The organism is Variovorax gossypii (genome assembly GCF_003965815.1).
Classification (GTDB): domain Bacteria; phylum Pseudomonadota; class Gammaproteobacteria; order Burkholderiales; family Burkholderiaceae_C; genus Variovorax; species Variovorax gossypii.
The window spans coordinates 1,521,145-1,577,044 of record NZ_RXOE01000002.1; the positions used below are offsets into that span (position 1 = coordinate 1,521,145).

55 protein-coding genes and 1 pseudogene (2 of these 56 running past the window's edge) are annotated in these 55,900 nt (G+C 62.8%); 34 read left to right on the top strand and 22 right to left on the bottom strand.

Annotation, left to right across the window (positions count from 1 at the left end):
• Window positions 1-550 carry the 5' portion of an MlaA family lipoprotein gene (locus tag EJP69_RS14675; RefSeq protein WP_170217116.1) on the bottom strand. 350 nt of this gene lie to the left of the window's left edge, so only the first 550 of its 900 coding nucleotides appear in the window; the start codon lies at window positions 548-550; its stop codon lies off the left edge, out of view.
• 402 nt (window positions 551-952) lie between these two features.
• On the opposite strand from EJP69_RS14675, the gene EJP69_RS14680 reads away from it, so the two are divergent.
• From EJP69_RS14680 to EJP69_RS14695, 4 genes are all read left to right on the top strand, one after another.
• Complete coding sequence (locus EJP69_RS14680) at window positions 953-1,381, top strand: hypothetical protein (RefSeq protein WP_126470928.1); 429 nt, start codon at window positions 953-955, stop codon at window positions 1,379-1,381.
• A 114-nt stretch (window positions 1,382-1,495) separates the two neighbouring features.
• The gene (locus EJP69_RS14685; protein ID WP_126470930.1) at window positions 1,496-1,858 is read left to right on the top strand and encodes a hypothetical protein; all 363 of its coding nucleotides are present in this window, start codon (window positions 1,496-1,498) and stop codon (window positions 1,856-1,858) included.
• A 4-nt stretch (window positions 1,859-1,862) separates the two neighbouring features.
• A complete protein-coding gene (locus EJP69_RS14690; RefSeq protein ID WP_206169322.1) occupies window positions 1,863-2,777 on the top strand; it encodes an SDR family NAD(P)-dependent oxidoreductase in 915 nt (304 codons plus the stop codon).
• A gap of 60 nt (window positions 2,778-2,837) precedes the next feature.
• Window positions 2,838-3,461 (top strand): NAD(P)-dependent oxidoreductase, encoded by a 624-nt coding sequence (locus EJP69_RS14695; protein WP_126470932.1) that lies wholly within the window; start codon window positions 2,838-2,840, stop codon window positions 3,459-3,461.
• A 303-nt stretch (window positions 3,462-3,764) separates the two neighbouring features.
• Here EJP69_RS14695 and EJP69_RS14700 read toward each other — a convergent pair whose 3' ends face one another.
• Together EJP69_RS14700 and EJP69_RS14705 are read right to left on the bottom strand one after the other, a co-directional pair.
• Window positions 3,765-4,859, bottom strand: a complete 1,095-nt coding sequence (locus EJP69_RS14700) for an MBL fold metallo-hydrolase (protein WP_206169323.1) — start codon at window positions 4,857-4,859, stop codon at window positions 3,765-3,767.
• 14 nt (window positions 4,860-4,873) lie between these two features.
• Window positions 4,874-5,185 (bottom strand): 4Fe-4S dicluster domain-containing protein, encoded by a 312-nt coding sequence (locus tag EJP69_RS14705; RefSeq protein WP_240652149.1) that lies wholly within the window; start codon window positions 5,183-5,185, stop codon window positions 4,874-4,876.
• Between the two features lie 126 nt (window positions 5,186-5,311).
• Between EJP69_RS14705 and EJP69_RS14710 the strand changes: the two genes are divergently transcribed.
• A complete protein-coding gene (locus EJP69_RS14710; RefSeq protein ID WP_126470934.1) occupies window positions 5,312-5,902 on the top strand; it encodes a TetR family transcriptional regulator in 591 nt (196 codons plus the stop codon).
• 310 nt (window positions 5,903-6,212) lie between these two features.
• On the opposite strand, the gene EJP69_RS14715 is transcribed toward EJP69_RS14710, so the two are convergent.
• From EJP69_RS14715 to EJP69_RS14760, 10 genes are all read right to left on the bottom strand, one after another.
• Window positions 6,213-7,457, bottom strand: coding sequence for an alpha/beta hydrolase family protein (locus EJP69_RS14715; RefSeq protein ID WP_126470936.1), 1,245 nt, complete (start codon window positions 7,455-7,457; stop codon window positions 6,213-6,215).
• Window positions 7,458-7,580: 123 nt separating this feature from the next.
• Complete coding sequence (locus EJP69_RS14720; protein WP_170217117.1) at window positions 7,581-8,510, bottom strand: NAD(P)-dependent alcohol dehydrogenase; 930 nt, start codon at window positions 8,508-8,510, stop codon at window positions 7,581-7,583.
• Window positions 8,511-8,576: 66 nt separating this feature from the next.
• A complete protein-coding gene (locus tag EJP69_RS14725) occupies window positions 8,577-9,941 on the bottom strand; it encodes an alpha/beta fold hydrolase (RefSeq protein WP_240652150.1) in 1,365 nt (454 codons plus the stop codon).
• Window positions 9,925-10,788, bottom strand: a complete 864-nt coding sequence (locus EJP69_RS14730) for an aldo/keto reductase (protein WP_126470938.1) — start codon at window positions 10,786-10,788, stop codon at window positions 9,925-9,927. The genes EJP69_RS14725 and EJP69_RS14730 overlap by 17 nt, the downstream gene beginning before the upstream one ends.
• Window positions 10,789-10,840: 52 nt before the next feature.
• The gene (locus tag EJP69_RS14735) at window positions 10,841-11,539 is read right to left on the bottom strand and encodes a TetR/AcrR family transcriptional regulator (protein WP_126470940.1); all 699 of its coding nucleotides are present in this window, start codon (window positions 11,537-11,539) and stop codon (window positions 10,841-10,843) included.
• A 193-nt stretch (window positions 11,540-11,732) separates the two neighbouring features.
• Window positions 11,733-12,515, bottom strand: coding sequence for a winged helix-turn-helix domain-containing protein (locus EJP69_RS30075; RefSeq protein ID WP_126470942.1), 783 nt, complete (start codon window positions 12,513-12,515; stop codon window positions 11,733-11,735).
• 24 nt (window positions 12,516-12,539) lie between these two features.
• Window positions 12,540-13,472, bottom strand: a complete 933-nt coding sequence (locus EJP69_RS14745) for an SDR family NAD(P)-dependent oxidoreductase (protein WP_206169324.1) — start codon at window positions 13,470-13,472, stop codon at window positions 12,540-12,542.
• Window positions 13,473-13,520: 48 nt separating this feature from the next.
• On the bottom strand, window positions 13,521-14,912 hold the full coding sequence (locus EJP69_RS14750; RefSeq protein ID WP_126470944.1) for a sensor histidine kinase: 1,392 nt from the start codon (window positions 14,910-14,912) through the stop codon (window positions 13,521-13,523).
• Window positions 14,881-15,567, bottom strand: coding sequence for a response regulator transcription factor (locus tag EJP69_RS14755; RefSeq protein ID WP_126470946.1), 687 nt, complete (start codon window positions 15,565-15,567; stop codon window positions 14,881-14,883). Before EJP69_RS14755 ends, EJP69_RS14750 begins: the two co-directional genes overlap by 32 nt.
• A complete protein-coding gene (locus EJP69_RS14760; protein ID WP_206169325.1) occupies window positions 15,567-16,406 on the bottom strand; it encodes a MipA/OmpV family protein in 840 nt (279 codons plus the stop codon). Before EJP69_RS14760 ends, EJP69_RS14755 begins: the two co-directional genes overlap by 1 nt.
• Window positions 16,407-16,561: 155 nt before the next feature.
• Here EJP69_RS14760 and EJP69_RS14765 point away from each other — a divergent pair, with 155 nt between their 5' ends.
• From EJP69_RS14765 to EJP69_RS14790, 6 genes are all read left to right on the top strand, one after another.
• Entirely contained in the window at window positions 16,562-18,034 is a 1,473-nt protein-coding gene (locus tag EJP69_RS14765) for an efflux transporter outer membrane subunit (RefSeq protein ID WP_126470948.1), read from the top strand.
• On the top strand, window positions 18,031-19,161 hold the full coding sequence (locus EJP69_RS14770; protein WP_240652151.1) for an efflux RND transporter periplasmic adaptor subunit: 1,131 nt from the start codon (window positions 18,031-18,033) through the stop codon (window positions 19,159-19,161). The genes EJP69_RS14765 and EJP69_RS14770 overlap by 4 nt, the downstream gene beginning before the upstream one ends.
• Window positions 19,158-22,262 (top strand): efflux RND transporter permease subunit, encoded by a 3,105-nt coding sequence (locus EJP69_RS14775; RefSeq protein WP_126470950.1) that lies wholly within the window; start codon window positions 19,158-19,160, stop codon window positions 22,260-22,262. Before EJP69_RS14770 ends, EJP69_RS14775 begins: the two co-directional genes overlap by 4 nt.
• Before the next feature lie 307 nt (window positions 22,263-22,569).
• Window positions 22,570-22,962, top strand: coding sequence for a chorismate mutase (locus EJP69_RS14780; protein ID WP_126470952.1), 393 nt, complete (start codon window positions 22,570-22,572; stop codon window positions 22,960-22,962).
• Window positions 22,959-23,945 carry a Bug family tripartite tricarboxylate transporter substrate binding protein gene (locus tag EJP69_RS14785; RefSeq protein ID WP_240652152.1) on the top strand — a complete coding sequence of 329 codons (987 nt, stop codon included), beginning with the start codon at window positions 22,959-22,961 and terminating at the stop codon, window positions 23,943-23,945. The genes EJP69_RS14780 and EJP69_RS14785 overlap by 4 nt, the downstream gene beginning before the upstream one ends.
• 351 nt (window positions 23,946-24,296) lie before the next feature.
• Window positions 24,297-24,962 carry a hypothetical protein gene (locus EJP69_RS14790; protein WP_126470954.1) on the top strand — a complete coding sequence of 222 codons (666 nt, stop codon included), beginning with the start codon at window positions 24,297-24,299 and terminating at the stop codon, window positions 24,960-24,962.
• Here EJP69_RS14790 and EJP69_RS29855 read toward each other — a convergent pair.
• From EJP69_RS29855 to EJP69_RS14815, 4 genes and pseudogenes are all read right to left on the bottom strand, one after another.
• Window positions 24,948-25,323: pseudogene (locus EJP69_RS29855) on the bottom strand (transposase domain-containing protein); the annotation flags it as partial. The gene EJP69_RS14790 and the pseudogene EJP69_RS29855 overlap by 15 nt on opposite strands.
• Before the next feature lie 88 nt (window positions 25,324-25,411).
• On the bottom strand, window positions 25,412-25,915 hold the full coding sequence (locus tag EJP69_RS14805; protein WP_126470960.1) for a hypothetical protein: 504 nt from the start codon (window positions 25,913-25,915) through the stop codon (window positions 25,412-25,414).
• A 677-nt stretch (window positions 25,916-26,592) separates the two neighbouring features.
• A complete protein-coding gene (locus EJP69_RS29990) occupies window positions 26,593-26,727 on the bottom strand; it encodes a hypothetical protein (protein WP_256228313.1) in 135 nt (44 codons plus the stop codon).
• A gap of 81 nt (window positions 26,728-26,808) precedes the next feature.
• A complete protein-coding gene (locus EJP69_RS14815; RefSeq protein WP_093199090.1) occupies window positions 26,809-27,084 on the bottom strand; it encodes a hypothetical protein in 276 nt (91 codons plus the stop codon).
• 367 nt (window positions 27,085-27,451) lie between these two features.
• On the opposite strand from EJP69_RS14815, the gene EJP69_RS14820 reads away from it, so the two are divergent.
• From EJP69_RS14820 to ntrC, 12 genes are all read left to right on the top strand, one after another.
• On the top strand, window positions 27,452-29,047 hold the full coding sequence (locus EJP69_RS14820) for a class I SAM-dependent methyltransferase (RefSeq protein WP_206169326.1): 1,596 nt from the start codon (window positions 27,452-27,454) through the stop codon (window positions 29,045-29,047).
• A gap of 76 nt (window positions 29,048-29,123) precedes the next feature.
• Window positions 29,124-30,860, top strand: coding sequence for a gamma-glutamyltransferase (gene ggt / locus EJP69_RS14825; RefSeq protein ID WP_126470964.1), 1,737 nt, complete (start codon window positions 29,124-29,126; stop codon window positions 30,858-30,860).
• Window positions 30,861-30,921: 61 nt separating this feature from the next.
• The gene (locus EJP69_RS14830) at window positions 30,922-31,680 is read left to right on the top strand and encodes a pseudouridine synthase (protein WP_093199094.1); all 759 of its coding nucleotides are present in this window, start codon (window positions 30,922-30,924) and stop codon (window positions 31,678-31,680) included.
• Window positions 31,681-31,770: 90 nt separating this feature from the next.
• Window positions 31,771-32,781, top strand: coding sequence for a YVTN family beta-propeller repeat protein (locus EJP69_RS14835; protein WP_126470966.1), 1,011 nt, complete (start codon window positions 31,771-31,773; stop codon window positions 32,779-32,781).
• The gene (locus EJP69_RS14840) at window positions 32,765-33,586 is read left to right on the top strand and encodes a polysaccharide deacetylase family protein (protein ID WP_093199099.1); all 822 of its coding nucleotides are present in this window, start codon (window positions 32,765-32,767) and stop codon (window positions 33,584-33,586) included. Before EJP69_RS14835 ends, EJP69_RS14840 begins: the two co-directional genes overlap by 17 nt.
• Window positions 33,587-33,605: 19 nt before the next feature.
• Window positions 33,606-34,580, top strand: a complete 975-nt coding sequence (locus tag EJP69_RS14845; protein WP_093199104.1) for a sterol desaturase family protein — start codon at window positions 33,606-33,608, stop codon at window positions 34,578-34,580.
• Between the two features lie 50 nt (window positions 34,581-34,630).
• Window positions 34,631-35,521, top strand: a complete 891-nt coding sequence (locus tag EJP69_RS14850) for an EI24 domain-containing protein (RefSeq protein ID WP_126470968.1) — start codon at window positions 34,631-34,633, stop codon at window positions 35,519-35,521.
• A complete protein-coding gene (locus EJP69_RS14855; RefSeq protein WP_206169327.1) occupies window positions 35,518-36,318 on the top strand; it encodes a competence/damage-inducible protein A in 801 nt (266 codons plus the stop codon). The genes EJP69_RS14850 and EJP69_RS14855 overlap by 4 nt, the downstream gene beginning before the upstream one ends.
• 146 nt (window positions 36,319-36,464) lie before the next feature.
• The gene (gene glnA / locus EJP69_RS14860) at window positions 36,465-37,880 is read left to right on the top strand and encodes a type I glutamate--ammonia ligase (RefSeq protein WP_093199113.1); all 1,416 of its coding nucleotides are present in this window, start codon (window positions 36,465-36,467) and stop codon (window positions 37,878-37,880) included.
• Between the two features lie 249 nt (window positions 37,881-38,129).
• Window positions 38,130-38,651 (top strand): hypothetical protein, encoded by a 522-nt coding sequence (locus EJP69_RS14865; RefSeq protein WP_126470972.1) that lies wholly within the window; start codon window positions 38,130-38,132, stop codon window positions 38,649-38,651.
• A gap of 6 nt (window positions 38,652-38,657) precedes the next feature.
• Window positions 38,658-39,737 (top strand): nitrogen regulation protein NR(II), encoded by a 1,080-nt coding sequence (gene glnL / locus EJP69_RS14870; RefSeq protein ID WP_093199118.1) that lies wholly within the window; start codon window positions 38,658-38,660, stop codon window positions 39,735-39,737.
• A 27-nt stretch (window positions 39,738-39,764) separates the two neighbouring features.
• Window positions 39,765-41,309, top strand: a complete 1,545-nt coding sequence (gene ntrC / locus EJP69_RS14875; RefSeq protein WP_126470974.1) for a nitrogen regulation protein NR(I) — start codon at window positions 39,765-39,767, stop codon at window positions 41,307-41,309.
• Between the two features lie 28 nt (window positions 41,310-41,337).
• Here ntrC and EJP69_RS14880 read toward each other — a convergent pair whose 3' ends face one another.
• From EJP69_RS14880 to EJP69_RS14895, 4 genes are all read right to left on the bottom strand, one after another.
• Complete coding sequence (locus EJP69_RS14880; RefSeq protein ID WP_093199646.1) at window positions 41,338-41,871, bottom strand: hypothetical protein; 534 nt, start codon at window positions 41,869-41,871, stop codon at window positions 41,338-41,340.
• 4 nt (window positions 41,872-41,875) lie between these two features.
• Window positions 41,876-42,661 carry an exodeoxyribonuclease III gene (gene xth, locus EJP69_RS14885; RefSeq protein ID WP_126470976.1) on the bottom strand — a complete coding sequence of 262 codons (786 nt, stop codon included), beginning with the start codon at window positions 42,659-42,661 and terminating at the stop codon, window positions 41,876-41,878.
• A 311-nt stretch (window positions 42,662-42,972) separates the two neighbouring features.
• Window positions 42,973-43,902 carry a TIGR03571 family LLM class oxidoreductase gene (locus tag EJP69_RS14890; RefSeq protein WP_126470978.1) on the bottom strand — a complete coding sequence of 310 codons (930 nt, stop codon included), beginning with the start codon at window positions 43,900-43,902 and terminating at the stop codon, window positions 42,973-42,975.
• Window positions 43,899-44,996: an alkene reductase gene (locus EJP69_RS14895; protein ID WP_126470980.1), complete on the bottom strand. Its 1,098-nt coding sequence runs from the start codon at window positions 44,994-44,996 to the stop codon at window positions 43,899-43,901. Before EJP69_RS14895 ends, EJP69_RS14890 begins: the two co-directional genes overlap by 4 nt.
• 98 nt (window positions 44,997-45,094) lie before the next feature.
• Between EJP69_RS14895 and EJP69_RS14900 the strand changes: the two genes are divergently transcribed.
• Complete coding sequence (locus EJP69_RS14900) at window positions 45,095-46,006, top strand: LysR family transcriptional regulator (protein ID WP_126470982.1); 912 nt, start codon at window positions 45,095-45,097, stop codon at window positions 46,004-46,006.
• Between the two features lie 6 nt (window positions 46,007-46,012).
• On the opposite strand, the gene EJP69_RS14905 is transcribed toward EJP69_RS14900, so the two are convergent.
• The gene (locus EJP69_RS14905; RefSeq protein ID WP_093301088.1) at window positions 46,013-46,687 is read right to left on the bottom strand and encodes a TetR/AcrR family transcriptional regulator; all 675 of its coding nucleotides are present in this window, start codon (window positions 46,685-46,687) and stop codon (window positions 46,013-46,015) included.
• A gap of 287 nt (window positions 46,688-46,974) precedes the next feature.
• On the opposite strand from EJP69_RS14905, the gene EJP69_RS14910 reads away from it, so the two are divergent.
• The 10 genes from EJP69_RS14910 to EJP69_RS14955 all read left to right on the top strand — a co-directional run.
• Window positions 46,975-47,403 (top strand): VOC family protein, encoded by a 429-nt coding sequence (locus EJP69_RS14910; protein ID WP_126470984.1) that lies wholly within the window; start codon window positions 46,975-46,977, stop codon window positions 47,401-47,403.
• Window positions 47,404-47,465: 62 nt separating this feature from the next.
• Window positions 47,466-48,584, top strand: coding sequence for a sugar ABC transporter substrate-binding protein (locus EJP69_RS14915; RefSeq protein WP_093301085.1), 1,119 nt, complete (start codon window positions 47,466-47,468; stop codon window positions 48,582-48,584).
• Window positions 48,585-48,618: 34 nt separating this feature from the next.
• On the top strand, window positions 48,619-50,190 hold the full coding sequence (locus EJP69_RS14920) for a sugar ABC transporter ATP-binding protein (protein WP_093301083.1): 1,572 nt from the start codon (window positions 48,619-48,621) through the stop codon (window positions 50,188-50,190).
• Window positions 50,187-51,161, top strand: coding sequence for an ABC transporter permease (locus EJP69_RS14925; protein WP_126470986.1), 975 nt, complete (start codon window positions 50,187-50,189; stop codon window positions 51,159-51,161). The genes EJP69_RS14920 and EJP69_RS14925 overlap by 4 nt, the downstream gene beginning before the upstream one ends.
• Entirely contained in the window at window positions 51,158-52,126 is a 969-nt protein-coding gene (locus EJP69_RS14930) for an ABC transporter permease (protein ID WP_126470988.1), read from the top strand. The genes EJP69_RS14925 and EJP69_RS14930 overlap by 4 nt, the downstream gene beginning before the upstream one ends.
• Window positions 52,127-52,165: 39 nt before the next feature.
• The gene (locus EJP69_RS14935) at window positions 52,166-53,239 is read left to right on the top strand and encodes an SDR family oxidoreductase (RefSeq protein WP_126470990.1); all 1,074 of its coding nucleotides are present in this window, start codon (window positions 52,166-52,168) and stop codon (window positions 53,237-53,239) included.
• A 26-nt stretch (window positions 53,240-53,265) separates the two neighbouring features.
• Window positions 53,266-54,051 (top strand): SDR family NAD(P)-dependent oxidoreductase, encoded by a 786-nt coding sequence (locus EJP69_RS14940; protein WP_126470992.1) that lies wholly within the window; start codon window positions 53,266-53,268, stop codon window positions 54,049-54,051.
• An 11-nt stretch (window positions 54,052-54,062) separates the two neighbouring features.
• Window positions 54,063-54,851 (top strand): meso-2,3-butanediol dehydrogenase, encoded by a 789-nt coding sequence (gene budC, locus EJP69_RS14945; RefSeq protein ID WP_126470994.1) that lies wholly within the window; start codon window positions 54,063-54,065, stop codon window positions 54,849-54,851.
• A 54-nt stretch (window positions 54,852-54,905) separates the two neighbouring features.
• The gene (locus EJP69_RS14950) at window positions 54,906-55,694 is read left to right on the top strand and encodes an SDR family NAD(P)-dependent oxidoreductase (RefSeq protein ID WP_126470996.1); all 789 of its coding nucleotides are present in this window, start codon (window positions 54,906-54,908) and stop codon (window positions 55,692-55,694) included.
• A protein-coding gene (locus EJP69_RS14955) for an SDR family NAD(P)-dependent oxidoreductase (RefSeq protein WP_126470998.1) crosses the window boundary here: on the top strand, window positions 55,694-55,900 show its 5' portion. It continues 597 nt past the right edge of the window; only the first 207 of its 804 coding nucleotides appear in the window; it begins with the start codon at window positions 55,694-55,696; its stop codon lies beyond the right edge, outside the window. Before EJP69_RS14950 ends, EJP69_RS14955 begins: the two co-directional genes overlap by 1 nt.

Consider the following 55,900-nt stretch of genomic DNA (forward strand, 5'->3'; position numbering starts at 1 on the left):
CAGGATCAAACACGCCGCCAATACCGACCGTGGTATTGGTGACAAATCGCCCCAACGATTGAGCGGCGTGACCAAAGCGCCCCTGCAAGACTTCATTCAATATTGTTACTGGTGAACCCAGGTTGGCGAAGAAACGCGATACACCAGCCTTTGCCCCGTCCGGAACGACCTCGTCATAGCCAACTGCCAGAGGGCGGAGAACGAGCCTGTCCGCCCTGGTGTTGAAGCCGTGGACCTTGCGGTTGAAATTCTCCCAAGGGTCCTGCACAGGCAATTTGGTGCTGATCAAATCGGGATCCGAATCGACCAGATTCGACGTTTCTGCTTCAGCGGTGATTGCGCTGCCCGACGCTGCGCCAGAGTGCAGCATTGCGCTTTTCGAATCTCGGGCATCGGAGCTTTCCAGTGCAATGACTGTGGTCGCGTCGAGGGGAGCCGTGATCATCATCACTGGGGTCGTAGGCGCGTCCGGGTATTTCTCAACGGCGTGGGCCTGTGCGCTGGTGACCATCAGCATGACGATCAGTAAAGAAAGCCTGGGTGTTTTCATTTCACCTTCCATTCATTCAAATATGAAGTGTTGCGGGCGTACAGAAGTTCATGTAGCTCGTGTTTGGAGTAGAGGCCTCAATGGTGGAGACGCATATCTCCGCTGAGGCGTAGAACTCCGATCCTTGCTGTTGTCGTCTTACTGCGTACTTACCGCGTTGGTGCTCTCTTTTCGGCTCATTCGGCTTTCTTAGTCCGCCTGTTGTTCAGCTGCGACCGTTGAAAGAGGTGCACTATGGTTATGCATTCACCGATGGTCTTGGTAGTGATGTAGTGCTGGAACGGCGGATTGATTGCACATGCGCTGTGCTTTCTTCTGAGCCCGAGCCAGACTCTCTTTGCCACACTTCCGCCGCCCGCTCCAATTGGTAAGTACGCCGTAATGCATTGCGAAGGAAGATCCGTGTCTTCAACATTTGATGTGGAAGCTTCCATGCAACTATCGCGTCTGCGCTTTCGTGTTCGCTCGCGTCTGCGTCAACCTTCAAGGATTCTTTCGGCCTTTCTTGCACGCAGGTTGACGATCTCGGCACTTGCTCATGCACTGTGTGTGCCGTCAGTTGCCTTAGCCAACCAGGCTGCGGCAGAGATGATCGATGAATGCGCCGGATCGGTCTGGGAAGTTGAGGCCATTTGTGTCACGAGGCAGAGGCCATTCGCAGAAGCCAAGCACAGCGTGTTCTCCCGAACGCTTAAGCACGTTGATATCGATCCGGAGCAAGTGGGCTGGCGCAACGGCGCCACGGAAGTCAATGCCAACGTGCTTGGAGATGCATCCGTTCGTGGCAAAGGCCAACCTGCCCCGCATGAGCGAAAAGGGGCTTTCTCATGAGGCGTCGATTGGCCGCGATGCGACTACTGCCGGGGCGGCTTTCAGCAGATATTGAGCGGGGACTCGTGCCGTCGGAATCCGTTCCACACGTGTAGAGGAAGAAGGGGTAGCAGCATGGAGAAATTTCATTCAAGGCTTTCAATAGCGGCTATTGCCGTATCTGCCTCACTCGCGACCTTTGCTGATGAGGTTCGGGTGTATCTGCCTCCGCAGAAAGCGGCTGAAGTTCTCGCCGACGGAGTCCCATGGTCCGCTGCGGCACCGAATGGGAGGAGCTTCAAGCTTGCGCTTAACAAAGATGGTACGGGAAGCATTAGTGGCGGATTGCCTTTCGCGCTGTCCGTCACATGGGAGGTCAAGGGCGAAACGGTGTGCCTGAGCGGCACCATGATGGCGAAGTGCCTCCGATTCCAGGAGATCCCTGGGGGATTTCAAAGTTGGGATGGAGATAAACCGGACTTGAAGTTGAGCCGTTAAAGATATGGACCAAAATAAACCGCGACGTATTGTGGTCATGACTGGCGCAACCGCCGGCCTGGGCGCGCATGCGCTGCAACTTCTGGCTGTACAGCCGGGCGTACAGATCATCATTGGCGCTCGCGGGAGTGAGCGAACGGTACCTCGAGGTGTTGAAGTCATACCACTTGACCTCGCTTCGCTCGCTAGCGTTCGTGATTTCGCCGAGGCCGTCATACGCCGGCTTGGTGGGGCGCGCATCGGCAGTCTTGTCCTCAACGCTGGTATGCAGACCTCCAGCAACGAGAAGCGGAGTGCCGAGGGCTACGAATTGACCTTCGCCGTGAATCATCTTGCGCACTATCTGCTAGCTCGACTCTTGCTGCCGCACATGAGCGATGGGGGACGGATGGTGATCACTACGAGCGAAACACACGATCCTGCTGTCAGTCCGATCGCGCCCAGGACCTTGGAGCCACAGGTACTGGCGCGTCCGAGCAAGAGTGGCTTCGGCTCAGGCATCCGCGCCTACGCGGCTTCCAAGCTATGCAACTTGTTGACGGCGCAGTCTTTCGCAGTGCTGGGCGAGGCAAAGGCCTGTCGTTTCACAGTGGTCGCCTTCAGTCCTGGCCTTACTGGCGGCACTGCGCTCGGTCGTGACAGCTCGTTTGTCGCGCGCTCAGTTGTTACGTTCCTGATGCACACCGTTTTCCGAGTGATCGGGCTCTTCCGGCCTGAATATGTCATCGGAACGCCTGAGCGCTCGGGCGAAATGCTAGCGGAGGTTGCGCTCGGGACGATTACTCCTCCGCACGGGCGAATCTATCTCAGCCTGGTCAAGGGCAAGCCAACATTCCCCGATCCCTCCAAAACGGCTAGAAGCAGGCAGGCCCAGGCTCAGCTATGGAGCGAGAGTGCGGCCATGGTCGATCTCGATTGACGAAAGTCGAGTCACGGTTTAGTCAAACGCCGGCAGGCTTCAATTCAAAGGTGGACTTCCATGAAGATTGCCGTCATCGGGGCAACCCGAGGAATTGGACTGGCGACGACCCAAGGGGCGCTGGCAGATGGCCACGATGTCACCGTGTTGGCTCGTCGTCAGGAGCGCATGCCGATTCGCGACCCCCGTCTACGTGTTGTCGAAGGGAATGCAGAGGATGCTGTGGCGATCACGGAGGTCGTTCGGGGGCAAGATGTCGTCTATGACTGCTTGGGCACGACTCAACTCTTCCAGCCGGTCACTTTGTTTTCTCGTTGTGCCGAGAACTTGTCACGAGCGCTCGCGCCTGAGCAATTGCTCATTGCCGTGACCGGCATGGGGGCCGGAGACAGTCGTGGACATGGCAGCCTTCTCTATGACTATCTGTTCAGGCCAGTTGTTTTGGGCAGGATGTATGCCGACAAGGATCGTCAAGAACGCATCATCATGCGCGATATCGACCGCTGGATCATTGTGCGACCTGGTTTCTTGAACAACGGTCCTCGCACAGGTCGGTACCGTGCTTTGACCGATCTTCGAAGCGTTCGAGGCGGAAGAATCTCGCGTGCTGATGTCGCCGATTTTCTCATATCGCAGGCCGGATCGCCTAGTTTCATCGGCCGAACGCCATTGTTGATCTACTGATGAAACTCTCGAGGCCTGAATCCGGTGAAGGCTTTTAGGGTGCCCAAAGGACCAATCCGTGGCTGCGCTATCTCATCTTTCAGGTGGAAAGATTGCTGGATGATTGTGGCGAATGATCAAATCAATGCTTCAATGCTTGATCAAATTCAGAATCGAGACGAGTTCAAGTGTGATCTTGCAAGGAAACATAGAACCACGCGAACCACAGGCTACGAGAGGATTCCTACCGAGTTGACAGAGGCCACCACGAGCGACTCATGCGAGATGGATGTTTCGCTTGTGCGATGCGCGTTCAGATATGAATCATTTCGTCTGTGGCTGCCACCTCGTAGCGACTGACTGTTGAACAGTTGCGCTGGCGTTACGCCACCACGGATCAATGCGTTGATCGATCTGTGGTTCGATCGGCTCGCCCAGGCGCGGCATTAAGATTTGAGTGCTCAGCTTCGGCGCTGCGTCTAGCAGAAACTCTGCAGGTTGATCCCATGCATGCATTGCCAGACTGAATGTGCCCCAGTGAATCGGCAAGAACGGTCCACCGCCGAGCAGGCTGAGCGCCTTGAGTGCGTTCTCTGGTCCTAGATGCATATGACCCCAGGCAGGGTGATAAGCGCCGACCTCCAACATCACTAGATCGAATGGCCCCAGGCGTTCTCGGATTGTTTGATACTCAGTCGTGAGTCCCGTGTCGCCGCTGAAGAATACGCGATGTCGCTGCGATCGCAGGACGATCGAAGACCAGAGAGTCGCGTTGCGATCAATCACAGCGCGGCCGGAGAAGTGCTGCGCCGGCGCAGCGGTTACCACTAGGCCGGTGTTCGGGAGGGTATGTGAATCCCACCAATCGAGCTCGATGATGCGTCCTGGTCGAACGCCCCATGCTTCGAGATGAGCTCCGACCCCAAGGGAAGTAACGAAGGGGACATCGCGGCTGGCCAACTCGCGGATGGTGGAATAGTCCAGATGATCGTAGTGGTCATGGGAGATCACCACCAGATCGATTGGCGGGAGAGCGCTCAGGGCGACTGGCACTGGCTGGAAGCGTTTGGGCCCGATCAGGCGTGAAGGCGATGCTCGAGGTCCCCAGACGGGGTCTGTAAGGACGCGTAGACCGTCGATTTCAATCAAGACCGTCGAATGGCCCAGCCATGTGGCGCGCAGCCCTGTCGCGGGCGGACTGAGCCAGTGTTCCAATGGGCTCATAGATGGAAGTGGACCTGGTGGCGAGCGCCGCTTGCGATCGGAAAAGATTTCTCTCAGCGACGGTGTCGTTCGGTTCGGATCGCGTAAGTCGGGCAGCATCGGATGCACGTTGCGAAAACGTTGGCCGTCCCAAAGTGGCGAGGCTTGCATCCGCTCGCGCCGCTCTGCTTGAGACCTGTGTGACTCCGGTGTCATTGCCGCGAAATCCGTTATGCCCGAGCTAGCTTGATCGCCTTTTCAGGGCAGGCGGAAACGCATAGGCCACAGGCTTCGCACGCATCAGCGTTCGGCATGAACGCCTGTTTCCAGCCATGGGCGAATCCTTTGACCTTGCCGATCCAAGTGAGAGAGTTTCGCTCGGCGGGGGGCAGTACGCCGATGACAAAGACGTCTTTGGGACACGCGGGAACGCAGTCACCTTTTCCTTCGCATCGATTCCGATCGATAACCGGAACGAATATCCCTGGTGCCTGCTTGCACGATGCATCGCCGGGATGTTTTTCACTTTTCATGTGGATCATCTTTCATTCGTTTGATTCAACGCTCATCACGCAGACACCGCATTGCCTTGCATGGTGGCATATGGTGCCACAGATGGCACTTAGTGCCATAATGACCCTTGGTGTCAGGTGGATAGAATGAGATCCATGAAAGGAAAGATTCCGAACTTACGCGAACAGCACAAAGCAGCCACCCGTCAGGAGATAGCTCGCTTTGCTGTTGGGTTGTTCTTGAAGCAAGGCTTTGTCAATACCACGATCGACCAGATCGTGGAGCCACTGGGCATCGCGAAACGAACCTTCTTTCGCTACTTCAGCACCAAGGAGGACCTGGTTCTCGCATGGTTCGAAGAAAAGACGCCTGCATTGGTGAGAGAACTGGGCGATAGGCCAGTGCAGGAAAACCCCTTTGAAGCAGTTTGCGCAACACTGTCCTCCCTGCTCGTTCGCTACGACGCTAATCCTGGATCGGCTTTGGCGATGATGAGGCTGACCAAAGAGACACCGTCGCTGGTCGGGAGAGACCTGGAGAAGCGAATGATTTGGGAGCAGGCGCTTGCTGCGGCTCTTGTTGAGAGAGTAGGGCAGAAGACGATGAGCCTGCTGAAGGCCCGGATCGTAGTTGGTACAGCAATGACTGCCTTCACGGCAGCTCTAGACGAATGGTATGCCGGCGGAGGCAAACTAAAGCTCCGCCCCATCGTGGAAAAGGCATTTTCCATGGCCGGCACCCCCTGACGACAGCCGCGTCCATCTCTCGGGAGGACTCGTGCTCTACAACTGCTTGCACCCTCGCCGCGATTACGAAGGAGGGAGACTTCAAGACTCGCTTATGAGCACGTGGACCACGTGCTCGTGTGGGCAGCCACTGATGAACGGGCAAGAACCGAACTTCGGCGAGTTGCGTGATGTAGGTTTTATCTCAAGAGGTGTTAGGAGTGACAGCTCTGCCATGTAGGGGCACTCTCGGACTCGTTGCAAGCTCTGGAAGTGGGGGAGGGCTATCCCCTCTTGCGTAGCAGGGCCAGCTCAAAGCGAGGAGCGCTCATTATGCGCATCCAAGCCGCTCGGCAATCCGGTCGAAGATGTACTCCGTGGCAGTGGCGTAGCCGCCAATCTGACAATGCGACTGTGCTGTCGACGTCTCATCGAACAACAGATATTCCTTAGGGCCCTTCAAGGAATCATGGAATGATTTGGCCCCATGGAAGACCTCGCCCGTGCCGTCTAAGACGAGAGTCGCGCAGGTCACATTGTCCAGAATGGACGAGTTGTCATAGGGCTGCAGAGCTTGCACGACATCTTTGATCGTGTTGGGTACGCCGTGCTTCCAGGCGTAGTCACGCACAAGGTTTCTCATTTGCTCTGGAATCTCATCCAGCGGATGATCGTGGAAACGACTGAGTTGAGCGATGATCTGGCGTCCCCAGCTGATGTTGCCTGGGTCGGTGACGCAGAGCGTGATTCGCTTGTCGAATGCGGCGGCACGGGGCGCCAGATAGCCACCGAAGCTTAATCCCATCAGCCCGATGCTGGAGGCGTCGATCTCCGAAAATTTCTCCAATGCGAAATCAACTAGCGGGCTGACAACCTTCTCCCAATCAGGGCGAAAAGTGAGATGGTTCAGCCTTAGTGCGAGCCCTTGGCCGGGACCGTCGTAAGTCAGGCAGTGAATGCCTCGCCGAAGTGCGCCTTCGCAAACCCATCGGGTGTCTTCTGCCCATGTGTCTCGACCAGGCGTAACGATGAGAAGTGGAGCCTTCCCCTTTGCATGAGGTGATCTGTAGAAATAGCCGGGAAGAAAACTTCCCTCATAAGGGATCTCTATGCGCTCACCGGGGTAGCCGGACAGATTGATATATCGCTGGTAGCAATCAGCGCTGGCAACTGCATACTCCCTCATTCGCGTATCCGCGAAGTCGCTGAAATACAGTAGCGCGCAGCGCCAGTAGGTAGAGGCTCGGAGATAGGCGCTCGCTGCGGTAACGTGCTTGCCCTTTCCGTCTGCCTCCTCTGCCCTGTTATGTAGTCGACGTGCCAGGGCCGCCCAGGCGTTGACCCAAGCTTCTTCGTCGCTCCCGCTGAGCTGATACACCACGTCCATGACTTCTCCATAATCGGTCATGCCATAGGGCATCAGGCTCAATATGTGCTTTAGCAGCGCGTCGATCAGCAGATTGTCATTGAAGAAACTGGGCTGCGCCCAATGCTTTCTCGCGAGCGCCGAAGTTTCGGCGCTGACTTTTGAGATCGGGTCAATGGTTTCGCCGATGTGTCTTTCCTGATCTTTCATGATGCATTACCTCGATTCGTGTTGCAGAAAAATGTGGACTCACTCAGTTGCGGTGAATCCACCTCAGGCAAAAGAACGCAGTGCTATCGCTATCCTCCGCCTGCTTGTCGACCTCGTTCGTTGCTACATGAGTAGCACAATTCGACCAGCTGGGCGTCGGCCGAGTTCGGCATCCTTGATCGCTGCCAGCGCATCGGCGAATGGCACCTCAAGTCCAATAGATGAGCGAAGCTTTCCTTCGGCCGCAATTTTTGAGATATCGGGCAAGTCCTTGAATCCTGTGGTTGCAAATACCAGCTTGTAGCGCCCTGAGACGAAGCCCCGCAGCATCCTGCCTGGCGTGGGATTGATGTCGACAAAGCAACCTTTGGGCTTCAGTAACTTCAGTCCTTCGCTGACCGGCAATGTGCCGAGAGTGTCAAAGACAGCGTCATACGGGCCGTTTAATGAAATTGCCGCTTTGTCGGTGTAGGCGAATACGGGTGCGACACCAGCGGATTTGACGGCGGCAGTGGAGGACGAGCCACAGGAGCCGGAAACGCGCGCTCCATAGGTCCGCGCCAGTTGAACCGCAAAGCTGCCCACGGCACCACTACAGCCGTTGATGAAGATGTGTGATTTAGGGCCAGCCTTGGCTGCGCCAATGATGGCTGCCCAGGCAGTTGCCGCGGGAATAGGGATGCAAGCTGCCTCGCTGAAGGAAAGAGAAGCAGGCTTATGAATCACCAGATTCGCGTCGGCATCCACGAGTTCGGCAAAGGCACCCTGTCTCCTGATTTCAGCAGTCCCGAAAACCTTGTCTCCTGCTCGGAAGTATGTGATTCCGCCTCCAACTTCCTCCACCACGCCAGCGAAGTCCGAGCCCATGCCCTGCGGAAACTTCCAGCCGGTGACAACCTTCATGGCGCCCTGGCGCAGTTTCCAGTCAAGCGGATTGATCGCCGCAGCTTTCACACGCACCCGAATGCGACCCGGCGCCAGTTTTGGCAAGGTATGTTGTCCGAATGACATCTCTTCAGGGCCTCCATAGCGGCCGAATTGCACTCTTTTCATAGACTCTCTCGTTGTGTCGTTTGTTGGGGGCATTGAAAAAGGAAAGCCGGTGCCAGTCGCACCAGATCACTGCGCCAGGATGGCTTGAGGCGTGCGCGACGCTTTGTCTTGCAGCGCTACTCTTGCAACTGCTTCGAAGGCGGTACTTTCAAAGTCCGGTATGTTCGGAATGCTCTGTGTCGTGAATGCATCGCTGGCGGGGGATTGAAGGCTCCTTTCATTTCCCAGCGTGGACACCAGTATTGAAAGTTGCCAGTCGAAGTAAGGATTGAAGGTGAGCCGGGCATGAACTTTTCCCTCTTCACGGTATCCCCAGTCCGAATACCAAGTGAACCCGCCCTGCTTGCAAGCCTGGGCGGCCTGAGCGGTTTGCCCGTTCAGACAGATGCGAAGGCTTCCCCCGCGCCCATAAAGGGGGTTTTCGGGTGAGAACAGCAGCCCCATGTGAGAAAACTGACTGATATGTTGCTCAGGCAGCCTGTCTTCTCTGATCAGTACGCGCTTTGTGTCGGTCAGTTTCCCCGGTCTTGATCCGTACCAGATCAAGCGGCTTTGTGGATTGGTAAAGCGCTGCTGGAAAACGTCGAGAAGGTATTCGGTGTTGAGCACCGAATCATGCTGAGCGACGGCCATGAAAACTGGCTTGTCGTAGGAGCGGCGAAGCAGTCGCCGTGCAGCAACGCTCGTGCGATAGTACTGCGCGTACCCGTTGGTCGGTACGTTCATGTATCGCACGGGGGTTTGCGTCGGAAATGAACCATTGGGGGTGATCATCCAAGGCCGTATCCGCGAGGCCAGCGGCGCTAGCCAGTCAAAGGGCATGCTCTTGAAGCCTGGTGAGAAAAGCGCCAATCCGGCAATCTCCGGGTGGCCATAGGCATAGTCGAGCACCAGGTTGGCCCCTGTGGAAAAACCCCCCAGGTATACCGGGCCTTCAACGTCGCGCTCCAGCGTCATCGCTTGCTCTTGGACGGTCCGTTGCCACTGTTCCGCAGTTATCGTGAGGAGATCATCAGGGCGCGTTCCATGGCCGGGAAGGAGTACTGTGCGCACGAGAAATCCCTGCGCGGCGAGTGCTGGTGCGACGTCATGGAAAGACCACGGTGAATCACCAAGCCCATGAACGAGCAGGATTCCCTTGTTGGGTTTTGAGTGTGCTCCATGTTGAGGAGGCCACCATTCCTGAGGAGCGTTCCAGAGTAGTTCTGCTTCTTTGTCGTCTCCTTGGAAACTGCGTCCCGTGCGCAATTGATTAAGCGTTTCGCTTCGATACTGATCGAAGGCAACTGACGAGGGCGGGTTCTCCGCGCTCGCCAACGTGGTACAGGCTCCAAGCAAACTGATGCTTGTCACGGCCGACATCAGGATCGCAAATATTCCAGCAAAGCGGGGCATACTTGGTTGCCGCTCGGCTCTACGCGAGTTCGGCATGATCTTCTTCCGAAAGTCGTATGGTTGCTGCCGCAACGTTCTCTTCGAGGTGATCAATGGAGCCCGTGCCAGGAATCGGAAGCATGACGGGCGAATAGGCCAGCAACCAAGCCAGCGCGATCTGGGCGGGGGAGGCTCCATGTCGAGTTGCGATCCGTACCAAACGACTCTCTTCGGTCTTGTTCGCGCCTCCGCCCAACGGGAAGAATGGGCTAAAGCCGATGCCGGCGGCCGTGCACTCATCCAATAGGCTGAGGTCGTCACGCTTGCTGACATGGAAGTGGTTCTGAACAGCAGCCACAGGGGCGATCGAGCGAGCCTCGGATAGATGGTTAATGTCGACGTTGCTGATGCCAAGATTTCGGATCAATCCCTCCTCGCGCAATGCGGCCAGCGCCTCAAAGCGTTCGCCCAGTGACTCGCCGTGCGGCGGAGCCATCTCACCGATACGGAGGTAAACCAGATCCAGGTGGTCCAGTCCCAAACTTTGCAGGTTGTCCTCCACCAAGCGTCGCATGTCAGCTCCGGTCCCGTGCCTGTAGCTGCCATCGGAACTGAAGACGGCACCCACCTTCGTTGCGATCACCAGCCCTGCTGGATACGGATGCAATGCTTCACGGATCAAATCGTTCGCGCGAACTTTGCCATCGGAGCTCTGATAGAACTCGGCGGTGTCGATCAAATTGACGCCGAGTTCAATTGCGCGGCGCAGTACGCTGCGGCCGATTTCTGGATCACGCGCGGGTCCCCGGAATCCATTGGTTGAAAGACGCATGGCGCCGAAGCCCAGGCGACGGACAGGCAAATGTCCTCCGAGGAGGAATTCACTCGCGTTGGTTGCATTCATTCTCTTGCTCCTGAAAGGATTAGGAAGGCGGTTGAAGTACCTGAAAGGAGCGCTAAGTGGCGCTCCTGGAGCGTGGACCACTTTTTCGGCTGGTCGGCCGAGTTGGTTGGTCTAACGCGCCGTGGAGAAAGGTGTTCACGGCGTAGCGCACGATCTCGCTGACCTCGCTTTCGGGCAGGGGCGTGGTGACTAGGCCCGAGGCAGCACGCAATTTGGCGTTGCTCGCCACCATGCTGATGAAGTGTTCGGCCAGCGCTTGAGCGGGCACTGTGCTTGTGAGTCCTAGAGTGGATCGCTGCTGTTCAGAGATCCATCTCGCAAGGATTTCTACGGCCCTGCCATAGCTGACTTCCCACATCGCGTGTGCAACATCAGGAAAACGTCGGCCTTCGTTGACCAAGAGCCGATGGAGTGCCAACGTACGCGGCGAGAGCGCAGATACCAGCAATTGCCTGCCAAGTAGCGAAAGCACTTCGCTGGGCTCCCGCCCTGTGATGTGCAACTGATCCAGAGGCTTCGCAACTTCAGCGCACAGGCTCGTCATCGCCTCTTTGAACAGCCCCTCCTTGTCGCCAAAGTGGCTGTAGATGGTGCTACGTGAGCCGCCCACTCGGGCAATCAGATCATCGACGGCCACGCCGTCAAAGCCGCGCTCAAGAAATAGTTCTGCGGCGACGGAGGTCAGATCCCGCAGGCGTTGAGCCCCTTTGACGGTCCGGTGTTTCGGAGGTGTGTGTTTGTCGTCGACCAAGCTGCTCTCCTCTTACAGAATATGTACTGTACTATACAGTACAAAAGTGGTTGCGCAACTAAACCTTGGCGCGATCGGGTTTATCGGCAATTGCTACGGATGTCCGGGTCAGTCTGTCGGCGAGCTGTATTCACGCGTTGCTGCAAGTCCGTTCGGACAGTGAAGTCGTGCAGTCAGTAGGCGAGTACAGCGTCTAGAGACGCAGTTCCACGACATATCCTTCATAGTGCACCGTGTGAATCAGCTTCAGGTCGAACGGGGCATCCAATCTTTGGCGAAGTCTCAACATGGCGACCCTGACGATGCTGCACTGCGGATCCACACGCGGCCCCCATACGGCTGCCATCAGTCTTTCGCGCGACATCACCCGACCTGGATGGGCCATGAGTACGTCCAGTAGGTCGAATTGAGTGGCCGTAAGCCTAAGGTCGATGCCGCGGCGAAATGCTTTGCCGCGCTTCCTATCTATGGCCAAGTCCGCCAATCGGGGCCAAGTGACGTCAGGTGCCTTCGGGTTAAATATCAGGGCCCAAACTCGTGTAAGCAAATCGCCGGGTGCGCAAGGTTTGAACAAGGTTTCAGTAGTGCATAGGCCTTGACTTGCGAGGCAATCGGGGACATGGCTTCGCTCAGTCAGAACAAGTAGTGGCGTGCGGGTCATGCGCTGCATGGAGCACACTGTAGGCAGGGCATCGGACAATAGCGCTGTATCAAGAAGAATCAATGCATACGGCGCACCCGATGAGATCCGTAGTTCGGCGTGCCGAGGGTGCACAGTCTCGATCGTCAAACCGGAGCGATTGAGGATATGGCTGAACTTGTCGCGCGCTGCGCTTTCCGGTCCTAGAAACAGGACGCGTGGTGACGCATGCAACTTTGGGGTCATTTCAATTGGCAGTCCGTGTTCTAGGACCGCGTCATAACGCGGCTGCTCCTGTGGGAATGCTTCCCGATTGCATCGCTTCAGGAAGTCCATATTGATGCCCCCCGGGTACGGAGTTCATCGCGCCCGCCAGAGCCATTCAATACCGACCATCCCAGCACTCTCGGACCATAGTTGATCACGCGCGCTTTGACTTCGCGCCAGTTCAGACGGCTCGGGGAATGTCGGCTTTCCCTTGACAAGCGAGAGATAGATTCGTCCGTGAGGTGGGCTGATAACGCCCAAGGCCACGTCAGCCAGAATTTCTCCGGAACGCTCCGGTGTGCCCGCGACGTACTCAGGCCGGAAAAGTCCGATCACACGGAAAACGGTATGCATCAAGAGCGTGACGAGCAATCGTGCGACGAACGAGTTGTCACGACCAAGCGAGGTTCCGGCGGTAAGTCCGGGACTGAAAGCGACCACGCTGATCTTGCGTTCCTTGATGTCGCGCATTGCAGCAAACGACTGCGCAGTTAGCAGGTTACATAGTTTGGAGGCCGCGTAGGCTCGGATGCCGCTACCGAAACCCGTCGTGATCGGGTGCGCCAGAGTCCACGGATCGAGAGTCCTTGGCGCGATCGGTGTGATAGCAGGATCATGGGTTTCGCTCGTAGTGATCACTAAACGACCGCCGGCAGCCATGCGTGGCATGAGTAGTCTGGCCAAAAGGTAATGGGCGAGGTGATTCACAGCAAATGTCAACTCGAAACCATTCGCACTTCGCTGCTCGTTGCTGGAGGTCTGCATGCCGGCATTGAGGACGAGGGCATCGATGCTGGCATCGCCGAGCCGCAGCTTGATCGTACTGGCGAACTTGCGGACGCTGGCGAGGGATGAAAGATCGAGCGGCAAGGTCTCGATGCCGGGGTGCACTGTGCGTCCACCTCCGCGGGCACCAATGATGACTCGCACATCGGCCTTAGCAGCGATGTATTGCAGCGCATGCGCCCCGAGTCCGGCGGTAGCGCCGGTCATGACGAGGACGCGTCGTGGTTTGGATTGATCCATTTTTGATTGTTCAATTAGTCGCTGCGGGAATGCCTCGAGTGCGAGTCCCTACACAGGTGCGTTCTGTTGCGGGCCATTCCTTGACAGCACAAATCGCAATCCGGGGTCCGCCTGTTCTGCAGTTAGAGTCCAGCCATGTGCCTGAGCAATTTCTTGGCAAATGGCCAAGCCAAGGCCAGCCCCTTTGTCCCGGCGATGCGGGCCGCGCCAGAAACGGACAAAAATTCGGGAAAGTGTGTCCTCGTCCGCACCAGGTCCCCAGTCTCGTACGGTCAGTTCCGTGGCGGTGGCATCGACGTATATGCCTGAACCTCGGGGTGCATGTTGAATCGCGTTCTCGAGTAGATTCTTTAGTAGCGTGAAGAGTGCACCACGATCGGCTAGCCATGAGGGGCGGCTTGCATTTGGCTGCAGGTTCACCCATACGCCGGCTCCTTGAGCCATGCGCTGCAGATAACTAGAGACTTCCTGGGTCACATCCAAGATGTCGATAGATTCGAAGTGGTAGTTTTGGACTTCTCGCACCTCCGCCAAGAGCAGCAGCTGCTGCACCTGGCGTGTCATGTGCTCGACGTCCTGAAGTAGCGAGGCTCGATGGGCACTGAACTCGTTCAGCTCGATCTGTGCGCGAATGAGTGCCAGGGGCGTCTTCAGCTCGTGTGCTGCTGCTGCAAGAAACTCCTGCTGTCCTCGGTATCCGTGCTCGAGTCGCTCAAGCGCCTGGTTGAAGCTCTGCACCAGCGGAGCCACTTCCGCTGGCACGCCTTCAGGTCGAAGTCGCGCGTGAAGGGAGTGGGGGGAGATCGCCGAGGCTGAGGCAGAGAGTTCGCGAAGTGGCTCGAATGTACGTCGGATCGTCACGTACGCGCAGGCGCCGAAGACGATCATCAAGGTTATGCTGAATAACGCAATACCTCTACCCATGAACGGCAACGCAAACTCAGTCTGGAACAGGTCGGCCGCTCTCGCGCTCAACGCGTACTGTATATACCAAGTCCGTCCTTGATGTTGCACGGGTTCAGTGGCTGCGTGTATCGCCACCCCCTCTCTCTCAAATACAAAATGTCCTCGTGTGAGATGAAGAGTGGTTAGCCCGCTGGAAGTCCAGAACGATTCTCCGGCCGGAGAGTAAAGAATCACCTGTCCAGACGCATCGAGAACACGGTAGGCTAGTTCATCCTTGAAGCTTTGATAGATCCAATCTGCCTCATGCTCGATCGAGCGGAGTCCGATGGGCGCCCCATCCGTGCTAAACATTAGACGAGTAGCCAATTTGCTGGCTTGGATGGAGGCTCGCTTCTCCACTACTTCAGTGTGAAAGGTGAGCAATGCCGTGAGCCCCAAGCCGATCAACAAGATGCTTAACACAACACCCACGAGATAAGCACCCAAGACTCTTAGGCTGAGGCTATTCAGTGCGGTCGGCGTCACGAAGCGCATATCCGAGATTTCTTAAGTTAACAATCCGCTGATGTGAGCCGATGGCAAGCAGCTTGCGGCGCAAGCGGTGCAATGCAACATCAAGGGCATTCGACGTGACAGCTTCTGTCAAGCCCCATCCGCCTGCTTCAAGTGCACTTCTGCGAACGGTCTCACCGCGTGCCTGTATCAGCGAAAGCATGATTTGCATCTCAGCGGCAGCGAGCGTCACGCTGTCTTCGCCGCAATGCATCGTGCCCGCTTGGGGGTGCAACTGCAGATCGCCTGCAGTCGGGTTGAGAGGGCGTTGATCCACGGGACGTCGAAGCAACGCTCGAACCCGGGCCACCATCTCGTCCATCGCGAAGGGCTTGGGCAGATAGTCGTCTGCGCCGGCTTCCAGGCCTCCGATTCGATCACGCAGTGCGTCGCGAGCCGTCAGCACCAGGCAGGGAATGCCGGTTCCAGCCGCGCGAAGCCGCTGCAGCAAGGCAAGTCCATCGCCATCCGGTAGCCCCCGATCCAAGACCAGTGCGCGATATGGGATTTGCTGCATGGCGATCCATGCGGCATCGATGCGCATGACGACATCGACGGCAATGCCGGCATCTGCCAAGCCTTTGCACATCAGACCTGCCAGTCGTTCGTGGTCCTCTACCAAAAGAATGCGGTTCATTAGAATCTATACAAATAGCCCATGGATACTCGGTTTTCCGTCGAACGATCGACCAATGGGCTTGCCTTGATTTCCTTTGCGAGGCTCGTGACGCCAACATCTATGAAAACCGAGTGAGATGCATTGAATAGGTACGATGCTCTCGCCCCGACCTCGACATTGACTGCAGACTCTCCGATGTAAGAGGGGCGATCCGCGCGGATCTCATTGTCCCGAACGCCGTAGTAGTAGTCGACATACTTCTTGCTCATCCACGAGGCTGAGACGCGTGGGACAAGCATTACCTTTTGCCCGAGCCGGAAGGTTTTCTCTAGTCCCAGCGTGGCACGCTGTCCCTTGCTGTGGCCTGAAGCGTCTGCAAGGACTTCGGCGCTGATGTCGGCCAGATCGTTGCGCCAAATCACCTTGCCACCAGCCCAGAGCCCACCCTTGCGCTCATCCATTCCGGAGAGGATTGCCGCATCGTCCGGCTTGTATCCGCTCTCGTCATATCGGGCCAGCAGTCGGAAATCGATCTTCTGGGAGGCCGTGATGTCAAGACTTGGCAGCTTGAATTCCACGCGGGGGCCAAAAACGCGCACCCAATGGTTTTCAAAGTACACAAGCGGCAGCGCGAGGTTGTCTCTGCTGATGCCCTTGTAGGCCTTCTGGTTCGACATGCCTACTACTCCGAGGCCCCAGGTCGACTCACTGGATTGATTAACACTTTGCAAAACCGGTTCGTCGGCCAGCGCCAACCCTGGAATCCAAGCCGTGTATGCAATTGCTGAGATCGCTATCTTACGAGCGAGAAGAGTGGAAATCCACTTTGGAGGTGGACGCATGGTCAGCGATTGCATGAGGAGGCTTTCACTTCCGTTGTTGAGGGAACAGGATCTTCGGCGGAGGTGAATTACGGCGCACTTACCGGCCTCCTCATGACGCTGGACACCTGTCAGTAAGTAGCGGGAAAGGTGCCTCGCGGGATATTTGCGCTTTAGCTATTCCCGCTCTCATGTGTCCTCGCCCCCCATTTGCTGAAAGTCTTCCCCATTTCCTCGCTTCAAACGTCCTGGTATTGGGCCTGCTCACTGCGCTTCTCGGGTGTACAGGAGGTCCGGCTTACCGCGCGCCCGAGATCAATGCGCCTGCCGCGTGGCACGCTCCACTGCCGCATGGCGGAAGCATCGTCGCAATGGAAAAGTGGTGGCGGCAGTTCGATGACCCGGTACTGAACCAACTGATCGAACAGGCCGAAGGTGAAAGCCCGACCCTCGCTCAAGCTTGGGCGAACATTGAAAAGGCGCGTGCGACTCTGGTCACCGCTGAGGCATCCGGCCTCCCTGGCCTGAGCGGTAGCGCCTCGTTGGCGCGGGCGCGCTCGCAGCAGCTTTCGTCCGAGCTGGCGACCGCCACCGCACGCAGCGCCGGGCTTGACGCGTCGTGGGAGATCGATCTGTTCGGTAAGGCGCGGCGCAACGCGGAGGCCGCGAGGGCTCGAATCGACGCCCGTGTCGATGATTGGCACGACGCCCGGATCTCGCTGGCCGCTGAAGTGGCGGACACCTATGTGCAATACCGCGCCTGCGGGCTTCTGGCCGACGCCTACGGTCGGCAGCTGATTTCGACGATGGAGACAGACAGGGCCACCGCCGCTTCGGTGCGCGCCGGCTTCGTTGCGCGTTCAGATGGCATGTTGGCGCGGGCGAGCTTGGCCAGCACGCGCTCGACTTTCGTGGCGCAACGCGGCCAGTGCGAGTTGTTGGTGAAGTCGCTCGTCCAGTTGACGGGTAGCGATGAGCCGGCGCTGCGTATGCTGCTCGGGCGAAGCGAGGGCAAGCTGCCTCAGCCGCAATTGATCGAGGTTCGCAGCGTGCCAGCTGAAGTGCTGCGCCAGCGTCCGGATTTGGCATCACTCGAGCGTGAGTTGGCTGCCGCCAGCGCGGAAGTCGGCGCGACTCGGGCAGATCTTTATCCCAGCCTGTCGTTGTCCGGTTCAGTCAATCTGTCGGCGGTGAGTGGCGCGCCATCGCTGACGACATGGTCCTTCGGTCCATCGCTGTCGATCCCACTGCTTGATGGCGGCCGGCGACGCGCTGCATTGGACAGCGCAAAGGCGAGCTATATCTCGGCGCTGGCTAATTGGCGCCAAAGCGTGCGCACAGTGGTCAAGGAGGTTGAACAGGCGCTCGTCAATCTCGATAGCACCGCTCAGCGCTCTGACGATGCCGCGCGCGCGGCCGATGAATATCGCCGGCACTTCGAGGCGATCGAGGCCAACTGGCGCGCCGGTAACGATAGCTTGCTTACGCTGGAGGAGGCGCGCCGCTCGGCCTTGTCGGCCGAAATCAGCTTGCTCACGCTGCAGCAGAACCGCATCCAGTATTGGATCGCACTCTATAAGGCGCTTGGCGGGGGCTGGTTGCCCGGGGAAGGCGCTCAGCCTCCAGCCAATGCAAACGACACCATCCAAGGAGGAACATCTTGAATTCCAGACACATGACCGCTGTATTGGTGGCTCTGATGGTATCTGGGTTGGCTGGCTGCTCGAAGCCGGGCGCCAGTGCACAGGTGAACGCTGGCCAGCCAGCCAGCGTTCTCACCGTCACGGCCATCGAGCCGCAGGCGCAGACCTGGCCACAGCTGGTGCAGGCCAGTGGTCCATTCGCCGCTTGGCAGGAAGTCATCGTTACGCCTGAGACGGGGGGGCTGCAGTTGATAGAACTGAAGGCCGACGTCGGGGCGCAGGTGAAGCGCGGTCAATTGCTCGCCCGACTGGCGGACGACAGCCTGCGCAACGACCAGCGCAAACAGGAGGCCGCTGTGGCCCAGGCGAGCGCGGCCTTGGAACAGGCGCAGTCCAACCTGAGGCGGGCGCGTATGGCTGAAGACAGCGGTGCACTGTCGGCGCAGAAGATCGAGGAATACCGCATAGCCGCAGAGACTTCCCGGGCTTCACTGGACTCGGCGCGGGCCGAGCTAGATAGCATCAGGTTGAAGCTTTCACAGACCCGCGTGATAGCGGCCGACGATGGCATCGTTTCGTCAAAAAGTGCGGTGTTGGGTAACGTCGTAAACGCTGGAGATGAACTGTTCCGGCTGGTGCGCCAGAGCCGTGTCGAGTGGCGGCCCGAGCTCGATGCGCAGCAGCTCGAGATTGTGAAGCCGGGGCGGGTGGCGCACGTCACGCTAGCCGACGGCCGAGTTGTGCAAGGCGAGGTGCGCCTGGTTAGCCCAACACTATCGCCCAACACAGGGCGTGGCACCGCATATGTCAGCCTGCCCATTGAAAGCGGCGCGCGCCCGGGAACGTTCGGCAGCGGCAGTATCGAGCTTGGCAACAAGCCGGCGCTCACCGTGCCCGCCGGAGCTGTCGTTCTGCGCGACGGCCGTGCGTATGTCTTCCTCCTCGGTAGCGACAGCAAAGTCATGAGCCGGCCCGTGGCCGTGGGACGTCGACGTGGCGAGCGCGTGGAAATACTCAGCGGCTTGGACGCCGATGCACGAGTTGTCGGCAGCGGCGGCGCCTTCCTCTCAGACGGTGCATACGTCACTGTTGCGACTACTCAGCCTTCCGCTGGGGCGTCGGATGCCCGCGAAAGGGTGCGTCGATGAACTTTTCTTCTTGGTCGATCCGCCACCCAGTTCCGGCTGTCCTGCTGTTCTTTCTGCTCACCGTGCTGGGAGTGATCGGCTTCCGGCAGCTGCAAATCCAGGATTTTCCGGACATCGATCTTCCAACCATCCAGGTGTCGGCCAGGCTTGAGGGCGCGGCACCTGAGCAATTGGAATCAGAGGTAGCTCGAAAGATCGAGGACAAGCTCGCTTCTTTGACCAACCTAGACCATATCAAGACGACGATTACCGACGGTACGGTCAGCATCAGCGTCATGTTCGAGATTGACAAGAACAGCGAGGCAGCGCTGTCCGAGGTGCGCAACGCAGTAGACAGCGCACGGGCCGACCTGCCGGCGAGCATGAATGATCCGACGGTGTCCAAGCTGACTACCGCAAATTCGGAACTGATAACCTTCACGATCGAATCGCCGCGATTGGACGAGCAAGACTTGTCCTGGTTCGTCGACAATGATTTGACCAAAGCCTTGCTGGCGGTGAGGGGAGTCGGTAAGGTCGCGCGTGTCGGAGGGGTCGATCGCGAGGTGCATGTAGAGCTTGAACCTACGTTGATGGCAGGCCTCGGTGTCACACCGTCAGCCGTGTCGGCACGGTTGAAGGCCGTGCAGCAGGAAGCTTCTGGAGGCCAAGGGGAAATAGGCGGCGAGCGTCAGTCGAGTCGCATGCTCGCCGTCGTGGGTTCGCCGGCCGAGGTTGGCGCGATCACAGTGCCGCTCCCTGATGGTCGCTACGTACGCTTGGATCAGGTGGCGCGCGTCAGCGATACGCACGCCGAACGCACCACGCTTGCTTTCCGAGATGGCACGCCGGTGATCGGCTTTCAAGTCACACGTTCGCGCGGGTACTCTGACGTCGGAGTGGCCGAGGATGTACGCGCAGAGATAAAGCGCTTCGGTCAGGTTCATCCGGAGGTGCGCATCCTCGAGGTGAGCAACACAGTGGCCCGCATTCAGGACAACTATGACGGCTCGATGGATCTCCTGCTCGAAGGGGCGCTGCTCGCAATCATCGTGGTCTGGGGTTTCTTGAGGGACTGGCGCGCGACGCTGATCTCTTGCACCGCATTGCCGTTGTCGATCATTCCAGCTTTTGGGTTCATGGCGTTAGCCGGGTATTCCTTGAACACCGTGACGTTGCTATCGCTCGCATTGGTGGTCGGTATCCTGGTTGACGACGCCATTGTTGAGATCGAGAACATTGAGCGCCATCTGAACATGGGAAAGACGCCCTTCCAGGCGGCGATGGAGGCTGCCGACGAAATCGGTCTAGCGGTGATCGCTACTACCTTTACTCTGGTGGCGGTCTTCCTGCCGACGGCATTCATGGGCGGTATTCCTGGCATGTTCTTCCGTCAGTTCGGCGTGACCGCATCAGTGGCGGTGCTCGCGTCGCTGCTGGTGGCTCGGTTGCTGACGCCGATGATGGCTGCCTATCTGCTCAAGCCTCGCGTGGCAGGCAGCGAGGTGCCCGGTGATGGGCCGACGATGACACGCTATCTCGGGTGGGTGCGCTGGGCGTTGACGCATCGCAAAAGCGCGATGCTTGCCACGGCCGCGTTCTTCGGTTTGGCGCTTTCCGTCGTGCCATTCCTTTCTACTGGTTTTTTGCCAGCGCAGGACAGAGCGCAAAGCCGGATTGCTATAACGTTGCCGTCGAGCAGTACGTTGGATGACACTGTATCTGCGAGTCAGCGTGCTGCGGTGCTGCTTCGCGCGCTGCCCGAAGTGAAGGGGGTCTTCGCCTCCGTGGGCACGGCTAGCAGCTTCGACGGGCCGCGGGCTTCATCGACGGCGGATGTATCGAGCGCCACGTTGATTGTTGAATTGGTGCCGCGCGGCGAACGTAAGCTCAAGCAATCTGCCGTCGAGGCGAAGATGCGTGAGCAGCTGCGACAGCTGCCGGGCGTACGTATCGCAGTGGGTGGCGGCAATAGCGGCGAGGTGGTCGACCTTACGTTGGCGAGCGACGATCCGCAGGCGCTGGCCAAGGCCGCTGCGCAAGCCGAGGCGCAGCTGCGCACGCTCAAAGGCATTGGCAATGTCAAGTCAAGTGCAGCACTTCAGCGACCGGAGATTCAGGTTCGTCCGGACTACGCCCGAGCGGCGGCATTTGGTGTCACCTCTGAATCGCTGGCTGAAGCGGTGCGGCTGGCCACTTACGGCGACTACTCAACCTCGCTGCCGAAGCTCAACTTGCCGCAGCGACAGGTTCCGATTCGTGTAACGATGAATACCAACGCGGTGCGTGGCAGCCTGGATTCCGTGGCCTCGCTGCGGGTGGCCGGCACGAATGGAGCAGTTAGCCTTGGCTCCGTGGCCGAAGTCGTCCTCGGAAGCGGCCCGTCGCAGATCGACCGCATCGATCGCTCGCGCAATGTGACACTGACCGTGGAGCTCAACGGTCGCCCGATCGGTGATGTTCGGCAAGAGGCGATGGCACTGCCGGCATTGCGGTCCCTGCCGGCCGGTGTGCACCGCGTCGAGCAGGGAGATCTGCAGCGCATGTCCGAATTGTTCATCAGCTTCGGCATCGCCATGGCGATCGGGGTGTTCTGCATCTACGCGGTGCTCGTGCTGCTTTTTCATGACTTCTTGCAGCCTGCGACCATTCTGTCCGCATTGCCTCTGGCACTGGGAGGCGCCTTCATCTCTCTATGGGTCGCGCACCAGCCGTTTGCGATGCCCGTGGTGATTGGCGTGTTGATGCTGATGGGCATCGTGACCAAGAACTCGATCCTGCTGGTCGAGTACGCCATAGTGGCTCGCCGCGAACGCGCGATGGGCCGGCTGGATGCACTCGTGGATGCCTGCCACAAACGCGCGCGGCCGATCGTGATGACGACGCTCGCAATGGGTGCGGGGATGTTGCCCAACGCATTGGGTCTGGGTGCGGAGCCAAGTTTTCGTCAACCAATGGCCATCGTCGTCATTGGAGGCCTCATAACCTCGACCTTCCTGAGCCTGTTGGTGGTGCCGGTGGTGTTCACTTATGTGGACGACCTGCTAGCTTGGGGGCGCCGGCGATTGTCTGGAGATCACAAGGCATCGATTGATAAATCGACCCTGAAGGCCAACTCATGACGTCGTGCCGCGTTGCATCGACGTAGCCAAAATCGTTCGGCAAGAAGTGCCGAACTAGCTTCGAGCCGGCTGATTCGGCCACCTAGTCTTCCGGCGAACTGTTGCACGCACGACGCAAGCTCCACTGCCGCCCGATGTCTGTAGCGACAGAAGGCGCGTCAGCGATGCGGGATCCTGTCATGCGCTGCAGTCACATTCTCAAAATCAATATGAACTATTGATCGCATTCTATTGAGCGATGACCCATTAGTGAGGATCATCATCCGATAGAGACACCAACTCACGATGTAACAACAGGAGACAGCGCATGAACGACACCACATCGGCCCTCAGTCCTCGGGAAGAACCAGAGGCGCATGGCGCGCCGCTAAGGCGCTTTACTGATCCCTCGTACGTGCCGCTGTGCGCGAGTCTGGCCGAGGTGCGCGAGCATATCGACGCAATCGATCAGCAGATCGTCGCCCTCTTGGCCGAGCGCGGTCGTTACGTAAAGGACGCGGCACGCTTTAAGCGCGATGCTTTTCAGGTCTCGGCGCCTCAGCGCCAACTGGAAGTGATCGAAAAGGTGAAGGCGCTAGCGAAGAAGGAGGGCGCATATCCTGAAGTTGTGGAGGCTTGCTATCTCGCCCTGATCGAAGGGTTTATCGCGAGAGAGCAGCAAGACCATCAGGGGATGATTGACGCGGAGGCGCAGCCATGACGAATCGCCTTCCATATGGCATTAGCTTGGCGATCCAAGCGGCTATCGCGATTGGCGGACCGACAATCGCCCACGCGCAGGCTTGGCCACAGCGGCCAGTACGCATTGTCGTGCCGTTCGCAGCCGGGTCGTCGCCTGACATTCTTGCGCGCATCGTCAATGACAGGCTTTCGGCTCGTATCGGACAGCCCCTGATCGTTGACAATAAGCCCGGTGCTGGCGGGAACACCGGCACGGACCAAGCGTCGAAGGCGCAGCCTGACGGATACACCTTCTTGCTTTCGGTCAATGCGCCATTGGTCTACAACACCGTCCTCTACAAGAATCTACCCTACGATCCGTTCAAGGATCTCGTTCCTGTATCACTCGCAGCCACGACGCCGAATGTTTGCGTAGTATCGAATTCGATGAATGTCGATTCGGTCAAGAGCTGGCTCGCGGCGATGAAGCAGAATCCCGGCAAGTTCAATTTCGCGTCGACAGGCAATGGCTCGATCTCGCATCTGGGAATGGAGCTCATCAAACTCAAGACGAACTCTTTCGCGGTGCACATTCCTTACGCTTCATCTGGACAGGCTGTGACGGCCATCATCCAAGGTGATGTGCAGTACGCTTGCCTTCCACCGGTGGCGGTGATGTCGCAGGCCAAGGCAGGGCGGTTCAAAGCGCTGGCAGTCACTTCGGCCGAGCGTTCCGACTTGCTGCCTGAGCTGCCGACGCTACGCGAGGCGGGCTTGCCAGACATACAGGCGGTCCCCTGGTACGCCTATATGGCGCCTAAGGGAACTTCGTCAGAAATCGTGCAGCGCATGAGCCGCGAGATCGCGGCCGTACTGAAGGAGCCTGAAACGCTCAAACGCCTGCATGCTGCGTACTTCGATCCAATGGGCAGCACACCCGATGCACTGAGTAAGTTCATGAGCGAGGAGTTGCGCCGCTGGAAGCCGGTGATTGAACGCACTGGTCTAAAGCCTGACAACTGAAACCTCGGGCCGGCAAGATCAGGTAAAAGCTGCGCGATCACCTAGCTCCGAAATACGGCGCTACAGCGACAGGTTTGGCAGAGTCCGGTTTATGAGACTCTTGCTGCTGCGGGTGCTACTACGAGGAGAGTCGCTTCGAATCTTGCGTGCCCTAAGACCTCGCATCTCAGCGAGGTTTTCCAGCTAAGCCGTCCGTGGATGTGTTTTGCCTTCGCCGTCGATCCTCCGTAAGCGTACGGCGAACACATTTTGACAGTACTGGCAGCGCTGGCTGCTGCCTATCGATGCGGCGGGGAGTTCATCGCCGTAACTGGGACGTGCCGGTCTTGTCGCTCGGTAACAATAAGCCTCATGGACGCGTATTTGACTGATGCCGCAAACGTGAGAGACATATCGAGCCTGCTGCTGGATAGCCACGGGCGGCTTCGTGTGGTCCCTGCTCGAGCCCTTGAAGGCACTACGGCACAAGAACGGCTTGTGTTCGGTGTGCGTCACGGTCTGTACAGTTTCCCCACCGAAGATCTGTGTGATTTCCTTCGAGCCCGCATCCGGGGCAAGACAGCTATCGAGATCGGCGCTGGGCACGGCGCGCTCGCAGGAGCCCTCTCCATTCCTGCGACAGACAACCGCCAGCAAGAGGAGTCGGCGGTCAAGGCACATTACCAGCAGATTGGGCAACCGACCGTACCCTACGGGGAGCACGTTGAGAAGCTGGACGCTGTAGCGGCCGTGCAGAGATACAGGCCAAACGTTGTCATCGCGTGCTGGGTCACGCATCTGTTCGACGCGGGCCGGCCGGATGCCGGAGGGAACATGTTCGGCGTAGACGAGGCAAGGCTCATTGCATCGTGCGACGAATACATCTTCATTGGCAACGAGCAGGTCCATGCGAACAAGCCCATCTGGGCCCTTCCGCATGAGAAGCTCACGCCGTCATGGCTCTACTCGCGCGCCGTTAATGGCAGCCGAGACTTCATTGCGATCTGGCGGCGGGCGCCATCACTAAAGATCGCATAGTCCAGCATCTGCAGAAAGAGAGCATCGGACTGCCAATGGCGACCAATACTGCGGCAACCGCTCGAGGACGTCCTTGAAGTAGGCGTGTGGCTCATGGCCATTGAGGCGCGCGGAGTGTACTCGGCCCACGGCCGCCGCGGCTCGCTGTCCGGTTCGCAAGCTGCTGGCGAAGACTCAGTTGGACCGGCCCAATGCGATCGACGGGATCTGGTTCTCCACCCGATCGTTATCAGCCGCTAGATCGGTGCAGTCGATGTATCGAGTGAGCGTCAGCCGGCGCTTCAGGCTGTAGCCGAGCGCCTTGGCGGTGGCCGATCCCCTCTGGCACCTTCTGCCGCTGCGCAGCGAACCATTGGTGCAGCGCAGCGTCAGTTCAGTACTCAGCGAGCCTTCGCCAGAGTAGTTGACGAGCATGCCCAGGCAGAGCCCCTTGCCCTACGGGGTGAGCATCATTTCGGTTTTTTCAGTTTACCTGGATATTTGTCAGTCAGAAAATTATTGCTATCGCACCAGGTGAATAAAACAAACCCTTCGTCGATATATGGCTCAAAATTCACCAGCGCTTGATTCTTTCCGTCCATGTATATCATTTCAATGTTGTCGAATTTATTGGCTATGGTTTTGGATTTTTCTATTTCGTCGGCATCAAAGGAGATGAAGTATTTTCCATTCGGATCTCCGTGAAATCCGTATATAACTCGAAATTTCTTTGCTAACTTCTTTGCCTCGCTTGCTGCGAAGATGATTCGATGTGACATGGCCGAAAGCTTTGGTTCGAAACCGTCCACATCTGATTGACCTTTGTTTGTGAAAGTGAAATTTTCGTACTCGATGATTCCATCCAGGCACATAAAATATCCTTCGCAAAAATTAGGGAATTGCCGCGATTCGATCGTATCTGCCAAAAGATCGGTGGCAATCGCCGAAAATAGGTAGGCCAGAATCGTTGTCAATATGCTTGGTGCGAACAAAGGAAGGGTTGAACAAGGTCCGCCGGTCCTAGTTTGAGATGTTGATCGGCGAGCGAGGAATCAACCGAGAAGGCTTGGCGGATGCGTGAAGCTTCAATGGTTGTATTCGGTGCTCATCAGATCGAAGACCAGCGGCAAGCCCGAGCGGTTCATTCAGTCCATGTCGCGTGTGGGCCTACGACGGGACCTACCAGAAGTCCATCGAACCGATGTCTTGGCGAGTACTACACTGGCACAACCTGCAAAGCGGCACTGGTGACCCGGTACTGGTGTCCAGACTCAGCTTATCGGGAATGGCTGATTGGCGCTTCACACTCGGCCGCCCTTCGGCCGTGCCGATTTCAGACTGGTTGCTGCCTCTAGGGCTATCCTTGGTTTCCGAGGGGGGCGAGTCGCTGCACCCGAGCTATCAGTGAGATGGGCTCTAGCCCGGAAACCGGGGAACAAATCGGGGAACAAATCCATAGTTGTAAATGGAAAAGTGTGGAGGGATGCGCTTTCTGGGCGATCATTCAGTAGACCCCAGCCCACCATATTCCTTCCTGATGAGGGCAACGCCCTTCATCAGGTGAAGGGCTCATTGAAGAACGTACTGCGGCTGTACGTTTCGAGTCTTCCTCCAGCTCCCTCGTGGCGGCGCCCAGCCGCCCGGCTTCAACTCAGTAGCACTGAAAGAGCACGCCCTGTTCCGCAGGGGCCCTGCCAAGCCAGCGCGGCGTCTTGTCGCGCGCATCGCAGTAGTCCGAGGCCTGGACATAAGTCATGGCGCGCAGCACGCCTTCGCGGACTTGCATCACTTCGTTGGGAGGGGTCGAACAGCCGGCCAGGACCAGGAGAGCAAGCGGAAGCAGTGTGCGCCAATTCATCGGGGCATTCTAAGACCGCGGATCGTTCGAGCTGCGCCCGCGCTCGGGGTAGAGATACTTGAAGTATTCGCCCGACCGCCCGAACAATTGCCGCGCCAACTGGACCGGATCTTCGCCCTTGTGCTTCTCGTAGAGCACGGGACCCCAGATGATGAAGCCGTCGATGCTGAGGCTCTTCGGGGAGGGCTCTATCGCCTTCCACGCATGTGCGAACTTCGAGATCCAGGCCAGCGCTTCCTTGAGCGCATGATTGGGCGGGGCGGGTGTTTCTTCGGTTGGGGACATGGCGGGCATCCTTGCTGAAAGACTGTACAAATATACAGTAGACTATGCCCATGGAAAACAAGCTGTTCACAAACCGGTCCCACGGTTCGCTGCCTGCTTGTCCTGTTCATCCGATTTCTCCTTGACGGGTAAACCGTCCCCCGCTGGTCAACCTGTGCGGGGGCCTTGATGCATTGCCAAGCAGATAGGCGTTTCAAGCCCAGCCTCGTGCTGGGCTTTTTTTATGCGTGCGGCGTTCGCGATGCAGCCCCGTGCAGCTGCGCTTCTTTTTGCCTGGGCGCGAGGCTATAGTCGGCAAGCACTGTCACATTGCAGTCACTGCAATCTCCCGCTCTTGCTGCCTGCCCAGATCCCGAAAAGGACGCCCGTGTCGGATTCCCTGACCTCCGAGTTGACGAATTACTACGACGCGGTGCCCTACGACTCGCATCCGTTCCCTCAGTCAGCGATGGAGCATCTGGAAGCGCTGGCTTTTCTCTTCGGTCTCGACGTTCCTCCGCCCGCGCGAGCCCGCGTGCTTGAGCTCGGCTGCGCGGCCGGCGGCAACCTGATCCCCTTCGCGGCACGCCATCCCGAGGCGCGCGCGATCGGCGTCGACCTGTCGACGGTGCAGGTGGCTCAGGGCATGGCGGTCATCGGGCGTGCAGGACTGTCGAACATCGAGCTCAAGGCCTTCAATCTCGCGGACATCGATGCCTCGTTCGGCGAGTTCGACTACATCGTCTGTCATGGCGTCTACAGCTGGGTGCCGGGGCCGGTGCAGGATGCGATCCTGCGCATCTGCCAGGAGAACCTCGCACCCAACGGCGTGGCCTATGTCAGCTACAACGTGTACCCCGGCTGGAAGGCGCGCGAGATCGTGCGCGACGCGATGATCCTGCGCGGCGGCCCGCGCGACACGCCGGAAGAAAAGCTCTCCTACGCGCGCGGCATGCTCGACTTCCTCGAGCAGTCGGCCCGCGCCGACAGCGTGCTCAGGAAGACGCTCGAAGAGGCGATGCCCATCGTGCGCAGCGCCAACAGTTCGTACCTGCTGCACGAGTTCCTCGAGCCCTGCAACGCGCCTTGCTACTTCAAGGAATTCGTCGCACGCGCTGAAGCCCGCGGCCTGGCCTACCTGTGCGACGCCGAGCCGTCGACGATGTTCGTGCAGAACTACGGCGACAAGGTGCGCGACCCGCTGCTGCGCGAATGCGGCGGCAGCCAGGTGATGATGGAGCAGTACCTCGATTTCCTGATCAACCGCACCTTTCGCCAGACCCTGCTCGTCAGGCAGCCGCAGGCCGGGCGCATCCGCTACAAGCTGGACCCCGCGCGCATCCGCCGGCTCGAATTCGCCGGCATGTTCAAGATCGACGATGGCGGCGCGTTCACGCTCGATGCCCGCGAGCAGCCGTGCACCGCGATCCGGAATCTGAAGGTCACGATGCGCCAGCCCGTGCAGAAGGCCGTGGCGCATCTGCTCGATACGCGCTATCCCGCCTCGATGTCCGTCTCGGCCCTCGTCGAGGCCGCGGCCGGGTTGGCTGGGCAGCCCCCGGCGGCCGCCGAACCGGTCGTGATGGCGATGGTCGAGGAACTGCTGATCCTCGGCGCCTTGCGCATCAGGCGCTCGCCGGTGCCCGCGGCCGATGCGGTCTCCAACCTGCCTCAGGCGTTGCCCGCGGTGCGCAACACGGTCGGCCTCGTGCAGGGCTCCGGTGTCACGGTCAACACCTGCAACCAATGGCACGAACACGTGACGGTGTCGCTGCTCGAGCGAAGCCTGCTGCCGCTGCTCGACGGACGGCATTCGCACGAGGCGCTGGCCGAGCATCTCGAGGCTGAGGTGCGCAGCGACCGCCTGCGTTTCGTCAAGGACGACAAGCCGCTGACAGAGCCGTCGGTAATCAGGGAATTCGCTCGCGGACAGGTGGCCGTGGCGCTCGATGCCCTGCGCCGCAAGGCGCTGCTCACGGCCTGAACCGCGCTCGTCCGCCCGTCCTTCTTTCATTCATCCGCTCACCTTCCCTTCATCACGCTCTAGAGGAGACTCTTACATGCAACAAATCCACTGGACTCCCAAGCTGCGCACCGCCGTCGCGGCCGTGCTCGCGCTGACGGCCGCCGGCGCGTCGACCGCCGCGTCGGTGGCGCCTGTCGCCGCCGAGAACGGAATGGTCGTGAGTGCGCAGCACCTGGCCACCAAGGTCGGTGTCGACGTGCTCAAGCGCGGCGGCAATGCCGTCGACGCGGCAGTGGCCGTGGGCTATGCGCTCGCGGTGGTGTACCCCGCGGCGGGCAATCTCGGCGGCGGCGGCTTCATGACCGTGCAGCTGGCCGACGGCCGCAAGACCTTCCTCGATTTCCGCGAGAAGGCGCCGCTGGCCGCCACGGCCAACATGTACCTCGACAAGGACGGCAACGTCATCAAGGGGCTGAGCACCAAGGGCCACCTCGCCGTGGGCGTGCCGGGCAGCGTCTCGGGCATGGAATACGCGCGCGAGAAGTACGGCACCATGAAGCGCGGCGAGCTGCTCGCCCCGTCGATCCAGCTGGCGGACAAGGGCTTCGCGCTGCAGCAGGGCGACATTGACCTGCTCGCCACCGCCACGGCCGACTTCAAGGACGACGCGGCCACGGCCGCCATCTTCCTGAACAAGGGCGAGCCCTACAAGGTCGGCGACAAGCTGGTCCAGAAGGACCTGGCCAAGACCCTGCGCGAGATCAGTTCCAAGGGCACCGACGGCTTCTACAAGGGCTGGGTCGGCAGCGCCATCGTGGCGTCGAGCCAGGCAGGCAAGGGCCTGATCACGCAGGCCGACCTCGACCAGTACAAGACGCGCGAACTCGCGCCGGTGGAATGCGACTACCGCGGCTACCGCGTCGTGTCGGCGCCTCCGCCGAGCTCGGGCGGCGTGATCATCTGCGAGATGCTCAACATCCTCGAGGGCTATCCGCTCAAGGACCTGGGCTACCACTCGGCACAGGCCGTGCACTACCAGATCGAGGCCATGCGCCACGCCTACGTGGACCGCAACAGCTACCTGGGCGACCCCGACTTCGTGAAGAATCCGCTCGATCGCCTGCTCGACAAGGGCTATGCCGAGAAGATCCGCGCCGTCATCGACCCGAAGAAGGCCGGCGTCTCGAAGGAGATCAAGCCCGGCGTCGCGCCGCATGAAGGCAGCAACACCACCCACTACTCGATCGCCGACAAGTGGGGCAACGCGGTCTCGGTGACCTACACGCTGAACGACTGGTTCGGCGCCAAGGTCACGGCCGCCAAGACCGGCGTGCTGCTGAACGACGAGATGGACGACTTCACCTCGAAGGTGGGCGTGCCCAATCTCTACGGCCTGGTGCAGGGCGAGGCCAACAAGATCGAGCCGGGCAAGCGCCCGCTGAGCTCGATGAGCCCGACCATCGTGTCCAAGGACGGCAAGCCGGTGATGGTGGTCGGCACGCCGGGCGGCAGCCGCATCATCACCGCGGTGATGCTGACCATGATCAACGCCATCGACTACGGCATGAACGTGCAGGAAGCCGTCGATGCGCCGCGCTTCCACCAGCAGTGGCTGCCCGACGTCACCAACGTCGAGACCTACGCGCTGAGCCCCGACACCCGCAAGATCCTGACCGACATGGGCCACAACCTGGGCGTGCCGCAGCCGGCCAACCACCTGGCGGCGATCATCGTCGGTGCGCCGTCGCTGGGCGGCAAGCCGGTCGGCAACAACCGCTTCTACGGCGCCAACGACCCGCGCCGCAACACGGGCCTGGCTGCAGGGTACTGATCCTGCGGCAAACTCGAAGGCGGTCGTGCCCCTTGCGGCGCGGCCGCTTTTTCATTTCTCCATGCATCTGCAAGACATCCTCTATACCCAGGGCTTCGGCACGCGGCGCGTGTGCGCGGGGCTGGTCCAGCAGGGCCACGTGATCATCGGCGGCAAGGTGGTGGACGACCCGTTCGCCGACATCGACCCCGAAGGCCTTCAATACACGGTGCAGGGCACCCCGTGGGAGTACCACGAGAAGGCCTACCTGATGCTGCACAAGCCCGCCGGCACCGAGTGCTCGCAGAAGCCCTCGACCTACCCGAGCATCTACACGCTGCTGCCGTCGCCGCTGCGCCTGCGCCCCAACAAGGGCGCGGTGCAGGGCGTGCAGGCCATCGGCCGGCTCGACCAGGACACCACCGGCCTGCTGCTGCTGACCGACGACGGCCAGTTCATCCACAAAATGGGCTCGCCCAAGCACCACGTGCCCAAGGTCTACGAGGTGACGGCCAAGCATCCGGTGGACGAGGCCCAGATCGCGAAGCTGCTGGCCGGCGTGGTGCTCGACGACGACCCGAAGCCGGTTCGCGCCGCCGCCTGCGAGTCCGACAGCCCGCTGCACCTGCGGCTCACGCTCACCGAGGGCAAGTACCACCAGGTCAAGCGGATGCTGGCGGCGGTCGGTAACAGGGTCGAGGGGTTGCACCGTTCGCGCATCGGCGACCTGGCGCTGCCGGCCGACCTTGCGCCGGGGCAGTGGCGCTGGCTGGCCGCCGACGAGGTCGCGGCCCTGCGCGCACCGGCCAAACCCGCCAAATCCGGGAAAGCGCCGAAATAGACGGGAAAAGCGGGGGAAAGGGCACAGTCCCGGTCAGCCAGTCTTAAGGGCGGGCCGTTAACATTTCGAACTCTCTCCCGGAACCTTCCCTTGCGACTTCCTGCCCGATCGAACGGCCGCCGCGTCACGGCCTTCCTGTTCTCCTGCCTGACGGCTCTCGCGATGTACCCGGCCGCCGCCACGGCGGCCGAGCCTCCCCCGATCTTCGTGCTCAACTCGCTGGACGCCAACGTGAGCGTCATCAATCCGGTCGACTGGACGGAAAAGCTGCGCATTCCCACCGGCAAGGAGCCGCACCACATCTACATGACGCCCGACGAGAAGTCGGTCATCGTGGCCAATTCGGCGGGCGATTCGCTGACCTTCCTCAACCCGCGCACGGCGGAAGTGCAGCGCGTGGTCTACGGCATCCTCGATCCGTACCAGCTGCAGTTCTCGCGCGACATGAAGTGGTTCGTCACCGCCGGCAACCGCCTGAACCACGTCGACGTCTACCGCTGGGACGGCAAGGACCTGAAGCTGGCCAAGCGCATCGCCAGCGGCAAGACGCCCAGCCACATCTGGATCGACAACACCAGCACCATCGCCTACGTGACGATGCAGGACAGCGACGAGATGATCGCCGTCGACCTGCCCACGCAGACCGTCAAGTGGCGCACCACCACCGGCGCCATGCCGGCCGACATCTTCGGCGTGCACAACGACAAGACGCTGCTCGTGGGCCTGACCGGCAGCGATGGCGTGCAGGTGTTCGACGTGGCCGGCGCCGAGCCGAAGCTGGTCGGCAAGATCCCCACGGGCAAGGGCGCCCATGCCTTCCGCTCGGCCGGCGACGGCAAGAGCGTCTTCGTGAGCAACCGGGTTGCCAACTCCATCAGCCGCATCGACCTGACGACGCTGAAGGTGGTCGCGACATACCCGGTGCCCGGCGGCCCCGACTGCATGGACGTCTCGGCCGACGGCAAGACGCTCTACGTGACCTCGCGCTGGGCCAAGAAGCTCAGCGTTGTGGACCTGGCCAGCAACAAGGTCGTGCGCCAGGTCAACGTCGGCCGTTCGCCGCACGGCGTGTGGACGCTGGATCATGCGAAGCGCATCTAGGCACGTCGGAGTCGCCGCCGCGGCCTCCATGGTCGTCCTGGCGGCGGCGCTGTCGCCCGGCGCATGGGCGGCCACGGAACCGGCCGCCTGCGAGAAGCCCGTCTACCTGACCTTCGACACCGGCCACATGGGCATAGCGCCCCTGGTGGCCGACGTGCTCAAGCGGCAGGACGTGCGCGTCACCTTCTTCGCCGCCGCCGAGCGAACCCAGACCGACGGCGACAGCCTCGACGACCACTGGGCGCCCTGGTGGAAGGCGAGGGCGGCCGAGGGCAACGAATTCGGCTCGCACACCTACGACCACTCCTACTGGCGCGCCGACGTGAAGGGCTCGCCGCCCAGCTTCCGCATCAAGCCCTCGGCCGGCCCGCAGAACGGCAAGGAATCGACCTGGAGCGCGGCGGAGTACTGCGCCAACATCAAGAAGGCCTCCGACCGGCTGGCGGCGGTCACCGGCAAGAAGCCGCTGCCGCTGTACCGCGCGCCGGGCGGCAAGACCTCGCCCGCGCTGCTGGCCGCCGCCGAGGGCTGCGGCTACAAGTACGTGGGCTGGGCACCCGCCGGTTTCCTCGGCGACGAGCTGCCGAGCGAGAAATTCAGCAACGCGAAGCTGCTGACGCAGGCGCTGGACACCATCCGCCCCGGCGACATCCTGCTCGCGCACCTGGGCATCTGGTCGCGCAAGGATCCGTGGGCGCCGGCCAACCTCGAGCCGCTGATCGTCGGCCTGAAGGCCAAGGGCTTCTGCTTCCGCACGCTGCGCCAGCACCCTGACTTCAAGGCCTGGATCGCCTCCCACCCCTGAACGACGAGTTTTCCTGATCGTGATCGACTGGCTGACAGACGCCTTTTCCGCCATGCAGGGCTGGTTCTTCGAAACCGCCGTGCAGCCGCTGGTCTACGCCGTGGGCCTTGGCGGCTGGACCGAGGACGCCTTCGACGCCACCGGCTGGCTGCTGGTGGGCGTCATCCAGATCCTGGTGCTGATCGCGGTGATCGGCCCGCTGCAGCGCTGGCGCTCGGTGGAGCCCGTGGTCGACCGCCACGCGATCCGCATCGACGTGCTCTACACGCTGATCCACCGGCTGGGGCTGTTCCGGCTGGCGCTCTTCTTCACGCTGCAGCCCTTCTTCGATGACGCCCTGGGCGCGCTGCGCACGGCGGGGTGGGGCACCTTCCACCTCGACGAGGTGTGGCCCGGCGTGACCGACATCGCGTGGGTGGCCTTCGCCATCTACCTCGTGGTGCTCGATTTCGTGGGCTACTGGATCCATCGCGGCCAGCACCAGTTCAACTGGTGGTGGGGTCTGCATTCGCTGCACCACTCGCAGCGCCAGATGACCATGTGGAGCGACGACCGCAACCACCTGCTCGACGACATCGTCCACGACACGCTGATCGTGATCGTGGCGCAGCTCATCGGCGTGGCGCCGGGGCAGTTCATCGCCTTCGTTGCCTTCACCCAGCTCAGCGAGAGCCTGCAGCACGCCAACCTGCGGCTGAGCTTCGGCGCCATCGGCGAGCGGCTGTGGATCAGCCCGCGCTTCCACCGGCTGCACCACAGCATCGGGCTGGGGCATGAATCGAACGGCCGCAGCACACTCGGCGGCCACAACTTCGGCGTGCTGCTGCCCTGGTGGGACATGCTGTTCCGCACCGCCAACTTCGAGGACCGCTACGACCCGACCGGCATCCGCGACCAGGTCGAGCCCGGCGCCGACGGCCGGGTGCGCGAGTACGGCCGGGGCTTCTGGGCCCAGCAGTGGCTCGGGCTGAAGCGAATGGTCGGTCGCGGCTGAGGGGCTCCGGGCCCTGAGCGGCCCGCCCGAGGCGTTATCCTCGCTGCTTCATGCGCCTGCTCCTCGACTCCTTCTGGCGCGCGGTCGCCTACTGCATGCTGCCGCGCGTGATCGTGCTGTCGCTGCTTCCGCTGGGGCTGATGATCGTGCTGGCCTCGCTGCTCGGCTACTTCTACTGGGACGCCGCAGTGAGCTGGACGCGCGGCGCGCTCGACGCCTGGCCGCTGCTGTCGAGCTTCTGGGCCTGGATCGGCCGTCTCTTCTCGGGCGACGTCACCTCGGCGCTGGCCGCGCTGGTCGTGGTGTTCGCCGCCACGCCGGTGATCGTGGTGGTCTGCCTGTTGATCGTGGCCGGCTTGATGGCACCCGCCCTGACCAAGCTGGTGGGCGCGCGGCGCTTTCCGGCGCTCGAGCAGAAGAAGGGCGCCTCGTTCTTCGGCAGCGTCGCGCGCTCGCTGGGCGCCACCGTCCTGGCGCTGATCGCCCTCGTCGTTTCGATGCCGCTGTGGCTCATTCCGCCGCTGGTGCTGATATTGCCGCCGCTGATCTGGGGCTGGCTCACCTACCGCGTGATGAGCTTCGACGCGCTGGCCGAGCACGCCAGCCCCGAGGAGCGCGCCGCGCTGCTGCGCGCGCACCGGCTTCCGCTGCTGTGCATCGGCGTGCTGTGCGGCTACCTGGGCGCCGCGCCCAGCATCGTCTGGGCCTCGGGCCTGCTGTTCGCCGCCGCATTCTTCGTGCTGGTGCCGATCGCCATCTGGATCTACACGCTGGTTTTCGCCTTCTCGGCCCTGTGGTTCGCTCACTACTGCCTCGATGCGCTCGCGCAGCTTCGCGCCCAGCGCGCGGCGGCCGAAGCACCGGCTGCCGGCGGCGGCACGCCGGCCATCGAGGCCGACGAAGCCAGCAAGGCCGCTCTTTCCCAATGGGGTTCTCCATGACACGCGCATTCGGTCTCATCGTCGTCGGCGACGAGATCCTTTCCGGCAAGCGTGCCGACAAGCACATGGCCAAGGTCATCGAACTGCTTGCCGCGCGCGGCCTTCAACTGAGCTGGGCCGAGTACGTGGGCGACGAGCCCGAACGCATCACCGCCGCGCTCGAGCGGGCCTTCGCCTCTGGCGACATCGTCTTCTCGACCGGCGGCATCGGCGCCACGCCCGACGACCACACCCGCCAGTGCGCCGCGAAGGCGCTGGGCGTGCCGCTGGCGCTGCACCCCGAGGCCGAGCTGCTGATCCGCGAGCGCATGCAGGACACCGCGCGCGAGCAGGGCCTGCCCTACGAACCCGACCGGGCCGACAACGTGCATCGGCTCAACATGGGCGTGTTCCCGCAGGGCGCCACGCTCATCTACAACCCGTACAACAAGATCCCGGGCTTCAGCGTCAGCGACGTGCACTTCGTGCCGGGCTTTCCCGTCATGGCCTGGCCGATGATCGAATCCGTGCTCGACGGCCGCTATGCCGGTCTGTTCGCCAGCAAGACCGTCGCCGAGAAATCCGTGATCGTTTTCGGTGCCATGGAGGCCACGCTGACGCCGCTCATGCAGGCCATCGAGGCCACCCACGCCGGAATCAAGGTGTTCAGCCTGCCCAGTGTCGACCATCCGACTTACGGCCGGCACATCGAACTGGGCGTCAAGGGCAATGCCGAGCGGCTCGATGCCGCATATGCTCAGCTGATCGAAGGCCTGCACACTTTTGACGCCAAGCTCGGCCCCGAATTGGTGCGATAAAAATCAATGCACCAAAATAGTGAATTTCCGCCTTCATTTGGGTTCTGCGGCGGCCATCGAAGCCTCATCCGGTGAGGCGACAATGGCACAGAAACTGCATCCCACGTCCCTGTATTCCTAACCACCATCCAACTCAGGAGAAACTGATGGCAAAGACCGTCGCCGATGTACTCAAGCTCGTCAAGGAAAACGAGGTCAAGTTCGTCGACTTCCGCTTCACCGATACCCGCGGCAAAGAGCAGCACGTGACCGTGCCGGTCTCGGCTTTCGATGAAGACAAATTCACCTCGGGCCACGCATTCGACGGCTCGTCCATCGCCGGCTGGAAGGGGATCGAAGCTTCGGACATGCAGCTCATGCCCGACCCGAACACCGCCAACATCGATCCCTTCTTCGAAGAAACGACGCTGATCCTGACCTGCGACGTGATCGACCCCGCCGACGGCAAGGCCTACGAGCGCGATCCGCGTTCGCTCGCCAAGCGCGCCGAGGCCTACATGAAGGCATCGGGCCTGGGCGACACCGCCTACTTCGGTCCGGAACCCGAATTCTTCGTGTTCGACGGCGTGCGCTGGAAGAACGACATGTCGGGCTGCTTCGTGAAGATCGAATCCGAAGAAGCCTCGTGGAACACCGACAAGGAATTCGAACACGGCAACACCGGCCACCGTCCCGCGGTCAAGGGTGGTTACTTCCCGGTTCCCCCGGTCGACAGCTTCCAGGACATGCGCTCGGAAATGTGCCTGGTGCTCGAATCGCTGGGCATCCCGGTCGAAGTGCATCACCATGAAGTGGCCAACGCCGGCCAGATGGAACTCGGCACCAAGTTCAGCACGCTGGTCCAGCGCGCCGACTGGGTCCAGCTGCAGAAGTACGTGATCCACAACGTGGCCCACGCCTACGGCAAGACCGCCACCTTCATGCCCAAGCCCATCGTCGGCGACAACGGCTCCGGCATGCACGTGCACCAGTCGGTCTGGAAGGACGGCAAGAACCTGTTCGCCGGCGACGGCTATGCAGGCCTCTCGGACTTCGCCCTGCACTACATCGGCGGCATCATCAAGCACGCCCGTGCCCTGAACGCCATCACGAACCCCGGCACCAACAGCTACAAGCGCCTGGTCCCCGGCTTCGAAGCTCCGGTGAAGCTGGCCTACTCGGCCAAGAACCGCTCGGCATCGATCCGCATCCCGTTCGTAGCCAACCCGAAGGGCCGCCGCGTCGAAGCGCGCTTCCCTGATCCGCTGATGAACCCGTACCTGGGCTTCGCCGCGCTGCTGATGGCCGGTCTCGACGGCGTGGAAAACAAGATCCATCCGGGCGAAGCCGCCAGCAAGGACCTGTACCACCTGCCGCCGGAAGAAGACGCGCTGATCCCGACCGTCTGCCACAGCCTCGACCAGGCCCTGGAATACCTGGACAAGGATCGTGCGTTCCTGACCAAGGGCGGCGTGTTCACCGATGCCTACATCGACGCGTACATCGAACTGAAGATGCAGGAAGTCACGCGCTTCCGCATGGCGACGCACCCCGTCGAGTTCGACATGTATTACTCCCTGTAATTGGCTCGCCCCCAGGCTGCGCGCACTTCGTGTCGCTACGCCAACCCCCTTCCGGGGGGGGCGATACCTGCGGCCCGGCAGAGCCGGTTCCGCGGTATCTCCCGAAGGGGGCAGTGATTGGGGATGTAAGCCTGATGGGTTATGGAAGGACGGCCTGGCCGTCCTTTTTCTTTGGGGTGGAACATCTGGTCACTTTTGCCGTCGAATTGCACGAAAATGCCCCTTTGTCGCCGCTCTCCACCGATACACATGAAGACAGCTTCCCTCATCTTTCTGGCCGGTTCACTGATCGCGCTGCCGGCGCTCTCGCAGGAGCGTGTCTGGCGTTGCGGCAACGAGTACACCAACAACGCCACCATCGCGCAGCAGAAGGGCTGCAAGATCATGGAAGGCGGCAACGTCACGGTCGTGCAGGGCACGCGGGCGTCGGGCGGCGGTTCTGCTTCTTCCTCGTCGTCGTCGGGCGGTTCGTCCGCGGCGCGTTCGCCGGCAGGCAGCCCGCGCGTGGAAGGCGTCGACCAGCGTGCCCGTGACGGCGAGGCGCGTTCGGTGCTCGAGGCCGAGCTCAAGAAGGCCGAGGCCCGCCAGGCCGAGCTGCAGAAGGAATACAACAACGGCGAGCCCGAGAAGCAGGGCAGCGAAGGCCGCAACTACCAGAAGTACCTGGACCGCGTCGCCGAAATGAAGGCCGAGCTGGCGCGCAACGAGAGCGACATCGCCGGCATCCGCCGCGAGATCGCCCGGCTGCCTGCCAAGCAGCAGCCTCAGTAAGACGTCATGGTGTTCGGGAAGAAGGCGGCCGGCGCCAACTCGCGCTTCCAGTCCTTCGACCTGCTGTCCACGATGATCGCCGTGGTCAACAGCAACGGCTCCGTGCTGTTCGCCAACGCAGGCCTCGAAGACGCACTGGGCACATCGCGCCGCACCCTCGAAGGCTCGCAGTTCGGCGCATGCTTCCATGAGCCGCAGGTGCTGCGCACGGCCATCGACGGTGCCAGCAGCAACGACTTCGCCACGCTGCGCTACGAAGCCTTCCTGCGCCGCGTGAACCACGAGCTGATGCCGGTGCAGGTGTCCCTCGCGCATGGCGAGAAGAAGGGCGAGCTCATCATCGAGATGTCGCCGCTCGAGCAGCAGGTGCGCCAGGACCGCGAGGAGCGGCTCATCGATCAGGCGCAGGCCAACAAGGAACTCATCCGCAACCTCGCGCACGAGATCAAGAACCCGCTGGGCGGCATCCGCGGCGCGGCGCAGCTGCTGCAGATGGAGGTCGAGTCGCGCGACCTCATCGAGTACACCCAGGTCATCATCCACGAGGCCGACCGGCTGCAGACGCTGGTCGACCGTCTATTGGCTCCGCACCGCCGCCCGCACGTGGTGGGCGACGTCAACATCCACGAAGTCTGCGAGCGCGTGCGCTCGGTCATCCTCGCGGAGTTTCCGCGCGACCTGCACATCGAGCGCGACTTCGACGTCTCCATTCCCGAGTTCCGCGGCGACCGCGAGCAGCTCATCCAGGCCACGCTCAACATCGCGCACAACGCGGCGCAGGCGCTGGCCGAGCGCCGCGCGGCAGGCGACGCGCAGATCACTTTCAAGACGCGGGTGGCCCGTCAGGTGATCTTCAACAAGCAGTGGTATCGATTGGCATTGGAATTGCATGTAATCGACAATGGACCGGGTGTGCCGGACACGATCAAGGACCGCATCTTCTATCCGCTCGTATCGGGCAGGGAAGGCGGGACCGGGCTGGGATTGACGCTCGCACAAACTTTTGTGCAACAGCATCACGGCGTGATCGAGTGCGACAGCGTCCCGGGCCGAACCGATTTCAAGATATTGATACCGCTGCCCTAGCGCAGCCACCGGCAACAGAGGAGATGCATGAAGCCGATCTGGATAGTTGATGACGACCAATCGATTCGCTTCGTGCTCGAGAAGGCTCTGCTGCGCGAAGACCTGCCCACGCGCAGTTTCACCAACACGCGCGAGGTGCTCGCAGCACTCGAACAGGCCGCCGACGACGATCAGCTGGCGCCCCAGGTCCTGGTGAGCGACATCCGCATGCCCGGCGGCTCCGGGCTGGATCTGCTCGACAAGATCAAGGCCCTGCATCCGGGCCTGCCCGTCATCATCATGACGGCCTTCTCCGACCTCGACAGCGCCGTCTCGGCCTTCCAGGGCGGCGCCTTCGAATACCTGCCCAAGCCCTTCGACCTGCCGCGCGCGGTCGAACTCATCCGTCGCGCCGTCGACGAGAGCCAGCGCGAGGAAGTGGCGGAAGAGCGCATGGTCGCCGCCCCCGAGATGCTCGGCCAGGCGCCCGCCATGCAGGACGTGTTCCGCGCGATCGGCAGGCTCTCGCAAAGCAACGTCACGGTGCTCATCACCGGCGAATCGGGCTCGGGCAAGGAGCTGGTGGCGCGTGCGCTGCACAAGCACTCGCCGCGCGCCAACGGCCCGTTCGTGGCCATCAACACGGCCGCCATTCCCAAGGACCTGCTGGAGAGCGAACTCTTCGGCCATGAGCGCGGCGCCTTCACCGGCGCGCAGACCATGCGCCGCGGCCGCTTCGAGCAGGCCGAGGGCGGCACGCTCTTCCTCGACGAAATCGGCGACATGCCCTTCGACCTGCAGACGCGCCTGCTGCGCGTGCTGAGCGATGGCCATTTCTATCGCGTGGGCGGCCACAACTCGGTGAAGGCCAACGTGCGCGTCATCGCGGCGACCCACCAGGACCTGGAGCAGCGCGTCAAGCTCGGCGGCTTCCGCGAAGACCTTTTCCACCGCCTCAACGTGATCCGCCTGCGCCTGCCGGCCCTGCGCGAACGCGGCGAAGACGTGCCCGCGCTCACTCGCCACTTCCTTCAGGTGAGCGCGCGCCAGCTCGGCGTGGAGCCCAAGCGCATCTCCGATGCAGCATTGGCCAAGCTCGCGGCATTCAACTTCCCGGGCAACGTGCGCCAGCTGGAGAACATCTGCCACTGGCTGACGGTGATGGCGCCGGCCCAGCTGATCGAGGCGAAAGATCTACCGCCGGAAGTGATGGCGGGCGGCGGCAGCGCCGAAGCGCATGTGGCATCCGAAGCACCGGCCGTTGCATCGACCCTGACGGCACAGCCTGCGCCGTCGTTCCCGACGTCGGGCGGCGAACTGGCGTCCCCGGTGCATGCCGTTTCCGAACCCGCCGAAGCCCATGCTCCCGCAACCGGCACCAGCAACTGGGAAAGCGGCCTCGAGGCCGAGGCCCAGGCCCTGCTGGCTGCCGGCCGCACCGACGTGTGGGACGTGCTCTCGCGCCGCTTCGAATCGAGGCTGATCCTCACCGCGCTGGCCAACACGCGCGGCCGCCGCATCGAGGCCGCGCAGAAGCTGGGCATCGGGCGCAACACCATCACCCGGAAGATCCAGGAACTCGGCATCGAATGAAAAAGGCCCCTTCAGGGCCTTTTTTCTTTCAGCGGCTTCTTTGCCCCTGGGTCAGCGAATCGATCTGGAACTTGTCGCTGCGGTCCCAGAGCCAGGTGTCCACGTAGGTGTGGCCGCCCAGCTTGCCCGGACTGGGCAGGGGCGACGCGGCCTTGATCATCTCCGCGATCATCGGCGCCACTTCCGGCGCGTGGCTCGGCGTGCGGCTGAAGGTGACGTTCGTCACCTTGCCCGTCGCGTCGATGTCGGTCTCGACCACCACCACGGCGTACACCAGCGGCGGAAGCTTGCCCTTGTAGATGCGGTTCGCGTACTTGTTGTAGATGTGGCGTGCGCCGATCTTGCGGTAGGTGCGTATCGCGGGCGTCTGCGCGGTGATCAGACGCACCGTCGGCACATCGCGGCTGTCGGTCGCCGTCTCGCCGGAGGGCGTGGTCGCGGTGGTGCCCTTGTCGCCTTCCCCGGCCTTGTCGGCCGGCTTCAGCAGCGAGCAGGCCGCGAGCGATAGCGCCGCCGCTGCAAGCGCCAGATGACGGCCGGTCCGAAGGAGCGTCGAGCGCATGGGGTCAGGCACCACGGTCGAGGTCGAGCACCACCGGTGCGTGGTCGCTCGGCTTTTCCCACTTGCGCGGCACGCGGTCGATGATGCAGCCCTTCACGCTCGGCACCAGCGACTCGCCCACGAGGATGTGGTCGATGCGCAGGCCGCGGTTCTTCTGATAGCCCAGCATGCGGTAGTCCCACCACGAGTAGCTCTTCTCGGGCTGGTCGAACATGCGGAAGCTGTCCTTCAGGCCCAGGTCGAGCAGCGCCTTGAAGTGGTTGCGCTCCTCGGTCGTGTGGTGGATCGTTTCCTTCAGGCCCACGGGGTCGAAGCTGTCGCGGTCCTCGGGCGTGATGTTGAAGTCGCCCAGCAGCACGAGGTCGGGGTTGCTCGCAAGCTCCTGGCGCAGCGCGTCGCGCAGGGCATCGAGCCACTTCATCTTGTATTCGAACTTGTCGGTGCCCGGCGCCTGTCCGTTCACGAAGTAGCCGTTGACCACGCGCAGCGGGCCCGAGGGCGTCTCCACCGTGGCCGCGATCACGCGCGACTGGTCGTCGCTGAAGCCGGTGATGTTCCTCACCACGTCGCGCACCGGCGCGAGGCTCACGATCGCGACGCCGTTGTACGTCTTCTGGCCGAACACCGCGGCCTCGTAGCCGGCCGACTTGAGCACGTCGAGCGGGAATTTGTCGTCCGTCATCTTGAGCTCCTGCAGGCAGAGCACGTCGACCGGGTTGGCGATGAGCCAGTCGAGCACGTGCTGCAGGCGCGCGGTGAGGGAGTTGACGTTCCAGGTGGCGATTTTCATGAGGCTCTCGGAGGTCCTGATTTCAAGGGGATTTCGTTGTTCTCGATCTCTTGCTGTCGCCGCATGCCCAGGCAAGGCACCCGTCTTGGCCGGGGACGCTGCAGTATGGCGGCGGCGCGCGGGCGGCCAGCTTAGCAAAAGCACTCGATTTCCCCGTGGCACGCAGGGTAAGCAGGTGAAACGGACGGAGGGAGAGAGGGGGCAGGGAGGGGCGGCATTGCCCGCGCGCCCCTGGGGCAGCATGCAGATCGCGCATTGCTTGCCAAGGCCGCGAGGCCGGCGGCTGCCTGCGGGCGGTCGGGGCTGCCTTTTCAGCGCTCGTGGAAGACCGGAAGCACGTAGCTGCCGATCTCCTCCAGCACCTCCGCCACGGGCCGCTGGCAGCGGCGCAGATGCAGGCCGATGTGCTGCACGCCGGCTTCGCGCATGGCCTCCAGCTCGGCAATCAGGCCCTGGCGCCCCGTCATCACCCCGAAGTGATGCCGCGTGACCGGTGCGTCGGCCTGCGCGAGCAGGTCGAGGTGGATGAAGCTCGTGTAGGGCTTGGCCGGACCTGCCACGGCATGCCATGCGCGGGTGCGCACGAGGTGCTCTTCCGGCGTGCGAGGATAGGCAAGCAGTCCGTCCATGTGCCGGCCCACCCATTCGATCGACTGCTGCCCGAGGCCTGCCACCAGCAATGACAGCGGCCGGACGGGGCGGGGCAGGACCTCGAGTCCCTCGCCCAGGGCGTCCGAGGTCCAGCGGCGCAGCATCCCGACCTGTTCGCGGAAGGCGTCGCCGCGTGCCTCGAATGAGCGGCCGAAAACCGGGTACTCCACCGGCCGGTCGCCGCTGGCCACGCCCATCAACAGGCGCCCGTTGCTCAAGATGTCCGCCGTGGCCGCGGCTTTCATCGTGAGCACCGGTTCGCGCAGCGGCAGCACCACGGCGGCCGTGCCGAGCAGGATGTCGCGCGTCACACCGGCCAGGAAACCGAGGTAGGTGAAGACCTCGAACACCTGAGCCGCGTCCCCGAACTTCGGGTCGTACAGCGGCACGTCGCGCACCCAGAGCGCCCGGAAGCCCAGCCGGTCCGCCAACTGGGCGAGCGTCGCGTGCCGCGCGATGTCAGGCTCGCCGCGCAGGCGGCCGGCGGCCTGGCGCGTCGCTTCGCCGGCAGCGCTCCAGTCGTTGTCCAGCGGCAGTTCCAGTCCGATGCTGAAGCCCCCGTGCAACAGGCGCTCCAGCGCGGCGGTCACGCGGCCTCCGCGAAGGCGGGGTAGTCGGTGTAGCCCTTGCCGTCGCCGCCGTAGAAGGTGGCATGCGCGTCGTAGTTGACGGGCGTGAGCGCATGGTCGTTGGCAATGCGCGCGACGAAGTCCGGGTTGGTGATGAAGGGCTGGCCGAATGCGACGAGGTCGGCAAGGCCTTGATGCAGGATTTTCTGCGCGCTTTCCTTGGTGTATTTGCCGGCCACCATGATCGGGTTGCGATAGAGAGCGCGCGCCTCCTGGCGGTAGGCCGGCGGCATGGTTGTGTAGCGCGAGATGTTCTCCGAGAAGTGCACGTAGGCCAGGTCCATCGGGGCCAGCGCCTGCAGTGCCTTGAGAGTCACGGCGGGAATCTCGGGGTCTTCGTCGGCGTAGCCCTCGGTCACGAAGGGTGACACGCGGATGCCGACCCTGTCTGCGCCCACCGCGTTCGCCACGGCCTGCGTGACCTCGTGCAGCAAACGCACGCGCTTTTCCTGGCTGCCGCCGTAGGCGTCGTTGCGCTGGTTGCTGTGCAGGCGCATGAACTGGTCGATCAGGTAGCCGTGGGCGGCGTGCAGCTCCACGCCGTCGAAACCGGCCTCGATGGCGTTGCGCGCGGCGGTGACGAAGTCGCCGATGGTGTCCTCGATGTCGGCGAGCGTCATCGCGCGCGGCATGCCGGTCTCGATCATCCCGAAACCACCCTCGGGCAGCGGGCCGTAGACCTTGTCGGGGTGCTTCACGGCCGAGGCCGACACCGGCGTATGCCCGGAGATCGACGCATGCGAGCGGCGACCCACGTGCCACAGCTGCACGAAGATGCGGCCATCGCGGCGGTGCACCGCATCGGTCACCTTCTTCCAGCCCGCCACCTGGGCCGGCGAGTAGATGCCGGGAGTCAGCGAGTAGCCGCGCCCCACCTCGGAGACCGGCGTGCCCTCGGTGACGATCAGCCCGGCACCGGCGCGCTGGGCGTAGTAGGTCGCCATCAACTCGTTGGGCACGTCGCCGGGCTGGTCCGCGCGCGAGCGGGTCATGGGGGCCATGACGACCCGGTTCGCCAGGTTCAGGCGGCCGAATTTGTGAGGGGTGAACAGCATGCGTGTCTCCTTGGATGAACGATGCCCTCGGACTCTAGGGAGACCCGAGTCGGTGAACTAGACTCACAGTTGGAATAACAGTTGTGAAATAACTTCGCATGGCCCGCCAGGAGATCAATCGTTCAGGCGAGATGGAAGTCTTCGTGCAGGTGGTGGACTCTCAGAGCTTCTCCGCCGCGGCGCGGCGCCTGTCGCTCACGCCGTCCGCGGTGAGCAAGCTGGTCGCGCGGCTCGAGGCGCGGCTGGGGGCGCGCCTGCTGGTGCGTTCGACGCGGGGGCTGCACCTGACGCCCGAGGGCGCAGGCTTTCACGAGCGCGCGCGCGGCCTCCTCGAGTCGATGGCCGAGGCCGAGCGTGAGGTGTCGCAGGCCTCCACGCCGCGCGGGCGAGTGCGCATCAACTCGAACGTGCCCTTCGGCCGGCGCTGCCTGCTGCCGTTGATGTCGGAATTTCTCGCGCGCTATCCAGAGATCTTCATCGACCTCGTGCTGACCGATCAGGTCGTGAATGTGCGCGAGGAGAAAACCGACATCGCCATCCGCACCGGCCCGCTCAAGGACTCGGGGCTCGTCAGCCGTGAGCTGGGCCAGAGCCGCTTCGCGGTGGTCGCTTCGCCGGCCTACCTCGAAGGCCGCGCAACGCTGGTGCACCCGCAGGACCTGGCTCGCCACAACTGCCTGGGCTTCGGCTTCATCCGCCACACACAGGTCTGGCCTTTCGTCGAGGCGGACGGCACACGCCTGTCGGTGGTGCCGCGCGGCAACATGCACGTGAGCGACGGCGAGACCATGCGCCAGCTGGCGCTCGAAGGCGTGGGCATCGCGCGGCTCGCGCGCTTCCACGTGGGCCGCGACCTCGACGAGGGGCTGCTCGTGCCGCTGCTCGAGTCCTTCAATCCCGGCGACACCGACCCGGTGCACGCCGTGTTCATCGGCCCGGGCAAGGAACTGCCGGCGCGGGTGCGCGCCGTGCTCGACTTTCTCTACGAGCGCGTCACGCTCGACGAATAGCGCGGCTCAGCTGCGTGCGTTCTTGAGCACCATCGGCGTGCCGGCGAGGAACGCGTCGACGCGAAAGCCGATCGTGCGGTCGAGATCCTTCGGCACCGGCTGTTCGTACACCCACTTGCGAACGCCGATGTAGAACACGCTGGAGTGCATGGCCCAGACCAGCTCGAGCTCGTCTTCCTCCTCCTGTGGCGTCTTCGGATCGGGGATGCCGAAGCTGTGCCGCATCTCGGCGGCGATGACCTTGAAGTGCCGCTCGCGCAGGCGGCTGAGGTACTTCTGGTTGATGCCGCCGCGCGTCAGTCCGGCGAACATGAAGATACGCACCCATTCGCTGCGCAGGATGAAGCGCGCGTAGTCCTGCAGGTATCTCTTCAGGCGGTCGGCCAGCGGCACCGCGCGGTCGGCGAGCCACTCTTCCCATTCGGGGTTCCAGCGCCGCACGAAGATTTCCTCGTAGACGCGGTCCACCAGTGCGTCCTTGGTCGGGAAGTAGCGATACAGCAGCGGCTGCGTGATGCCCAGTTCCTTCGCGAGGTCGCGGGTGCTGGCCTCGAAACCGTGGCTCGCATAGAAGGCGATCGCCTTCTGGACGATCTGGTGCTCCCGGTCCTCCGGCGCGAGGCGCCGCCGCGCGGCCGGGGCGGCCTCGTCGGCGGCGGATGCGGTGCTCGTCGTGCGCATGGGCTTGCTGCTTTCGTTGGGTATTTTAATTATCGATTGAACATTAAATTGGCGGGTGGATGGCTCTCTGCATGGGCACGAGGAGTTCCCTGCCGCCCTGCATGTTAGGGGATCGCCCGGCGCTACGGCTTCCAGACACTCCATCCTCGTAGATTCGATACAAAAGGCATCTCTCGCACCACGGCCTTTCTTTCTTCCCATCCATTGCAACCTAGGGAAAACGAGATGTCTCCATCGGATTCTTGCAAACTACTATTTATCAATCGATCATTAAAAGGATGCAAAAGATGCCCATCTCGCGGCTCGGTCACTACTCGGTGCGGACAGCGCAGCTCGCCGCGTCCGTGCAGTTCTATACGCGGGTCCTCGGCCTGCGCGAAGGCTTTCGCCCCGCGTTCGATTTCCCCGGCGCGTGGCTCTACAACGGCGACGACGAGTCCGACTACGGGGTGGTCCACCTCATCGGCATCGACGAACGCAACCTGTCGGGTCTGCGCGACTACCTCGGCGACAAGGCCGCGGCCAGCGGCACCGGCACGCTGGACCACCTCGCGTTCATCGCCACCGGCGTCGCCGAGTTCCGCAAGGGCTTGTCGCGCGAAGGCGTGGCCTTCCGCGAACGCACCGTGCCCGGCCTGCGCCTGCACCAGGTGTTCTTCGAGGATCCCTCGGGGGTCACGATCGAAATGAACTTTCCCGCGCACGAGGTCGCCTAGAGCCCCGGCGCCATCCCTGCTGCCTTCCAGCTTCTGCCTTTCAACAAAACCGGAGACAAACCATGAACCCCACCTTCCAGCGCAACCTTCGCCGTGTCCTGCCGGCGGTCGCCTTCGCCGCCGCGGCCACCGCCGTCTCGGTATCGAATGCAGCCGAGACCTTCCTGCCCGCCTGCTACAAGCCCGCAGCCGGTGTCAGCACCACCGTGAGCTACCCGGCGCGCAAGGGGCCTTACCGCGTGGCGCTGGTCAACGGCCATACCGGCATCCCATGGCGCATGCAGATGATCCAGCAGACCCGCGCCTGGGCCGCGCGCCCCGACGTGGCCAAGGACATCAAGGAGCTGAAGGTGGTCAGCACTGGCGCCGACGTGGCGAGCCAGATCGCCGCCATCGACAACTTCATCCAGGCCGGATACGACGCCATCGCCTTCATCGCAGTGAATCCCAAGGCCTTCGACGCCGTGATCCGCCGAGCGAAGAAGGCGGGCACCGTGCTCGTGTCCTTCGACAACCCGGTCGACAGCCCGGACGTGCTGCGCATCACGCCCGAATGGGTCGAGTTCGAGGGCGACATCAAGACCCAGGCCGTGGTCGACCTGATGCCGGTGAAGAAGGGCAAGCTGCTCGAGGTGCGCGGGCTGCCCGGCAACTCCACCGACCGCGACCGCCATGCGGGCGTGCGCAAGATCCTCGACAAGTACAAGGACATCTCGGTGGTCGAGGTCACCGGCAACTGGGACACCGGCACCGTGCAGAAGGTGGTGGCCGACGCCATCGCGGTCAACGGCAAGTTCGACGCGGTCGTGTGCCAGCATGGCTGCCGCGGCGTCACCAGCGCCATGAAGGCCGCCAACCACCCGCCGGTGCCCGTGGGCGGCGACGCGGAGAACGGCTTCGTCAAGGCGTTGATCGAGCAGAAGATCCCGGGCATCTCGGTGTCGACTTCGCCGGGACAAGGCCCGGTCGCGATGCGCGCAGCCATCGCGCTGCTGCAGGGCCAGACGCTGCCCTCGCTGGTGAACCTGCCCACGCCGAACGTGCTGACGAAGGACATGAAGCCCGACGTCAACTACTTCCCGAACCTGCCCGACAGCTACGAGACGGTGTCGAGCTACGCGAGCTGCGGCATCAGCTTCACGCCCGACGAGATCAACAAGTTCAACCCGGACAACAACTGAGCAGGCCCCGGCCTGCAAAGCCAGGAGATTCCGAGTGAACAACGACTATCTGCAGCTCGTCGGCGTCAGCAAGCGCTACGGAGGCATCGCCGCGCTCAGCGACGTGTCCTTCAGCGCCGCGCGCGGCTCGATCCACGCCATCCTCGGCGAGAACGGCGCGGGCAAGAGCACGCTCATGAAGACGCTGGCCGGCGTGGTGCGGCCCGACGCCGGCGTGGTGCGGCTCGACGGCCGCGAGCTTCGCATGACGGGGCCCGCGCAGGCGCTCGACGAAGGCATCGTCTGCATCTTCCAGGAGCTGTCGCTGGTGCCGCACCTGAGCGTGGCAGCCAACATCTGCCTGGCGAATCCGCCGCGCAACCGGCTGGGCCTGATCGACCGGCACCGCCAGAACGAGATGGCGCGCGAGGCGCTCGCGCGCATCGGCTGCGACCGCCAGATCGACCTGCGCGAGCGCTGCATCGATCTGCCGCTGTCGCAGCGGCAGATCGTGGAGATCGCCAAGGCCGTGGTGCGGCGCCCGCGCGTGCTGATCCTCGACGAGGCCACCTCGGCGCTCACTGCGGAAGACGTGGAGAAGGTCATGCGCCTGCTGCGCACGCTGCGCGAGGAGGGCACCTGCGTGCTCTTCATCTCGCACCGCATGCACGAAGTCGACGCGCTGGCCGATACCTGCTCGGTGTTCCGCAACGGCGAGCACGTGAGCACCTTTCCAGCGGGCTCCAAGCCGCACGAGGAGATCGTGCGGCTCATGATCGGGCGGCCGATCGCACAGGTGTATCCGCCCAAGCCGCAGCCGCCGGCTGCCTCCGTGCGGCCCTACCTCCAGGTGAGTGGCCTGCGCTCGGGCACGCAGCTCAAGGGCGTCGAGCTCGCGGTGCGTCCCGGCGAGATCGTCGGCCTCGGCGGCCTCGATGGGCAGGGGCAGCGCGAGCTGATGCTGGCGCTCGCGGGGCTGCTGCGCGACGTGCGCGGGGACATCCGCATCGGCGAGCAATCCACGCCGCCGAACGGGCCGCGCGGGGGCAAGCGCGAGGCCTACCGCATGGCGCTGATCCCCGAGGACCGCAAGACCGAAGGGCTGGCGCTGGGCCAGTCGGTGCACGACAACCTCGGCGTCTGCGCGCTCGACCGCATCAGCCGCTGGGGCGTGGTCGACCACGCCGCCGAGCGCGCGCTGATCGCCGACCTGGTGAAGACGCTGCAGATCAAGGCGCCCGACACCCGCGTGGCCGTCTCCACGCTGTCGGGCGGCAACCAGCAGAAGGTGGTGCTGGCGAAGTGGCTCGCCACGCAGCCGCGTCTGCTGCTGCTGATGGACCCGACGCGCGGCGTCGACGTCGGCACCAAGCAGGAGATCTACCGTCTGTTCCGCGACCTGGCCGCCAAGGGCCTGGCCATTCTTTTCTATTCGACCGACTGCGACGAGCTCATCGGCCTGTGCGACCGCGTGCTCGTGATGTACGACGGCCAGGTCCGCGCCTCGCTCGCGGGCGCGATGCTCACCGAAGAACAGATCCTCATGAACGCTATGAATCTCGGGCGCAGGGATGCGCCCGCCAACGACAGCCGGGTGCATGCCGCGGCCTGGGAGTGCGCTGCATGAAGTCCGCCTCCATCCACCTGCGCCACCATGCGCGCACGCTGCTCGCGTTCGGTCTGCTGGCCGTGCTGCTGGTCGCCTTCCTGGCCATTCATCCGCGCGGCGCCTCGGCCAGCGTGCTCACCGCCTGGTTCAACCAGGGCGCGGCGCTCGCGCTGGTCGCCATCGGGCAGACGCTGGTAGTGCTCACGAGCGGCATCGACATCTCCATCGGCGCCATCATGGCGCTGTGCAACTGCGTGGCCTCGGTGCTCGTGCAGGGCGATCCCTTGCAGGTCGCGCTGGGCGTCGCAGCGGTCCTGCTGGTGGGCACCCTGTGCGGCGTGGTCAACGGGATGATCGTCGTCTACGCGCGCATCCAGCCCATCGTCGCGACACTGGCCACCGGCACCATCTACACCGGCGTCGCGCTGCTCGTGCGGCCCACGCCGGGCGGGGAGGTCGACGCAGGCCTGAGCGACGCCATGACCGGTACGCTGGGCGATCTTGTGCCCACCTCGCTGGTCGCGCTGGCGCTGGTGGTGCTCCTGGTGTGGGAGCCGCTGCGCCGCTCTCTCACCGGCCGCACGCTGTTCGCGCTGGGTTCGGCCGAGCAGGCCGCCTACATGTCGGGCCTGTCGGTCGACCGGGCCAAGGTCGTGGCCTATGCCACCGCGGGCCTCTTCGCGGCGATGGCGGGGCTCTTCCTCGGCTTCCAGACCGCCAGCGGCGACGCCGCCATCGGCCTGCCGTACACGCTCAACTCGGTGGCCGCGGTGGTGCTCGGCGGCGCGGCACTCAGCGGCGGCGTGGCCAGCGTGCTCGGCACCATCGCCGGCGCCTTCATGTTGCGCACCATCGGCAGCCTGATGTTCTTCACCGGCGTGCCGCCGCTCGCGCAGCCGCTGTTCGAGGGGCTCGTGCTGATCTGCGCCGTCGCGCTCGGCGCCACGCGCCTGCTGCGCATCCGCAACCGCCTGGAGATCTTCCGATGAGCACGCTCGCACCCAGTACCAATCTGCGCTCCCACTTCAAGACCCCCACCGGCGCCGTGCTGCTGGCGCTCGCGGCCCTGCTGCTGCTGGGCGGCACCCTCAACAGCCAGTTCTTCTCTCCGACCTACCTGCTGCTGCAGCTGCAGAGCGGTGCGTTCCTCGGTGTGATCGCCGCAGGTGCGACGCTGGTCATCCTGCTCGGGCACATCGACCTGTCGGTGCCCTGGACGCTGACGGTCGCGGCCACCGTCGGCACGGCCGTGACGCGCGCCGGCGGCGGCGCCTGGGCCGAGCTCGGCCCGCTGGCGGGCATCGCCGCCGGCGCTCTCATCGGGTTGCTGAATGGCGTGGGCGTGGCCTATCTGCGCATTCCGTCGCTGATCTGGACCCTGGCGGTCAACACCATCCTGCTGGGCGCGGTGGCCTTCTATGCCGGCAACACCGTCATATCGAGCGAGCCCTCGCCCGTCATGGCCGCGCTGGGCGCGGGCCGCAGCTTCGGCGTGCTGCCCAACGCGGTGCTGGTGTGGCTGGCGGTGTCGGCCTTCGTGGTGTGGGGGCTGCGGCGCACGTTGATGGGGCGCTACATCTACGCGGTCGGCACGCGCGAGGTGGCTGCCCACATGTCGGGCATCGACACCCGCCGCGTCATCCTCGGCGCCTTCGTGGCCTCGGGCGTCTGCAGCGCCATCGCGGGGCTGCTGCTGGCTGGCTACGCCGGGCAGTCGTACCAGCGCATGGGCGACCCGTTCCTGTTGCCGGGCATCGCGGCCGTGGTGGTCGGGGGCACCAGCATCCTGGGCGGTCGCGGTCGTTACGGCGGCACCGTGGCGGGCGTGCTGCTGATCACGCTGATGAGCAGCATGCTGTCGCTGATGCATGTGCCCGAAGCCGTCAAGCAGATCTGCTACGGGCTCGTCGTTGTCGTCATGGTCGGCCTCTACAGCCGCAGACAGGGCGGCTGAGGCCAGGGCCCCCGCTGCTTTCACATCGAAAGGAATTCCATGTTCGACAAACGCGCACTCATCGTCGGCGTCACCGGCATCGTCGGCAACAACCTCGCACGCCAGCTGCTGGCCGAAGGCGGCTGGGAGGTGCTGGGCATCTCTCGCAAGCCGCCATCGGGCCTGTCGCGCGTGAAGCACGTTGCGCTCGATGTGCTCGATGCCGAGGCTACGCGACGCGCATTGGCCGATGCACGCCCGACCCACGTCTTCTTCTGCACCTGGACGCGCATGTCCAGCGAGGCCGAGAACTGCCGCGTCAACGGCGCGATGGTGCGTCACGTGCTCGATGCCGTGAGCGGCCCCGGTCAGGTCTCGGTGCGGCACGTGGCGCTGGTCACCGGCACCAAGAACTACCTCGGACCGTTCGACATGTATGCGCGCAACCAGCCCGAGACGCCGTTCCGCGAGGACCAGCCGCGCCTTCCGATCGACAACTTCTACTACGTGCAGGAAGACGTGGTGTTCGAGTTCGCCGCGCGCAACGGCTGGTCGTGGAGCGTGCATCGGCCGCACACCATCGTCGGCTACGCCGTGGGCAATGCGATGAACATCGGCGTCACGCTTGCGGTGTATGCCTCGGTCTGCAAGGCGCACGGACGGCCCTTCCTGTTTCCCGGCTCGCCCACACAGCATGCGGGCCTCAGCGACGTGACCGATGCGCGCCTGCTGGCACGGCACCTGGCCTGGGCCGCCACAGCGCCCGCGGCGCGCAACGAGGCCTTCAACGTCGCCAACGGCGATGTGTTCCGCTGGAAGCGGCTGTGGAGCGTGATCGGTGGCTACTTCGGTCTCGAGGCCGCGCCGTATCCGGGCGCACAAGTGCCGCTACTGCAGCAGATGGCCGACATGGCGCCGCTGTGGAGCGGCCTCGTGCAGGCGCATCGCCTGCAGCCGCACGGCATCGACGAGCTGGCATCGGCCTGGCACACCGACCTCGACCTGGGCCGCCCCATGGAGTGCGTCAACGACATGAACAAGAGCCGGCGCCTGGGTTTCCTCGGCTTCCAGGACACCGAGCGGTCGTTCCTCGACCTGTTCGACCAGCTGCGCCACGAACGAATCATCCCCTGAAGAGACAACCAACGGAGAACAACACCATGGACAACAGCTTGAAGGATCGCGTCGCGATCGTCACGGGCGCTGGAGCCGGCATCGGCCTGGCGACCACGCGGCAGTTTCTGGAGGCCGGTGCGCGCGTGGTCGCCGCCGACCTCGACACCTCGGCGCTGCAGGCGCTGGGTGGCGACGGTCTGCACCCCGTGAAGGCCGACATGCGCGACGCCGACGCCGCCGGGCAGCTCACGCGCGAAGCGCTGCAACGCTTCGGCCAGATCGACATCCTCTTCAACAACGCGGGCGTGGCGACCGCGCGCGACGGCTTCCTGAAGATCAGCGATGAGGACTGGCAGGCGACCTTCAACCTGAACCTCATGGGCTACGTGCGCATGAGCCGCGCGGTGCTGCCGCACATGCTCGAGCGCAAGCGCGGGGCGCTGGTGCACTGCGCCTCGGAGACGGGGCGCATCCCGCATCCGCTGCTGCCCGACTACAGCGTGTCGAAGGCAGCGATCCTGATGTTGTCGAAGATCCTCGCGACCGAGTTCACCGGCCAGGGCGTGCGCTCCAACGTGGTGTCGCCCGCGCATGTGCGCACCGCGCTGTGGGACCGCCCCGGCGGCTTCCTCGACTCGCTCGCCGCCAAGTACGGCTCGGGCCGCGAGGAAGCGGTCGATATCTTCCTCAAGACCGCGAACATCCCCTCGGGCCGGTTGGGCCGCCCCGAGGACGTGGCGGCGGCAGTGTTGTTCCTCGCCTCGGCCCAGGCCGATTTCATCACCGGCGTGGAGCTCGCGGTGAACGGCGGCGTGACCAAGTTCGTGTGAGGAGCGCGGGCATGCAACGTTTCGAACAGCGCATCGTGCTCGTGACCGGCGCGGGCTCGGGCATCGGCGCGGCGATCGCACAGCGCCTGGCGCAGGAGGGCGCCGCGGTGGTCGTGGCCGATCGCGACCTGTCGGCCGCTACTGCCGTCGCCGCTTCGCTGGAGGCCAAGGGGCAGGGCGCATTCGCCATCGGGCTCGATGTCACGAGCAGCGACGACATCGCCGCCGCCATCGAGCGCATCCGCGCGCGGCACGGCCGGCTCGACGCGCTTGTGAACAACGCGGGCATCCACCACGGCGGCAGTTTCGAGGAGACCGACATGGCGCACTGGCGCCGGCTCATGGCGGTGAACGTCGAAGGCACCATGGGCCTGTCGCTGGCGGCACTGCCGCTGCTGAAGGCGGCGGGCCGACCGACGGCCATCGTCAATCTCTCCTCGATCTCCGGCCTGGGCGGAGACTTCGGGCAGGCGGCCTACGCCACGAGCAAGGGTGCCGTCACGCACCTCACGCGCAGCATGGCGCTCGACCTCGCGAAGTTCGGCATCCGCGTGAATGCGGTGTGCCCGGGCTCCGTGAGAACGCCGATGTTCGACGCCGCGATCGCGAAGCTCGACCCAGCCAAGATCGAGGAGGCCTTTGCCAGGGCCTACCCGATGGGTCGCATCGCGGAGCCGGCCGAGGTCGCTGCTGCCGTGGCCTTCCTTGCTTCGGACGATGCCTCGTTCGTCAACGGCGTCAACCTGCCGGTGGATGGCGGGCTGACGGCGCACAACGGGGCGCCGCGCTTCGACGGCTGAAGGCGGTCAGCCGCTTCCTCCAAGAAATCTTCCTCCACGACAACAGGACACTTTATGGATCTCGGACTCGAGGGCGCACGCGCGCTCGTCACAGCATCGACAGGCGGCATCGGACGCGAAATTGCCCGCACGCTGGCGCGCGAAGGCGCCATCGTCCACGTCAACGGACGCACCGCGCAGGCGGTCGACGCCGCGCTCGTCGACCTGCGCGAGAGCGCGCCCGGCGCGCGGCTCGAGGGGCTGGTCGCCAACAACGGCGATGCCCGGGGCTGCGGCGAGACCATCGCGCTGCTGCCAGAGATCGACATCCTCGTGAACAACCTCGGCATCTACGAGTCCGTGCCTTTCACGCAGACCACCGACGCTCAGTGGCTCGAGAGCTTCGAGGTGAACGTGATGAGCGGCGTGCGGCTGGGCCGCCACTACATACAGGGCATGCTGCAGCGGGGCAGGGGCCGCATCGTGTTCCTGTCGAGCGAGGCGGCCATCGTGCCCGCGCCGGAGTTGCCGCACTACAGCGCATCGAAGTCGATGCTGCTGTCGGTCTCGCGCACGCTGGCGGAGCTGACCCGGGGGGCGGCCGTGACGGTCAACGCCGTCGTGCCCGGATCTACCCGCACCGAGGGCGTCCGGGCTTTCGTGCAGGAGCTGTTCCCGGAACTGCCCTACGAGGAAGCCGAGCGACGCTTCGTCGCGGAGAACCGCGGCACATCGATCATCGCGCGGCTCATCGATCCGGTGGAAGTAGCCGATCTCGTGGCCTTCGTGTGCAGCCGGCGCGCGAGCGCCATCAACGGCGCGGCGCTGCGCGTGGACGGCGGCATCGTCCGTTCCATCTACTGATGAGCGACGCACCTTCCTATCGGGCGCTGCCGCACGTGCCCTTCGCCGACCTGCTCGACTTCAGCGGCAAGACCGCCGTGGTGACGGGCGGCGGCGAAGGCATCGGCCTGGCCATCGCCCGGCGTTTCGCGGAGGCCGGCTCGCGCGTGGTCGTCGGCGATCTTCATCCAGGTCGCTGCGGCGAACTCGCGGCTGAAGGCTTCGAC

Excerpts from the sequence above, each read along its gene's own strand:
- EJP69_RS14685 (WP_126470930.1), top strand. The coding sequence starts at position 1,496 with ATGGAGAAATTTCATTCAAGGCTTTCAATAGCGGCTATTGCCGTATCT.
- EJP69_RS14690 (WP_206169322.1), top strand. The coding sequence starts at position 1,863 with ATGGACCAAAATAAACCGCGACGTATTGTGGTCATGACTGGCGCAACC.
- EJP69_RS14695 (WP_126470932.1), top strand. The coding sequence starts at position 2,838 with ATGAAGATTGCCGTCATCGGGGCAACCCGAGGAATTGGACTGGCGACG.
- EJP69_RS14700 (WP_206169323.1), bottom strand. The coding sequence starts at position 4,859 with ATGACACCGGAGTCACACAGGTCTCAAGCAGAGCGGCGCGAGCGGATG.
- EJP69_RS14705 (WP_240652149.1), bottom strand. The coding sequence starts at position 5,185 with ATGATCCACATGAAAAGTGAAAAACATCCCGGCGATGCATCGTGCAAG.
- EJP69_RS14710 (WP_126470934.1), top strand. The coding sequence starts at position 5,312 with ATGAAAGGAAAGATTCCGAACTTACGCGAACAGCACAAAGCAGCCACC.
- EJP69_RS14715 (WP_126470936.1), bottom strand. The coding sequence starts at position 7,457 with ATGAAAGATCAGGAAAGACACATCGGCGAAACCATTGACCCGATCTCA.
- EJP69_RS14720 (WP_170217117.1), bottom strand. The coding sequence starts at position 8,510 with ATGAAAAGAGTGCAATTCGGCCGCTATGGAGGCCCTGAAGAGATGTCA.
- EJP69_RS14725 (WP_240652150.1), bottom strand. The coding sequence starts at position 9,941 with ATGCCGAACTCGCGTAGAGCCGAGCGGCAACCAAGTATGCCCCGCTTT.
- EJP69_RS14730 (WP_126470938.1), bottom strand. The coding sequence starts at position 10,788 with ATGAATGCAACCAACGCGAGTGAATTCCTCCTCGGAGGACATTTGCCT.
- EJP69_RS30075 (WP_126470942.1), bottom strand. The coding sequence starts at position 12,515 with ATGGACTTCCTGAAGCGATGCAATCGGGAAGCATTCCCACAGGAGCAG.
- EJP69_RS14745 (WP_206169324.1), bottom strand. The coding sequence starts at position 13,472 with ATGGATCAATCCAAACCACGACGCGTCCTCGTCATGACCGGCGCTACC.
- EJP69_RS14750 (WP_126470944.1), bottom strand. The coding sequence starts at position 14,912 with ATGCGCTTCGTGACGCCGACCGCACTGAATAGCCTCAGCCTAAGAGTC.
- EJP69_RS14755 (WP_126470946.1), bottom strand. The coding sequence starts at position 15,567 with ATGAACCGCATTCTTTTGGTAGAGGACCACGAACGACTGGCAGGTCTG.
- EJP69_RS14760 (WP_206169325.1), bottom strand. The coding sequence starts at position 16,406 with ATGCAATCGCTGACCATGCGTCCACCTCCAAAGTGGATTTCCACTCTT.
- EJP69_RS14765 (WP_126470948.1), top strand. The coding sequence starts at position 16,562 with ATGTGTCCTCGCCCCCCATTTGCTGAAAGTCTTCCCCATTTCCTCGCT.
- EJP69_RS14775 (WP_126470950.1), top strand. The coding sequence starts at position 19,158 with ATGAACTTTTCTTCTTGGTCGATCCGCCACCCAGTTCCGGCTGTCCTG.
- EJP69_RS14780 (WP_126470952.1), top strand. The coding sequence starts at position 22,570 with ATGAACGACACCACATCGGCCCTCAGTCCTCGGGAAGAACCAGAGGCG.
- EJP69_RS14785 (WP_240652152.1), top strand. The coding sequence starts at position 22,959 with ATGACGAATCGCCTTCCATATGGCATTAGCTTGGCGATCCAAGCGGCT.
- EJP69_RS14790 (WP_126470954.1), top strand. The coding sequence starts at position 24,297 with ATGGACGCGTATTTGACTGATGCCGCAAACGTGAGAGACATATCGAGC.
- EJP69_RS29990 (WP_256228313.1), bottom strand. The coding sequence starts at position 26,727 with ATGCAAGTCCGCGAAGGCGTGCTGCGCGCCATGACTTATGTCCAGGCC.
- EJP69_RS14815 (WP_093199090.1), bottom strand. The coding sequence starts at position 27,084 with ATGTCCCCAACCGAAGAAACACCCGCCCCGCCCAATCATGCGCTCAAG.
- ggt (WP_126470964.1), top strand. The coding sequence starts at position 29,124 with ATGCAACAAATCCACTGGACTCCCAAGCTGCGCACCGCCGTCGCGGCC.
- EJP69_RS14830 (WP_093199094.1), top strand. The coding sequence starts at position 30,922 with ATGCATCTGCAAGACATCCTCTATACCCAGGGCTTCGGCACGCGGCGC.
- EJP69_RS14840 (WP_093199099.1), top strand. The coding sequence starts at position 32,765 with ATGCGAAGCGCATCTAGGCACGTCGGAGTCGCCGCCGCGGCCTCCATG.
- EJP69_RS14850 (WP_126470968.1), top strand. The coding sequence starts at position 34,631 with ATGCGCCTGCTCCTCGACTCCTTCTGGCGCGCGGTCGCCTACTGCATG.
- EJP69_RS14855 (WP_206169327.1), top strand. The coding sequence starts at position 35,518 with ATGACACGCGCATTCGGTCTCATCGTCGTCGGCGACGAGATCCTTTCC.
- glnA (WP_093199113.1), top strand. The coding sequence starts at position 36,465 with ATGGCAAAGACCGTCGCCGATGTACTCAAGCTCGTCAAGGAAAACGAG.
- EJP69_RS14865 (WP_126470972.1), top strand. The coding sequence starts at position 38,130 with ATGAAGACAGCTTCCCTCATCTTTCTGGCCGGTTCACTGATCGCGCTG.
- glnL (WP_093199118.1), top strand. The coding sequence starts at position 38,658 with ATGGTGTTCGGGAAGAAGGCGGCCGGCGCCAACTCGCGCTTCCAGTCC.
- ntrC (WP_126470974.1), top strand. The coding sequence starts at position 39,765 with ATGAAGCCGATCTGGATAGTTGATGACGACCAATCGATTCGCTTCGTG.
- EJP69_RS14880 (WP_093199646.1), bottom strand. The coding sequence starts at position 41,871 with ATGCGCTCGACGCTCCTTCGGACCGGCCGTCATCTGGCGCTTGCAGCG.
- xth (WP_126470976.1), bottom strand. The coding sequence starts at position 42,661 with ATGAAAATCGCCACCTGGAACGTCAACTCCCTCACCGCGCGCCTGCAG.
- EJP69_RS14895 (WP_126470980.1), bottom strand. The coding sequence starts at position 44,996 with ATGCTGTTCACCCCTCACAAATTCGGCCGCCTGAACCTGGCGAACCGG.
- EJP69_RS14900 (WP_126470982.1), top strand. The coding sequence starts at position 45,095 with ATGGCCCGCCAGGAGATCAATCGTTCAGGCGAGATGGAAGTCTTCGTG.
- EJP69_RS14905 (WP_093301088.1), bottom strand. The coding sequence starts at position 46,687 with ATGCGCACGACGAGCACCGCATCCGCCGCCGACGAGGCCGCCCCGGCC.
- EJP69_RS14910 (WP_126470984.1), top strand. The coding sequence starts at position 46,975 with ATGCCCATCTCGCGGCTCGGTCACTACTCGGTGCGGACAGCGCAGCTC.
- EJP69_RS14915 (WP_093301085.1), top strand. The coding sequence starts at position 47,466 with ATGAACCCCACCTTCCAGCGCAACCTTCGCCGTGTCCTGCCGGCGGTC.
- EJP69_RS14925 (WP_126470986.1), top strand. The coding sequence starts at position 50,187 with ATGAAGTCCGCCTCCATCCACCTGCGCCACCATGCGCGCACGCTGCTC.
- EJP69_RS14930 (WP_126470988.1), top strand. The coding sequence starts at position 51,158 with ATGAGCACGCTCGCACCCAGTACCAATCTGCGCTCCCACTTCAAGACC.
- EJP69_RS14935 (WP_126470990.1), top strand. The coding sequence starts at position 52,166 with ATGTTCGACAAACGCGCACTCATCGTCGGCGTCACCGGCATCGTCGGC.
- EJP69_RS14940 (WP_126470992.1), top strand. The coding sequence starts at position 53,266 with ATGGACAACAGCTTGAAGGATCGCGTCGCGATCGTCACGGGCGCTGGA.
- budC (WP_126470994.1), top strand. The coding sequence starts at position 54,063 with ATGCAACGTTTCGAACAGCGCATCGTGCTCGTGACCGGCGCGGGCTCG.
- EJP69_RS14950 (WP_126470996.1), top strand. The coding sequence starts at position 54,906 with ATGGATCTCGGACTCGAGGGCGCACGCGCGCTCGTCACAGCATCGACA.